The 57,671-nt window shown below is 46.1% G+C and carries 48 protein-coding genes and 3 pseudogenes; 26 read left to right on the top strand and 25 right to left on the bottom strand.

Annotated features, from left to right (window positions below; all coding sequences use genetic code 11):
- Positions 1-129: 129 nt before the first annotated feature.
- The 3 genes from sat (at position 130) to QUA01_RS03285 (ending at position 5,408) form a co-directional block, all read left to right on the top strand.
- Complete coding sequence (gene sat / locus QUA01_RS03295) at positions 130-1,311, top strand: sulfate adenylyltransferase (protein ID WP_333087590.1); 1,182 nt, start codon at positions 130-132, stop codon at positions 1,309-1,311.
- A 519-nt stretch (positions 1,312-1,830) separates the two neighbouring features.
- The gene (locus QUA01_RS03290; RefSeq protein WP_333087591.1) at positions 1,831-3,147 is read left to right on the top strand and encodes an RNA-guided endonuclease InsQ/TnpB family protein; all 1,317 of its coding nucleotides are present in this window, start codon (positions 1,831-1,833) and stop codon (positions 3,145-3,147) included.
- A 56-nt stretch (positions 3,148-3,203) separates the two neighbouring features.
- A complete protein-coding gene (locus tag QUA01_RS03285) occupies positions 3,204-5,408 on the top strand; it encodes a caspase family protein (RefSeq protein ID WP_333087593.1) in 2,205 nt (734 codons plus the stop codon).
- A 608-nt stretch (positions 5,409-6,016) separates the two neighbouring features.
- Here the strand turns inward: QUA01_RS03285 and QUA01_RS03280 are convergent.
- Positions 6,017-7,318: a valine--pyruvate transaminase gene (locus tag QUA01_RS03280; RefSeq protein WP_333087594.1), complete on the bottom strand. Its 1,302-nt coding sequence runs from the start codon at positions 7,316-7,318 to the stop codon at positions 6,017-6,019.
- Between the two features lie 342 nt (positions 7,319-7,660).
- Between QUA01_RS03280 and QUA01_RS03275 the strand changes: the two are divergent.
- The 4 genes and pseudogenes from QUA01_RS03275 (at position 7,661) to QUA01_RS03260 (ending at position 11,818) form a co-directional block, all read left to right on the top strand.
- Positions 7,661-8,382, top strand: a pseudogene (locus QUA01_RS03275) (IS1 family transposase).
- 375 nt (positions 8,383-8,757) lie between these two features.
- Complete coding sequence (locus tag QUA01_RS03270; protein ID WP_333087596.1) at positions 8,758-9,300, top strand: carboxymuconolactone decarboxylase family protein; 543 nt, start codon at positions 8,758-8,760, stop codon at positions 9,298-9,300.
- Between the two features lie 286 nt (positions 9,301-9,586).
- The gene (locus QUA01_RS03265) at positions 9,587-10,792 is read left to right on the top strand and encodes an adenylate/guanylate cyclase domain-containing protein (protein ID WP_333087598.1); all 1,206 of its coding nucleotides are present in this window, start codon (positions 9,587-9,589) and stop codon (positions 10,790-10,792) included.
- A 186-nt stretch (positions 10,793-10,978) separates the two neighbouring features.
- Complete coding sequence (locus tag QUA01_RS03260; RefSeq protein WP_333087600.1) at positions 10,979-11,818, top strand: Tab2/Atab2 family RNA-binding protein; 840 nt, start codon at positions 10,979-10,981, stop codon at positions 11,816-11,818.
- Between the two features lie 136 nt (positions 11,819-11,954).
- Here the strand turns inward: QUA01_RS03260 and QUA01_RS03255 are convergent, their stop codons facing one another.
- The 5 genes from QUA01_RS03255 to hpf form a co-directional block, all read right to left on the bottom strand.
- Entirely contained in the window at positions 11,955-12,155 is a 201-nt protein-coding gene (locus QUA01_RS03255) for a hypothetical protein (protein ID WP_333087601.1), read from the bottom strand.
- Positions 12,156-12,411: 256 nt separating this feature from the next.
- Positions 12,412-12,666, bottom strand: coding sequence for a hypothetical protein (locus tag QUA01_RS03250; protein ID WP_333087603.1), 255 nt, complete (start codon positions 12,664-12,666; stop codon positions 12,412-12,414).
- 161 nt (positions 12,667-12,827) lie between these two features.
- Positions 12,828-13,058, bottom strand: coding sequence for a hypothetical protein (locus QUA01_RS03245; RefSeq protein WP_333087604.1), 231 nt, complete (start codon positions 13,056-13,058; stop codon positions 12,828-12,830).
- Between the two features lie 30 nt (positions 13,059-13,088).
- Complete coding sequence (locus QUA01_RS03240) at positions 13,089-13,409, bottom strand: Uma2 family endonuclease (protein ID WP_333087606.1); 321 nt, start codon at positions 13,407-13,409, stop codon at positions 13,089-13,091.
- Between the two features lie 409 nt (positions 13,410-13,818).
- Complete coding sequence (hpf, locus tag QUA01_RS03235; RefSeq protein ID WP_333087607.1) at positions 13,819-14,442, bottom strand: ribosome hibernation-promoting factor, HPF/YfiA family; 624 nt, start codon at positions 14,440-14,442, stop codon at positions 13,819-13,821.
- A gap of 150 nt (positions 14,443-14,592) precedes the next feature.
- Here hpf and lipB point away from each other — a divergent pair, with 150 nt between their 5' ends.
- Entirely contained in the window at positions 14,593-15,276 is a 684-nt protein-coding gene (lipB, locus tag QUA01_RS03230) for a lipoyl(octanoyl) transferase LipB (RefSeq protein ID WP_333087608.1), read from the top strand.
- Positions 15,277-15,350: 74 nt separating this feature from the next.
- On the opposite strand, the gene QUA01_RS03225 is transcribed toward lipB, so the two are convergent.
- Complete coding sequence (locus tag QUA01_RS03225; RefSeq protein ID WP_333087609.1) at positions 15,351-15,905, bottom strand: single-stranded DNA-binding protein; 555 nt, start codon at positions 15,903-15,905, stop codon at positions 15,351-15,353.
- A gap of 407 nt (positions 15,906-16,312) precedes the next feature.
- On the bottom strand, positions 16,313-18,859 hold the full coding sequence (locus QUA01_RS03220) for a mannose-1-phosphate guanyltransferase (RefSeq protein WP_333087610.1): 2,547 nt from the start codon (positions 18,857-18,859) through the stop codon (positions 16,313-16,315).
- A 592-nt stretch (positions 18,860-19,451) separates the two neighbouring features.
- Here QUA01_RS03220 and QUA01_RS03215 point away from each other — a divergent pair.
- Together QUA01_RS03215 and QUA01_RS03210 are read left to right on the top strand one after the other, a co-directional pair.
- Positions 19,452-19,649 carry a hypothetical protein gene (locus tag QUA01_RS03215; RefSeq protein WP_194070129.1) on the top strand — a complete coding sequence of 66 codons (198 nt, stop codon included), beginning with the start codon at positions 19,452-19,454 and terminating at the stop codon, positions 19,647-19,649.
- Positions 19,650-19,656: 7 nt separating this feature from the next.
- The gene (locus QUA01_RS03210; RefSeq protein ID WP_194010509.1) at positions 19,657-20,394 is read left to right on the top strand and encodes a class I SAM-dependent methyltransferase; all 738 of its coding nucleotides are present in this window, start codon (positions 19,657-19,659) and stop codon (positions 20,392-20,394) included.
- A 169-nt stretch (positions 20,395-20,563) separates the two neighbouring features.
- Here the strand turns inward: QUA01_RS03210 and QUA01_RS27305 are convergent.
- Positions 20,564-20,833: pseudogene (locus tag QUA01_RS27305) on the bottom strand (transposase); the annotation flags it as partial.
- Between the two features lie 414 nt (positions 20,834-21,247).
- On the opposite strand from QUA01_RS27305, the gene QUA01_RS03205 reads away from it, so the two are divergent.
- The gene (locus QUA01_RS03205) at positions 21,248-23,746 is read left to right on the top strand and encodes a glycosyltransferase family 2 protein (protein WP_333087611.1); all 2,499 of its coding nucleotides are present in this window, start codon (positions 21,248-21,250) and stop codon (positions 23,744-23,746) included.
- A gap of 78 nt (positions 23,747-23,824) precedes the next feature.
- On the opposite strand, the gene QUA01_RS03200 is transcribed toward QUA01_RS03205, so the two are convergent.
- The 4 genes and pseudogenes from QUA01_RS03200 to QUA01_RS03190 form a co-directional block, all read right to left on the bottom strand.
- On the bottom strand, positions 23,825-24,190 hold the full coding sequence (locus tag QUA01_RS03200) for a XisI protein (protein WP_333087612.1): 366 nt from the start codon (positions 24,188-24,190) through the stop codon (positions 23,825-23,827).
- Positions 24,181-24,461: pseudogene (locus tag QUA01_RS03195) on the bottom strand (element excision factor XisH family protein). The gene QUA01_RS03200 and the pseudogene QUA01_RS03195 overlap by 10 nt, the downstream one beginning before the upstream one ends.
- Before the next feature lie 138 nt (positions 24,462-24,599).
- Positions 24,600-24,692, bottom strand: coding sequence for an element excision factor XisH family protein (locus QUA01_RS27300; RefSeq protein WP_442921513.1), 93 nt, complete (start codon positions 24,690-24,692; stop codon positions 24,600-24,602).
- A 109-nt stretch (positions 24,693-24,801) separates the two neighbouring features.
- The gene (locus tag QUA01_RS03190) at positions 24,802-26,235 is read right to left on the bottom strand and encodes an ABC transporter substrate-binding protein (RefSeq protein ID WP_333087615.1); all 1,434 of its coding nucleotides are present in this window, start codon (positions 26,233-26,235) and stop codon (positions 24,802-24,804) included.
- A gap of 456 nt (positions 26,236-26,691) precedes the next feature.
- Here QUA01_RS03190 and QUA01_RS03185 point away from each other — a divergent pair, with 456 nt between their 5' ends.
- The 5 genes from QUA01_RS03185 to QUA01_RS03165 all read left to right on the top strand — a co-directional run bounded on the left by QUA01_RS03185 (position 26,692) and on the right by QUA01_RS03165 (position 29,757).
- A complete protein-coding gene (locus QUA01_RS03185; protein ID WP_333087616.1) occupies positions 26,692-27,606 on the top strand; it encodes a COX15/CtaA family protein in 915 nt (304 codons plus the stop codon).
- A gap of 133 nt (positions 27,607-27,739) precedes the next feature.
- A complete protein-coding gene (locus QUA01_RS03180; protein ID WP_333087889.1) occupies positions 27,740-28,717 on the top strand; it encodes a heme o synthase in 978 nt (325 codons plus the stop codon).
- A gap of 154 nt (positions 28,718-28,871) precedes the next feature.
- Positions 28,872-29,117 (top strand): DUF433 domain-containing protein, encoded by a 246-nt coding sequence (locus QUA01_RS03175; protein WP_333087618.1) that lies wholly within the window; start codon positions 28,872-28,874, stop codon positions 29,115-29,117.
- Positions 29,118-29,171: 54 nt separating this feature from the next.
- On the top strand, positions 29,172-29,507 hold the full coding sequence (locus QUA01_RS03170) for a DUF6883 domain-containing protein (RefSeq protein ID WP_172186779.1): 336 nt from the start codon (positions 29,172-29,174) through the stop codon (positions 29,505-29,507).
- Positions 29,508-29,517: 10 nt separating this feature from the next.
- Positions 29,518-29,757 (top strand): DUF4926 domain-containing protein, encoded by a 240-nt coding sequence (locus tag QUA01_RS03165; RefSeq protein WP_333087621.1) that lies wholly within the window; start codon positions 29,518-29,520, stop codon positions 29,755-29,757.
- A gap of 1 nt (position 29,758) precedes the next feature.
- Here QUA01_RS03165 and QUA01_RS03160 read toward each other — a convergent pair whose 3' ends face one another.
- Positions 29,759-30,046, bottom strand: coding sequence for a DUF433 domain-containing protein (locus QUA01_RS03160; RefSeq protein ID WP_333087622.1), 288 nt, complete (start codon positions 30,044-30,046; stop codon positions 29,759-29,761).
- Between the two features lie 121 nt (positions 30,047-30,167).
- On the opposite strand from QUA01_RS03160, the gene QUA01_RS03155 reads away from it, so the two are divergent.
- The 8 genes from QUA01_RS03155 to QUA01_RS03120 all read left to right on the top strand — a co-directional run bounded on the left by QUA01_RS03155 (position 30,168) and on the right by QUA01_RS03120 (position 34,219).
- On the top strand, positions 30,168-30,398 hold the full coding sequence (locus tag QUA01_RS03155; RefSeq protein WP_333033745.1) for a hypothetical protein: 231 nt from the start codon (positions 30,168-30,170) through the stop codon (positions 30,396-30,398).
- On the top strand, positions 30,395-30,664 hold the full coding sequence (locus QUA01_RS03150; RefSeq protein ID WP_333087623.1) for a ParE family toxin-like protein: 270 nt from the start codon (positions 30,395-30,397) through the stop codon (positions 30,662-30,664). The genes QUA01_RS03155 and QUA01_RS03150 overlap by 4 nt, the downstream gene beginning before the upstream one ends.
- A 172-nt stretch (positions 30,665-30,836) precedes the next feature.
- Entirely contained in the window at positions 30,837-31,859 is a 1,023-nt protein-coding gene (locus tag QUA01_RS03145) for a DUF559 domain-containing protein (protein WP_333087626.1), read from the top strand.
- A 33-nt stretch (positions 31,860-31,892) separates the two neighbouring features.
- The gene (locus tag QUA01_RS03140; protein ID WP_333087628.1) at positions 31,893-32,024 is read left to right on the top strand and encodes a hypothetical protein; all 132 of its coding nucleotides are present in this window, start codon (positions 31,893-31,895) and stop codon (positions 32,022-32,024) included.
- Positions 32,025-32,243: 219 nt separating this feature from the next.
- Positions 32,244-32,921 carry an SMEK domain-containing protein gene (locus QUA01_RS03135; protein ID WP_333087631.1) on the top strand — a complete coding sequence of 226 codons (678 nt, stop codon included), beginning with the start codon at positions 32,244-32,246 and terminating at the stop codon, positions 32,919-32,921.
- 127 nt (positions 32,922-33,048) lie between these two features.
- Positions 33,049-33,291 carry a hypothetical protein gene (locus tag QUA01_RS03130; protein WP_333087632.1) on the top strand — a complete coding sequence of 81 codons (243 nt, stop codon included), beginning with the start codon at positions 33,049-33,051 and terminating at the stop codon, positions 33,289-33,291.
- A gap of 87 nt (positions 33,292-33,378) precedes the next feature.
- Positions 33,379-33,792 (top strand): hypothetical protein, encoded by a 414-nt coding sequence (locus QUA01_RS03125; protein WP_333087634.1) that lies wholly within the window; start codon positions 33,379-33,381, stop codon positions 33,790-33,792.
- Positions 33,785-34,219: an HNH endonuclease gene (locus tag QUA01_RS03120; RefSeq protein WP_333087635.1), complete on the top strand. Its 435-nt coding sequence runs from the start codon at positions 33,785-33,787 to the stop codon at positions 34,217-34,219. Before QUA01_RS03125 ends, QUA01_RS03120 begins: the two co-directional genes overlap by 8 nt.
- Positions 34,220-34,300: 81 nt before the next feature.
- Here QUA01_RS03120 and QUA01_RS03115 read toward each other — a convergent pair whose 3' ends face one another.
- The 4 genes from QUA01_RS03115 to QUA01_RS03100 all read right to left on the bottom strand — a co-directional run bounded on the left by QUA01_RS03115 (position 34,301) and on the right by QUA01_RS03100 (position 42,716).
- On the bottom strand, positions 34,301-34,849 hold the full coding sequence (locus tag QUA01_RS03115; protein ID WP_333087637.1) for a DUF1349 domain-containing protein: 549 nt from the start codon (positions 34,847-34,849) through the stop codon (positions 34,301-34,303).
- Between the two features lie 6 nt (positions 34,850-34,855).
- Positions 34,856-35,644 (bottom strand): CPBP family intramembrane glutamic endopeptidase, encoded by a 789-nt coding sequence (locus QUA01_RS03110; protein WP_333133009.1) that lies wholly within the window; start codon positions 35,642-35,644, stop codon positions 34,856-34,858.
- Positions 35,645-35,793: 149 nt separating this feature from the next.
- The gene (locus QUA01_RS03105) at positions 35,794-38,667 is read right to left on the bottom strand and encodes a zinc-dependent metalloprotease (RefSeq protein ID WP_333087640.1); all 2,874 of its coding nucleotides are present in this window, start codon (positions 38,665-38,667) and stop codon (positions 35,794-35,796) included.
- 473 nt (positions 38,668-39,140) lie between these two features.
- On the bottom strand, positions 39,141-42,716 hold the full coding sequence (locus QUA01_RS03100) for a hypothetical protein (RefSeq protein ID WP_333087641.1): 3,576 nt from the start codon (positions 42,714-42,716) through the stop codon (positions 39,141-39,143).
- A 254-nt stretch (positions 42,717-42,970) separates the two neighbouring features.
- On the opposite strand from QUA01_RS03100, the gene QUA01_RS03095 reads away from it, so the two are divergent.
- Together QUA01_RS03095 and ppc are read left to right on the top strand one after the other, a co-directional pair.
- Entirely contained in the window at positions 42,971-43,195 is a 225-nt protein-coding gene (locus QUA01_RS03095; RefSeq protein ID WP_333087642.1) for a hypothetical protein, read from the top strand.
- 479 nt (positions 43,196-43,674) lie between these two features.
- Positions 43,675-46,794, top strand: coding sequence for a phosphoenolpyruvate carboxylase (gene ppc, locus QUA01_RS03090; protein WP_333087643.1), 3,120 nt, complete (start codon positions 43,675-43,677; stop codon positions 46,792-46,794).
- A 242-nt stretch (positions 46,795-47,036) separates the two neighbouring features.
- Here ppc and QUA01_RS03085 read toward each other — a convergent pair whose 3' ends face one another.
- The 7 genes from QUA01_RS03085 to QUA01_RS03055 form a co-directional block, all read right to left on the bottom strand.
- A complete protein-coding gene (locus QUA01_RS03085; protein WP_333087644.1) occupies positions 47,037-47,603 on the bottom strand; it encodes a diheme cytochrome C in 567 nt (188 codons plus the stop codon).
- 80 nt (positions 47,604-47,683) lie between these two features.
- Positions 47,684-48,592, bottom strand: coding sequence for an MBL fold metallo-hydrolase (locus tag QUA01_RS03080; RefSeq protein WP_333087645.1), 909 nt, complete (start codon positions 48,590-48,592; stop codon positions 47,684-47,686).
- A 499-nt stretch (positions 48,593-49,091) separates the two neighbouring features.
- A complete protein-coding gene (locus QUA01_RS03075) occupies positions 49,092-49,604 on the bottom strand; it encodes an inorganic diphosphatase (protein ID WP_333087646.1) in 513 nt (170 codons plus the stop codon).
- A gap of 248 nt (positions 49,605-49,852) precedes the next feature.
- Complete coding sequence (locus QUA01_RS03070; protein ID WP_333087649.1) at positions 49,853-51,427, bottom strand: serine/threonine protein kinase; 1,575 nt, start codon at positions 51,425-51,427, stop codon at positions 49,853-49,855.
- Positions 51,428-51,594: 167 nt separating this feature from the next.
- Complete coding sequence (locus QUA01_RS03065) at positions 51,595-52,944, bottom strand: serine/threonine protein kinase (RefSeq protein ID WP_333087650.1); 1,350 nt, start codon at positions 52,942-52,944, stop codon at positions 51,595-51,597.
- Between the two features lie 158 nt (positions 52,945-53,102).
- Positions 53,103-53,651, bottom strand: coding sequence for an inorganic pyrophosphatase (locus QUA01_RS03060; protein ID WP_333087651.1), 549 nt, complete (start codon positions 53,649-53,651; stop codon positions 53,103-53,105).
- 428 nt (positions 53,652-54,079) lie between these two features.
- Complete coding sequence (locus tag QUA01_RS03055; RefSeq protein WP_333087653.1) at positions 54,080-57,307, bottom strand: GAF domain-containing protein; 3,228 nt, start codon at positions 57,305-57,307, stop codon at positions 54,080-54,082.
- Positions 57,308-57,671 lie beyond the last annotated feature (364 nt).

Below are 57,671 nucleotides of genomic sequence, written 5' to 3'. Positions count from 1 at the left end.
TTATATTTTGTAAATATAATGTATATTCTGTGCTGGAGTTTACTAGAAAAACTGATTAAGTGTAACAACACCTTGGTAGGATATAGGTAGCTAAAGTCCAACATCTTAAATCTAAAACCTCAAATCGACATGAGCCAGAATTTAGACCGCATTGCCCCTCACGGCGGCATCCTGGTCAACCGCATTGCCACACTAGACCAAAGACAAGAATTTTTTGACAAAGCAGAAGTATTGCCGCGAGTTCAGCTTTCGGATCGATCGATCTCTGACCTGCAAATGATCGCCATCGGAGCCCTGAGCCCCCTCAAAGGGTTCATGAACGAAGCTGATTATCGATCGGTCGTCAAAGAAATGCGCCTGTCCAACGGCATCCCTTGGTCGGTTCCCATCACCCTCTCAGTCAGCGAAGCAGTCGCCGACAACCTCAAAGAAGGCGTGTTAGTGCGCCTCGACTCCCCGGCTGGCGAATTTGTCGGCATCTTGGAACTCGCAGAAAAATACCGCTACAGCAAAGAAGAAGAAGCCGTCAACGTCTACCGTACCGACGACCTCAAACACCCGGGCGTGCAAGTAGTAGACCAAGCCGGGCCGGTTAACCTCGCAGGCGACGTTTGGCTATTGGAACGCGAACTAGACGCCCGGTTTCCTCAATATCAGATTGACCCGGCGAAATCGAGACAGATGTTCAAAGAAAAAGGATGGAAAACTATAGTCGGTTTCCAAACCCGAAATCCCATCCACCGGGCCCACGAATATATCCAAAAATGCGCCTTAGAAACAGTAGATGGCTTGTTTCTGCACCCGCTAGTAGGGACGACTAAAGATGACGACATCCCGGCTGACGTGCGGATGCGTTGTTACGAAATTTTGCTAGAAAAATACTATCCAAAAGACCGCGTAATTTTGGCAATTAATCCGGCGGCGATGCGCTACGCTGGGCCCAGAGAAGCCATTTTTCATGCTTTAATCCGCAAAAACTACGGGTGCACTCACTTTATTGTAGGGCGCGATCACGCTGGAGTTGGCGATTATTACGGCACTTACGATGCCCAACACATTTTTGACGAATTTGAGCCGGGAGAATTGGGAATTGTGCCGATGAAATTCGAGCACGCTTTCTATTGCAAGCTGACGGAACAAATGGCTACAACTAAAACAAGTCCCAGCAGTCCCGAACAACGGGTGCATTTGTCTGGAACCAAGGTGCGGGAAATGCTGCGGGCTGGAAAATTGCCACCGCCACAGTTTTCTCGACCGGAAGTTGCAGCCGAATTAGCTAAGGCTATGAATATTTTTAGTTACGAGATTTAAGTCTTGAACTTTGGTATTGGTGGCATTCTGAAAAGTTTTAACTTTTGAGTTTCAATGTGAAATTTGAAAATTTCACCTTGAAACTCAAAAATTTTAACTTAAAACTTAAAAAATATCTGAATAATTAACAGTCACCATCTACAAAAATTAGGCGAAAAGTGGTTTGATAGGCTAGTTATAATAGTAAGGTGTGGTGTGCATCGCCGGCGAGGCGTGCCGCACCGGAACTCATTAGCCAAACGGTGGTTGTACCTGCTAATTATAGGGTTCTCGGCGTGCGGTGCAAACCTGCAATATAAAGGTTCTGCATCAGCCCGGATATAATTAAATTCCCAAAAAATATTGAGGGGCATTTAAGTTAAAATTAACCGCATCAGCAGGAGTCCCGCACCAAACACGGTACTCCGTTGAGTGACGCGAGGAATGCGCGTGAGGCTTACCCACCGAACAAATCTTTGATTCCCGCTATTGCAGTATTAGTTTTCACGAGATACAATAAAACCAGAGTTTGTGAATGTAATGTCCCAAGTAATCACCGCCAAGCTAAAACTCAAACTGACTACCGAGCAAAAAGCTTTGGTATCTCAGACTGCTTTAGCCTACCGAGATGCTTTGAATTATACTTCACAAGTTGCTTTTGATGCAGGCAAAACCAGCAATGGTGCTAAGCTACAAAAAGCGGTCTACAACGAATTGCGGGTGAAATTTGGGCTGGGAGCGCAAATGGCTTGCAATGTACCCAGACAAGTTTCTGGGACTTACAAAACGTTGTGGACTAAGGCCAAACAATCTAACGATGCTATTGCTTCATGCTACACCACGAGACGATATAAAGCGTTAGACAAAGCCCCCAAATATATCTCTCGAACTTGTACCTTAAATTATCAACGTGACTACTCTTTTAAAGCCGGGAGGCAAGTGAGTATCATCACTCTCCAAGGTCGAATAGTAGTGACCTATGAGGGCTACAATAAGCATTTAGATTTAATTGCCAATGGTGCAAGGATTGGAACAGCTAAAATTGTCTATCAGCGTTCCTCCAAGATCTACTATCTGATGGTAAGCCTTGAAGTAGAAACGCTTGAAATTGACCCACTAAAAATAACTAGAATTTCTGGTGTTGACGTGGGTATGCGCTACTTAGCGGTAGAAACAGACTTACAAAATAAGTCTAAATTCTACTCAGGGAAGAATGCTAGACATCAAGCTAATCGCTATCATAAAGCACGGATGACTCTTCAGCGTAAAGACACTCGTTCAGCGAAGCGAAGATTAATCGCTCTGTCTGGGAGAGAGAGACGGTTTATCGCTGATGTGAACCACCAAATCAGTAAGGATATTGCCAAACCTAACACCCTAATTGGACTAGAAGACCTCACCGGAATCCGGGACAGGACTAGGACGAAATCGGGCAACAAGGCAAGCAAGAAGAGACGAGTAGCTAATCGAAACAAAGCTAAATGGTCTTATGCCGAATTGCACGGGTATATTGACTATAAAGCCCATCGAAATGGTTCGTTAGCGACTAAAGTTCCGGCTCATTACACGTCGAAAAGTTGTCCTAAATGTGGACATACTTCGGATGCTAATAGACCAAACAAAGGACTATTGTTTCGATGCGAATGTTGTAGTCATGAGCTTCATGCCGATTTGATTGGTGCACGAAATATTGCAATGAGAGCGTTGCTTGTCCGGCAAGACTGGATGAGCACGGGGAGCTTGTCAGCATCCCCTGATGTATCGAAGGATGAAACCAAAGCCCAAATCCTGCAAAGGTTTTCGGAATTGCGGTGGACTTCAGATGCAAGCCTGCACGCTCGGCGGTACTCCGCTTAGTGTCGGGTAGTTGACAACAGAAAATTCACAGCTATTTAAAAAACAGCTATTTAAAAATGGGACTGAAGCGGCGGGAATTTTTACAGCAAGCTGGCCGGATGCTGGCAGCGATCGGCATCAGCGAAACTTTGTGGTTGCGGTTGGGCGATCGCTACCTCCAAGCCTTAGCCCAGCCGACTGCGCGTAAATTGGCTTTGTTGGTGGGGATCAATAAATATCCAGACTCGCCTCTGTATGGCTGCGTGACGGATGTGGAATTACAGCGGGAATTATTGATCGAGCGGTTTGGATTTGCGCCGTCGGACATTCTGACTTTGACTGACGATCGAGCTACGAGGGAAAATATCGAGACGGCTTTTGTCACTCATTTAACCGAACAAGCAAAACCAGGCGATGCGGTGATTTTTCACTTTAGCGGCTGCGGTAGTCGAGTCGGTTCGATCGACACTCCAGGCAAATTGCACAATAGTTTGGTGCCGGCGGATGACGTTGTACCGCTGTTAGCAAACCGAGCGGTGAATGATATTTCAGAGGAAACGCTGCTGCTGTTGATGCGATCGCTCCCGACAGAAAAGGCGATCGCCATCCTCGACACCAGCTACACCTATCAAAAATTGCCCAAAAACGGCAACTTTCGCATTCGCTCCCGTCCGCGCTCCACCATCGGCCAGCAAAGCATCGGAGAATTAACGTTTGCCCAAGGCCTCAGATCGAGATCAAATCTCCGTCCGGCGGCCGCGGTACTTGCTGCTGCTGCGAATTCCCAACTCGCCGCCGAACAACAGTGGAACGGATTTACCGCTGGTTTGTTTACCTACGCCCTCACCCAAACTCTGTGGTTAGCAACTCCCGCTAGTAGTTTCAGCGTCAGTTTCAGTCGCGCCGCAGGTACTGTCGAGGAAATGGCGGGGTTATTGCAACAACCGCAAATTCGCCATGACAATTTAACGGCACCGCCTGCAGTTAATTTTTCAAATTTAATGTTGAATTCTGTGGCGGCTGATGGCGCTGTAACGGCGGTGGAAGATGGCGGCAAAACTGTGCAGTTGTGGCTCGGCGGTTTGTCGGCGGGGGTTTTGGAATGGGCGGGGAACTCGGTATTTGCTGTGGGTTCGCCTGCTGCATCGATCGAGGGCGATTCCCTAGGCGATGGGTACACTTCACTACTTTTGGTGCAGGCTCGCACGGGCTTGACTGCTAAGGCTCAAATTTTAGACGGGGGCGATCGCCCAAACAGACAATTAACCGCCGGCGAACTCGTGAGGGAAGAAATTCGGGTATTTCCGCGAAAAATCGGTTTGACAGTAGCTTTGGACTCTGGTTTGGAACGCATCGAGCGGGTAGACGCCACGAGTGGCTTTGCGACTGTGCCGCAAGTTTCGGTGGTAGGGAGCGATCAACCCGCTGACTATCGGTTTGGCACAGTCCCGGAAACGATTTTAGCTGAAACTTCGTCGGATCGGCCTGTTTTGTATCAACGGCGCTACGGCTTGTTTTCTCTGGCCCAAAGGCCGGTTCCCGACACCGAGGGCGACGGGGGAGAAGCGGTGAAGGTGGCCGTGCAGCGGTTGGCTCCGCAGTTGAAAGCGTTGCTGGCGACGAAGTTGCTGCGGCTGACTGTCAATGAGGGGTCTTCGCGACTGAAGGTGCGGGCGGTGCTGTCAACTATGGCCCCGCAAGCCAAGGTGATGGTGGAGCGGGAGCCGGTGCGAGCCGATCGCACTTATCGCTTGGAGCCCATGAGCGCAGACAGCGAGAAATCGGCAAATATCGATATGCTCAGCGTCAACAAGGGCGATCGAATTCAGCACAGACTGTTTAACGAAAGCGATCGCCCAGTGTATGCTGCGGTGTTTTCGTCGGATAATGCCGGACACCTGTTGGTAATGAATTCTCAGATCGAAAATTATCCCGGAGCGATGTCGGTGGCGATCGCCCCCGGAGAGAATTTGACTGTACCGGGCGCTGGGACTTTCGGCTGGGCGGTATCGGGCCCGAGCGGACTGGGGGAAACTCTAATTATATTTAGTGAAAAACCCTTCACTCGAACTCAGACGGCGATCGAGGAAGGAATGCAGCAAGTGAGGAATGCTTCACCAATCCGAGAATTGTTGAATCCTTTAATTGTCGCGCAGGCCGTCTTGGAAGATTTGCACAATGCTAGTATTCCGGGTGTGGAGAAGTTGGGGATTTCCACTGATGATTTGGCTTTGGATGTGAATATTTGGGCAAGTTTGAGTTTTGTTTATCGGGTAATTTAATTGTAAAATTGCGAAGGTTTTTTATGGGAACATCTGTGCATGAGCTTTATAATAGGGCTTTTTAAAATGCCGGAGATGCACCCGTTTTCTACAACAGATTAGCTTCCTAAATCATATCCAATCCGGTAGCATCAGAATAAATTCACTGTTGACTGTTGACTGTTGACTGTTAACATCATGAGGAGTGCTACCGGATTTGATATCACAGATCGATACAGAAACCGCAGATATCAGGCAGATCGACGCCGATTAATATCAAATCCGGTAGCATCGGAATTATAAAATCGAGTCAGATCAAATCCGCGTTTCATAGTTCTGTATTCATCTCTCTCTTGTCTTCCTCTGTGTTCTCTGCGCCCTAGCGCCGGTTAAATCACCTGACGATGCTACCGGAAACGATATAACGCAGACAATTGAAGGAATTGAAGGCGATTTAGTGCCAGAAGTCTAATATCATGTCGGGTCGATTACTATAATGCAAAACGGATCTGTGCGGTCGATCGACCGGACACGATATAACCTATAATCGAAATCTACCGGAGTAAAACATCGATATTCATATGCTTGTTTCCGCTAACTGGGAAACTATATGTTCGAGCGTATTCCTATTAGCCGCGATAAACTTTTTCCACGAGTTGAGCCAAGCGTTTCATCGCAGTCTCAATTTCATCATTTGTCGCAGTCAAACTAATTCGCAAACATTCGTGCTTGTGCTGCCAATCTTCCCGCAAACCGGGGAAGAAAGAACTTCCCGGCACGACTATTACGCCGACTTCTTTCAATTTTTGGTATAGTTCCCAATCCGTCATTGGCAAATCTTTCAGCCACAACCACGCAAAAATTGCTCCTTCGCCTCGGTGCAAGAACCACGGCAAATCCTTCGGCATCGATTGTTCTAAGGTGGTTTCTACGATCGCAAATTTGCTTTGATAGTACGGGCGAATTACGTTGAAGGAAATGTCGGCAAGAGCGCCGGAATTAATGGCGCGTGTGGCGATCGCCTGTCCGTATCTCGGCGAATGAATGCACATATTGGTCTGAAAAGATTCTAATATTTGAATAATGTTTCGATCGCCGATCGCAATTCCGATTCTTTCTCCCGGCAATCCCGCTTTTGACAAACTCATGCAATGCACGATGTTGCCGCCGAAAATCGGTGTCATTTCCGTAAAATTCAAGGAGGGGAAAGGAGGGGCGTAGGCGGAATCGACGAACACCGGCACGTCGAAAACAGCGGCTAAATCTGCTATTTTTTGAACTTCGTCGTTGGTGAGAACGTTGCCGGTGGGGTTGCAGGGACGGGAAAAGATGACGCAACCGGTGGTTTGGTCGATCGACAGTTGGCTGAAATCCGGCCGGTATTTGAATCGGTGCGCCGCTGCATCAATATCGAGGGTGGGTTTGCAAGCGATTACCGCTTCGGGAATTAAGCTCACGCCGCCGTAACCGGTGTAGTCTGGGCTCAGCGGTAGGACGATCGATTTGAAATTTGGGATTTCCGAATTAGGATCGGCAATCTGTGTTCGCGGTGCAGTGTAGCCGCCGAAAGCGTTGGCTGCGTAAAAGTAAATTGATTGACTTCCGGGAGTAATTAGGACATTGCGATCCGTCAAATTCAGTCCGTAACGCTGGTTAAAATCCGTCACTACAGCATCGATTAACGGCTGATAGCCTTGACTGGAACCGTAGCGGCAAACCACTTCGCCGTATTCCGGGCTCGCCAGAAGTTCGGCCGTGCAATCGCGCCACAATTTCTCGACTTCGGGCAAAATCACCGGATTTCCCGCGCTCAAATTGATAAACTCCTGCCCGCTGCCGGCTCTGAGAGTTTCAATAATATCTTTCATGATCGCCCGCACGCCGGTGAGGTGGGACATCTGAGCGCCAAACTGAGTAAGGGCAGGGTTCATAAATGCAGCGACAAAGATAAAAGTTTACAGCTTATTATAATAACTCTTGTTGCAGGCATTAGCGTAGCTTGTCTGGGCGATGGGTTGTCGATCGCCCAAACTGCCAATTAAATAAACTAGATCGCACAGCATTTTGTTTTTTCCCTTCTGCGCCCTGCTGCATCAGATGAGCTCGAATTTGTAGAGTTTGATCGGGCGATCGAACGTAGTGTTTTTTGCCGGAAAATTCGCGAACCTGGCCGTAGTATCCAATTCAAGAGTTTTGCTGAAATTTCGGGTAGTGCCCTGAAGGAAAGGATCGGAGTAAGCTATGATTAGAGAGAAGTGTTTGCCATTAGTGATATGACAGTAGAAATTAATTCTTGCCCCAATTGTGGCTCAAAAGAAGTTAGTCGTAACGGTCAGACTCGGCATCATAAACAAAACTACAAATGTCGAGAATGTGGCCGTCAATTTGTTTTGAATCCGGCATGGAAAGCCATTACCAAGGAACAACAGGAGTTAATGTCACGGATGCTACTTGAACGTATTTCTCAGGCTGGGATTGCTCGGGTATTGCAAGTATCTGAAGATACAGTACAGCGCTACGTAAATGCCGCTTCTGTCGTTGAAAAGAAGCAAGTGGAGGTAAGTGCCAAGCCAAAAAAGCGCCTGAATGTTCAGATGGATGAGTTATGGTCGTTTGTCGATAACAAAGGAAATCAGCAGTGAGTATGGCTTGCATTGGATGCCGAGACTAGGGAAATTGTTGGTGTACATATTGGGGATCGTAGCGCGGTATCAGCTCAGGCCTTATGGAATTCAATGCCACCAGTTTACCGTCAATCGGCAGTAATTTATACTGACCATTGGAGTGCCTACGATTCTGTATTCCTGGCAAACGTCATCGTAGTGTAGATAAAGATAGTGGTTTTACTAGCTATATTGAGCGCTTTAACTGCACTATTCGACAACGAGTATCTCGGTTAGTAAGAAAGAGCTTAGCTTTCTCTAAAAAATTAGAAAATCCTATAGCTGCTATTTGGCGCTTTGTGCATCATTATAATGCTAATTTACAACTTTAGATGCCTGTTTAAATTTGAATGCGGTTTTGTTCTCCGCTCCTTTCCTTCAGGGCGCTACCAAATTTCGCCCCACGCGCGCGATCGACTGCCGGTGCTTGACTCTAGCTCTTGAGACAGTTTAATATTAGTATCAGACGCGATCGTAACAGAGTTTTATTTGCTCCAAGCATTGCTATAATAGTAAGTTTAATTGATCCTCAAAAGTTAGATTTGTTGCTAGCTCATTTTCAAAATTCGCGGTTTGTTGACAGCGGTGCATTTTATCATCAATCCTACTAAAGCCAAAAGATTTGGTAACGTAACCCTTGCGGTGGCGTTACATAACAACTGCGACAATCCCAACCACATCTAACAGTCGTAAACTTCAATAAAACCATGACACGCTTTCCACTTATCGAATACGAGGAAATTACAGATCCTAAAGCCAAGGAAGTCTACGAAGAAATCTTGACAGAATTGGGGTTTGGTATCGTCCCCAACCTGTTCAAGTCAATGGCAATCAACCCAGACTTATTAGAAGCAAATTGGAAAAAATTTCGGGGAACAATCCTGCAAGGAGACTTACCCAGAACTCTAAAAGAAATGGTCGGTGTCGCTATTTCCCAATTCAATAACAGCCAGTACGCTCTCCAAGTTCACCTGCACGGATTGTCTGCCTTGGGGATGAGCGAAGAAGTCCTGCGAACCCTAGTTTCTGACTTTGCCAACTGTCCTCTGCCAAAACGCGATAAAGCTGTCATTAGCTTTGGCTTGCTGGCGGCTATAAAACCCCTGGAAATGACAGAAGTTCATTACCAAAATCTGCGGGATTTAGGGCTAGATGATGCGGAAATCTTTGAGATTATTGCCACAGCAGATTTGTTTAGCTTTGTCAATCGATATACCGATGCAATTGCCCTAGAAATTGATGCTTTGTAATCTATAATCCACTACGGTTTACTTAAGATTTTTCCAAGAGAGGAACGAAGGGGGAGCATCTGGTGTTTTGCATTTATAGTGCGAGCATCTCAAGAACTTGCGTATTGTACAACTCGCGAGTTCTTGAGGTGCTCGCACGCTCAATAAAAAAATGCTTTTTGCAAAACTTCAGATGCTCCCGGAACGAAGAACGAAGCAATCGCAGTATTGATTAATTTTTCATAATCTTTTACCGCCTGGATCGTCTTAAGTAAACCGTATTGATCTATCATCTCATACCCCTATTATGGGCGAACGGCTAGAAGAGCAAGACCGAGAAGAACTTTTGTTAACTGCCCGCCGTTTGTTAGCAGAAACTCAGGCGCTTTCTATCCGCATTGCAGCCGTCAACGAAATTGCCACTGCCATTAATCGCACCCTCGATCTCAATCAGATTTTGCGGGTAGTAGGCAAGCAAGCCAAATGGCTGCTAGACTTTGAACACTGTAGCGTTTGCCTGCACAGCTCTAGCACTTGCACGACTTTATTTGGCAAGCATATCCCTATAGAGATTGCTGCCCTACCAGACAGCAGCCCAATTAACAAAGCCTTCAAAACACGTCAACCTCAATTAATTCAAGAAGCCGGTGCTACTGCTATTTTGTCGCCCTACGCTTCGCAAATTATTCTTCCTTTGGAAAGCGAAGGTAAGGTTTTAGGAACAATTAATTTTGCCACAACAAAGCCGCGAGCTTACACTCAAGAAGACCTACGAATTGGCTATCTTTTGGCTTTGCAACTATCCTCGGCAATCCGCAATGCCGAACGCTTTAAAGAGATGAATAATCTGTATTTGGAACTCGATGCCGAAAAGCACAAATCCGACCAGCTACTGTTGAACGTACTCCCGGTTGAAATTGCCGAGGAACTCAAAAATAACGGCAAAGTGGAACCCGTTCATTATGATTGCGTATCGGTTTTATTTACGGATTTTCAAGACTTTACTAAGTTATCTGAAAAGATGACTCCGCGAGATTTAGTTGACGAACTAGACTATTGTTTTTCTTATTTCGATCGCGTGATGGATAAATATTGCTTGGAAAAATTAAAAACTATTGGCGACAGCTATATGTGTGCGGCGGGAATTCCTGTCCCAATGGCAACACACGCCTTTAATGCTGTACTCGGAGCTATAGAAATTCAACAATTTATGGAGTTGCGAAAAGTGCATAAAGCTCAACACAACATTCCTTATTGGGATATCAGGATTGGTATTCATTCAGGCCCAATACTTGCTGGAGTAATTGGGAATAAGAAGTTTGCCTATGATGTCTGGGGAGATACAGTTAATACTGCATCTCGGATGGAATCTTCGGGTGTGCCTGGAAAAATTAATATTTCTAGTGCAACGTTTGAATTAGTTAAGGATTTTTGTGAATGTGAATATCGAGGGAAAATCCTTGCTAAAAATAAGGGCGAAATGGATATGTATTTGGTTAACCATCTTAAATAATACAGTGCGCGATCGCATCAACATCGAAGAAACTGGTTTTTTTATACAGTCTCGGATGCACTCCAGGCAAAGAAGCCAGTTTTTTACCCTTACTGCGGATTACCGTGTAGGATTTTCGTAAAAAAAATGCAGTGTTCCCTGGTTATATTAAAATTATTGAGTTGTAGATTTTATTTTTTAACTCCCATGCGTATTTGGCAAGCCGATTTTTACCGCCGCCCCCTGCAAGACGAAACAGGTAAACCATTGTGGGAATTATTAATTTGCGACGGGGCACAAACTTTTCAATTTAGCGCTTTTTGCAGCCAGTCGGAAGCTAATTCTAATTGGCTGGCGGCGCAGTTGCACCAGCAAGCTCAAATTCAGAATTTGCCGGATTTGATTCAAGTATTTAGGCCTCAATCTCTCAGTTTGATCGAAGCTGCGGGCAAGGTTTTGGGTATCAAAGTAGAAGCGACTCGCCGCACTGCAGCTTTGAAATTGCTGCTGCAAAAACGGGCAGAAGAATATTTGAGTATGCCTAATTATACAGCCGAAAATTACAGCCCGATCGCCCTTGAAACTCCGCCGCCGGTTCCTTTACCCCAAAACCTTTGGGGTGATGGCTGGCGTTTTGCTTCCCTAGCCGCAGGCGATATTGTAGAAGCTTTTCAAGAACGTCCCATACCAATATTGGAAATGCCTGAATTGCTGCTACCGCTGACTTTGGGCTTAGCTTCCACAGTACCGGTGCCCGGTGTTGTGATTGACGGCGGGCGACAGTCGATGCGGTTGGCTAAATGGCTTCAGGATGTGAAACCTTTTGCTTTGAATTATATTGCTGGTACTCCAGATGGATTGATTTTGGAAGCTGGATTGGCAGAGAGGTGGGTTGTGGCTACTTTTGAAGATAGCGAGGTGAAGGCGGCTGCAGAAATTTACCAACAGCGCCAGCAATTAAGTAAAGGATTGCATTTTTTGTTAGTGCAGCCTGATGACAGCGGTATGACTTATACAGGTTTTTGGTTGTTAAAGTTCGATCAATAATATTTAAATATGATTATTTCTGATGTGGATCGATCGCAAAATAAAAAATACTGTCCGAACTGAGTTCCAGCAGATACAAAATCAAACATAAATTTTAGAATAACTTCTCAATCTAGTCAGAGATAGTGCAGCCCAGTTATTCCACAACCAGAATCAATCCGTTTTGGATGCCCTCACACAATCGGTTAATGTAAAATTGATCCTTTTTGTCTAGCCCGTTGAGGACTGCTGAGTGAAGCAGTTGTCTGTCGAGGGGAGTAATTTGGCGGAAGGCAAAGATGCGCTGGGCGATCGCCTCCACAGAGATTTTGGGGAGGCTAGCAGAACTTACTGTCATGGTCTTCATACCCTGAAAATAGGTAACATAACTCTGTACTTTTATTTTTAAAGATTTTGTAAAGTTATTTTGTGATTGAAATCACATAGCTTTATAAATAATATAGAACCCATTTGAGATCTTTCATTCCTTACAGCTAATCCTATGAGCATCAAGCGGATAAAACCAAGCTGGAGCTTGGCATTGGCCCGTTCAAATGTCCGGTCAAAGTTTTTGACTAAGCTTTTACATCGCTTGCGAGCCAAGCATTAGATCTCTAAATCACCCACCTAGCCTTAACTGGCACAAATCCTGACTTGCCTTTGGCTGCCTTTTCTGCTTTCGACGGTTTAGGTGAGAGTTGAAATTGTAGCTTGGTGATGATTGCAGGGTAAATCAGTTCCAATGCTTGGGTCAGCTTGTCAGGATGATAACCATTATCTAGCAAGATGGTAATTTTTGGAAGTTCCAGCGGTTTAGATTTGAAGTAATTAATATTTTGGGAGAGCATCTCAATCAATACGTAGGTCATCAGATACATTGGCAGGAGTGCAGTGAGTGAAGAAAGGAAAGCCTAATATATCTACAGCTAGATGTCTTTTCATCCCATTTGTCGCTTTGTAAAAACAAAAACATGAATGATTCAACACCCTTCATTACAAGTGTTCTTCACTGCTGGTGAATCGATCGTGATCAAGGTCGTCCACTGTGTTTTTTTTGACTTGTTCGCGCACTCTTCCATGTAAATCTGTTCGGACTCACCTCAGACTCAATATATTGTTCGGCTTGCAAGACATTAATTTGTAGCCCTCGCCGCGCGTACCGCCAAAGTTCCGGGATTCCGAGAACTTGATAATTATCCAACTGCGTGCGATAGGTGAGATAGATTTTTATAGCTAAGTTTGGTGGCAGATCTACACTCATATCCAGGCGATTTTTACCGATAACTGCTGCTTAATTTTGAATGTAAAAATAGGTATCCGGTTCTACAGCCTGACTCATGCGTTCGTTTTTCAACGTTGTCGAACCCAAAGACTCAAATGCTATTTGTCGTGCTTCCAATAAAAATTTTACCATGTCGCCAATTATTTCCTTGGCTTTTTCATGTTCGGGTAGGGGAACCATAATTTCTAAGAGTCCGTTACTATAGGAAATTCGGGAAGCACGACTTTCTCCCAATTCCGCTAAAATACTTTCCAATTGTTGCCAGTTCACATCTTCCACCAGTAATTGCTGACCCGGTTGAATCTTCAGTTGTCTTAATTCCAATAGCATAATTGTTCATCATATTGTTTGTAGCTAGGATTTCACTTTTTCCTTACTGTCTAAAAATCGGGAGCATTTCAGTGTGGCATTTGAGCGTGCGAGCGTCCCCGAATAGCGAGTTTGTACAATACGCGAGCGAGGACGCTCGCACTAAATAGTGGAACACAATGAATTCACAAAAATTTGGCTACAAGCCTTCCTCCGTAAAGAAGCTGTATGTAATTAATTCTGTGCGATTACTTATAATAAAAAAATGCTTTTTGCCAAACTGAGATGCTCCCTAAAAATCCAAACCAAGAAAGGACTAAAGTCCTTACTACAAACCTTTCGTTCGTAGTGAGGACTTTAGTCCTTTTTTGCTAACGACTTGCAGCCATTAACAATTAGAAATTATCTAGCTTTTCCCAACACTAGATTTTTAATGTGCAGCGCTTTCGGCTGTTTTGCTATGTTTGCTATTACCGTTGCCGTTGCGCGGTTGGATAACTCCATAGCCACCGTGAGTCTTGCGTTCGTAGAGCACGTTAATTTCGTCTGTTTCCGCATTGCGGAACATATAGAAATCGTGATCGATAACCTGCAATTGTTCCAAAGCATCTTGCACCGTCATTGGAGGCATGGCAAAATACTTAGTCCGCACTACCTCGGCAGGAAGTTCGGGAGTTCGATCGCCAATCAAATCCGCTGCTACAGGATGTTCATCAACTACCGCAATTGTTTTGGGACTACTCTGGATTTTGTTGTCGTGGCGTTTTTCCTTAAATTTCCGCAGTTGACGAGCGATCTTGTCGGCAACCAAATCGATGCTGGCATAAAGGCTTTCCGTGCTTTCTTCAGCTCGAATCACGCTACCGTTAGCATAAATTGTCACCTCAGCAGTCTGCTTAGGATTGATCCTGGGGTTACGAGCCACCGATAGATGAATATCGACTTCTGTAGTCAAAGTTTGAAAATGGCTAACTGCCTTTTCAATCTTTTGATTGACGTACTCGCGAATCGCATCGGTGATTTCTATATTTTTACCCTGGATAACAAGCTTCATAGAGCTCCCTCCCTTCTGTAACTTGGGTATAGTTTATACAATAGCATTATGTATTAAACAAAACACTTTTCTTTCAAATCTTTTTTATATGTTGACAATTCTTGATTTAAACTGCACCAATATTCCGTAAAAACACTATTGATTTTTTTCATGCTTTCCCCTATTATCCCTCAAAACCTAAATGCACAACCCTGCTTGCTCTTCGATTGGGGACAAGTACCTTACTCCCAAGCTTGGGAAATCCAGCAAAAACTGGTGCAAGAGCGCCGGGAAAATCCTGATTTGCCTGATGTGCTGATTTTGCTGGAACATCCGCCGGTTTACACTTTGGGGCTGGGATCGAAGTTGGAATTTCTGAAATTTGACCCCGATCGCACTCAGCCGGAATTGCACCGAGTTGAGCGGGGCGGTGAGGTGACTTACCACTGTCCGGGCCAGTTGGTGGGCTATCCAATTTTAAATTTGCGCCGTCACCAGCAGGATTTGCACTGGTATTTGCGCCAGTTGGAGGAAGTGCTGCTGGGAGTGTTGGAAGTTTGCGGGCTGAAGGGTTCCCGGGTGGCGGGTATGACTGGCGTTTGGGTGGATGGTAGCAAGGTGGGGGCGATCGGGATTAAAGTCAGCCGCTGGATTACGATGCACGGTTTTGCTTTAAATGTTTGCCCGGATCTAACAGGTTTTGGACAAATCGTACCTTGCGGGATTCCCGATCGACCGGTTGGCAGTTTGGAGCAATTTATACCGGGAATTGAGGTCGATCGCGTGAGGGCGATCGTTATGGCAGAGTTTGCTCGCGTTTTTGGAATGGAAATTGTGCGATCGTCGGAGTCATAGATAGATGGTGCGTCACTCTCAACATTCCGGCGGAGTCTCGAACAACCCGAAAGTGACGCACCCTACGGCTGTGATTAAAACGGAATCGGATCGTAATCGGGATTATCAGCTTCGTTAGACGAACCCGACTGGCGATCGGACTCAGAAGAAGACTGATGCGAGTTCCAATCCGAGCTAGACGTGCGGTTAGCAGGGCTTTGAGGGCTGCTAGAACTGCGACCTCGGGAACTCATGGGAACCACATTGCTCGGCACATTAGCCGGGGCTGTATCGCGAATTTGAGTCGGTTCCGGGGCAGTTCTAGCTGCTGGTGCAGCACTCATCGCATCGGCGCCGAGAGTGTAAATTCTTTGGGCGGTTAGTTCAGCGCGCTTTTCTTTAATACCATCTCTTTCGATCGTATTCATACCCAGCCGGCCTTCAATAATCACGCGATCGCCCTCGCGATATTTTTCGTGAATTTCTTGAGCCAAACTTCCCCATCCTATCACCTTCAAATGCTCAGGCGGATCTTCAGGTTTTGGGCCGGGAAACTGAATCAACATTTCAGCGATTTGAAGTTGATTATCTGGAGTATAACGGAGTTGCGGTTGTTGAATTATTTCCGCCATTAAAATGCAGCTATTCATCTGTTATCTTTGCGTAATTGGGAATTGAGAATTGGAAATTGGAAATTGGAAATTGGCTCGGATCGCGTACTGTAGATTATTATAACAAAAACGGTTCGCACTACGAACGACGACGACGAATATTATTGCGCTCAATCGAGCGGACAAAATATCGTTGGTATTTGTTAATTGGAAATTGGCGATCGGACTGGCGAATTCAGGATTGTTATACTAACAATTGCCTAAATTTTTTACAGGAGAATAAAGCAGCTTTTTAACGTAGATAAACGCAGAGGCATTTCTGAAGAGTTGGTAATTTTAACAATCTTATCTGTTAATTTTTCTGCGCTATTAGCTATTAGTTGTTAGCAATTTCCAATTTCCAATTTCCAATTTCCAATTTCCAATTTCCAATTCCCCACTACCAATTATTCATTACGACCAAAGGTATCTTGGAGAACCGCAGCCTCGGTTTGAGTGACAAAATCGTGAACGAAGGCGCGGTACTCCTTCAAAGTTTCCGATACCCAATCTCGGTCTTCGCTGTTCGCGAAGATATGAACTGTGGGTTCGCTAGCATCGGGCAAAACTAATACCCAATTGTCGTCGCTGTAGTTAAAAATCTTCACTCCATCTACTAATTCTAAACGATCGGGCGCATGAGTTTCTACTAAATGCCGCATCAGGGAACCTTTGACAGTCCAAGGACAGCGGACGCTGTAACTGCGGTGGGTGACGCGGGGAAGTTCGGCTTTGATCTGTCCGAGCGATCGCTCCTGAATCGTCATCATTTCTATCACTTTAGCAATGCAGAACATTCCGTCAAACCCCGGATGCAACTGCGGGAAAATAAAACCCATACTGCCACTACCGCCCAAAACTACATTCGGGTTCCTGTTAGCGGCCTCCATCAAAGCAGTTGGGTTCGCCTTAGTGCGGATTACCTTGCTTTGATAGCGGCGGGCGATCGCCTCCACCGCCGAAGACGCATTCACCGGCACTACTACTGTACCTTTCGGATTAGCAGTAAGCATCAAATTTACCATCAGCGCCGTCAGCATTTCCCCACGAATCGCTATCCCAGACTCATCTACCAAAATGAGCTGTTCGCCATTGGCCGACACCTGCACCCCAAAATTAGCGCTGAGTGCTTTCACCACTCGGCCGAGTTGGTCGAGCAAATATTCCCGTTCCCCGTTGCTCAGAGAAGTCTGCTTGAGACTCGCATTGAGCACCACCGCATCGCAGCCGAACTTAGCGAGCACTTGCGGTAGAATTGCCCCAGAAACAGCGTAAACGTAATCGATTACCACCTTAGTATTGCTGTAGCGTATTGCTTCAACATTCATCTGCCGCTCAAACATTCGGTTGTAAATTTCGAGAGCTTGGTTAAAGTACGACATCTCTCCAATTTCGGGAATTAGAGCTCTGCGTAAATCTTCCTTAAAATAAGCGCCCTCGATTTTTTTCTCAGCCGATTTAGTAATATTGATGCCTTTGATATCAAAGAATTCAATTAAAATGTGGTCGGAGCGATCGGGCGAAATGCGAACGTGAATCCCACCGGCAATTGAGATCGTAGATGTAACCGTGCGGGCGATCGGAATAGCCGTCGATTCCAAATTGACTACATTAATTCCCACCGACATCAAACCCGCAATCAAAGACCTCGAAACCATCCGCGAAATACTGCGCTGATCGCGAGAAACCGATACCGAAGTCCCCGGTTTCAAAGTCGAGCCGTAAGCCGCACCCAATTTCACCGCAAATTCCGGGGTAATATCCACATTGGCCAGTCCTTGAACGCCGCGCTGACCGAATAAATTTCGCTTAGCTTGTTCTCCCCAAATTAAATTTTGATTTAACAAAGCGCCGGATTCAATATTTTTGCTCGGCCAGACGCGCACGGAAGGGCCGATTTGTGATTCTTCTCCCACGATCGACATTGAACCGACCACAGCACCTTCGAGGATGTGGGCGCGCCTGTCTATCCGGGTACTGCGGCAAATCACGCAGGCTGTTATGTGAGCGTCTTCGCCGATAATTGCTCCGTTCCAGACGATCGGACGTTTGAGGTTAGCGTCGGCCCCTACTGTCACGTTATCTCCGATTACTGTACCCGCATCGATTTTAACTCGGGCTGCAATCCGGCAATTATTACCGATCATCGCCGGTACTTCGACGATCGCGCTATCGTCAATAAAAGTATTTTGACCTACCCAAAGCCCCGATCGAACTTCGTTGTAGTAACTCAAATCCAGCTTGACTTTTCCTCGCAGCGCGTCGTATTGAGCTTCGCGGTAAACATCAAGCTGTCCGACATCGCACCAGTAACCCTCGGCCACGTAACCGTACATCGGCTCGTTTTTTTCCAGCAGCAACGGAAACAAATCTTTCGAGAAGTCGCACTCCTGATTTGCCGGCAGGTAGTCCAAGACTTCGGGTTCTAAAATGTAGATTCCCGTATTGACGGTATCGGAGAAAATTTCGCTGCTAGAGGGCTTTTCCAGAAAGCGGCTGATGCGGTAATTTTCCTCGGTAATCACCACCCCGAATTCCATCGGGTTAGGAACGCGAGTTAAAATTAATGTGGCTTTGGATTGCTTGCGGTGGTGAAATTCGATCGCTTCTGTCAAGTCGAAGTCTGTGATGCTGTCGCCGCTAATCACCAGAAAAGTGCGATCGAGCAATTCAGCAATATTTTTGACGCAACCAGCCGTACCCAGCGGTTGGTCTTCCTCCACAGCGTAAGTCATTTGAACGCCAAACTCTGCCCCATCAGTAAAATATTCGCGCATCACATCAGGAAGGTAGTGCAGGGTAGCAATAATTTCCGTAATGTGATGCCTTTTTAGCAAATTGATAATGTGTTCTGCGATCGGGCGATTCAGAATCGGCACCATCGGTTTAGGCAAATCGCACGTCAGGGGTCTGAGCCTCGTTCCCGACCCCCCAGCCATCAGCACTGCACGCATAAAATCCTCCTTGCTTTGAAAGCTATCTACCGTCATTGTCCGCTAGAAAAAGTTTGCCTGCTGTAACCTGTGGGGCACCGCTATCAATTCTTAGTTAATTATCTTTAAGTAGTTGCACGCCTGCGAAGTCCCAAAAAGCGAAGTCGTCCCCCAACAGCAACCGAATTTCAACCGAATCAGGATTTGCCACCTCGACTTTTAGCAAAAGTCGCTTCTTGCTTGCACCCTGAAAGCTCTTTCCTGGCTGTTATAGCAACCGCGCCCGACCTTTAGGACGTTCTCAATTGCTCAAACCCTTACTGAATATTGCTTCTTTCTTCTTCCTGATGACTGATGATCGATCGCAGCGCTCGATCGAGGATACAGCACTGCTGACTAATGACTAATGACTAATGACTAATGACTAATGACTAATGACTAATGACTTCTGCTATATTTTTAAGCTTCCCACCATCAGCGATTTTGAAGTATCTAGCTGAAGGTGGAATTGCTACGGGTATCCCTGCGCCAAGCCGTCCGATAAATGATAGATTAAGAGTAGAGCCTTGCCTCGCTAACTCAAAATCCAATCAGTCGCTTAGGGGGTTATTTCATGGAACCGTTAATTGGATTGGTGTTGCTAGTCGCTTACGGCGGCGGTATTTGGAAATTTTGGAGCGGTTTCGATCGCACTAACTTCGACAGAAATTTTGCCAACCGCATGAAACTGTCTTTGTTGTGGCCCGCGTTAATTTTTAATAAGCCTTACCGTCAAAACTTTACAAAAGCACTCAAAGGCTCTAGAAGGTAATCCAAGAATGTCTAAAAAGTCGGAGCACCCAGTTGCAGGTCAAGAGCAGACTTGGTTTGCCAAAGGAAAATCAGATAGCTGGCAAGTTTTACTGTCGCAAGTAGCCACTCGGTTCGATCGCGAATATCAAGGAGAAGCATTCGCCCTACCCGAAGAAGTCGAAGCAATGCCAATTTTCCTAGAATCAGTCGCCGGAACCCTCCAAGCAAAAACAGTATCTCCCTTCTGGAAAATTGCCAAACCTCAAAAAAACCAGCGCTGTCTAGACATTGGCTGCGGAGTCAGCTTTCTCATCTACCCTTGGCGGGAGTGGGAAGCATATTTTTACGGTCAAGAAATCAGCAGCGCCGCGCGAGACGCATTAAACGCTCGCGGCCCCCAGCTCAATTCTAAGCTGTTCAAAGGCGTAGAATGGGCACCCGCCCACAAGTTGAATTACGAAGAGAATCAGTTCGATTTATGCCTTGCTACAGGCTTTAGCTGTTACTATCCCATAGACTATTGGAATATTGTTATGGGAGAAGTCAAGCGAGTTTTAAAACCGGGCGGTCACTTTGTATTTGATGTTCTCAACCCCAATGCACCTCTAGCAGAAGACTGGGCAATTTTGGAAACTTATCGAGCAGGGGAAGTATTTTTAGAGACAATAGAAGACTGGGAAAAACTGATAAAAGCTGCGGGCGCTAAAGTAGTAAAAAAGCAAAGCGGCGACTTATTTCAAATGTACAAAATTCAATACAATTGAGATGTAAGAAACCTCCCCAATCTTCAAAAATTATCCAACAGCTATGGGGGTTTAGAGAAACTTTCCACAAACCGTTTTTGAAGATTGGGGAGGCGATCCAGGTTTCAATTTCTGCCATAGCTAACTTGTAAAGATTCAGGTTCTTCTGGGTTTGCGGCGATCGGAAAAATTAATTAGAAAAGCAAGCTAACAGTCGAGATAGAAAATTTTCAAAATTAACAAATCCATAGGCTTGACGCTTAATCACTTTGAGATGATTGTTGATTTCTGACCTAACACCACTAATTGTTCGGTTCAAGAAATAGTTACAAATTCCATCGATATGATTGCGAAGCATGGTTAGGGTATCACTGTAAATCGGTTGTGCTTTTTTAATCCATTCAAGCAGTGATTTTCCCCCTTTTTCCACACTATGATGACTTTCAGAAATATCTCTTAATGCTTCTTTAAATTTCTAGACAAGCTTAATCCGCTTAAATTGACTTAAAACTGTAGCCGATTTAATCCGCTCCTCTTCTTTTAAATCTACACCATTCCTCAGAACAATAAATCTGCTACCTTTGCCTTTGAGCTTGCTTTGGATTCGGATTTTATCCAATTCCTCGTTTACAAAGAAATTTTATTCTAGTTATTCGATCGCCCACAATCTAAAGGATCTGTTGCTATACTGGGCCAGGATTGGGCTTGCCGAGCAGTTTGCCACCAGCCAGCCAGTGAATTACCATTAAATTGTCAAAATGTTAAAAAATGTAAATTATAGTTAAGTGGGGTGTGTCAGTATTTTCCACGGGATTAGGAAGTGGACAGCAGAAAACCCTGACTTTTGCAGGCACGATCGGGAATTTCACATTTTATGACAACTTCAAGATTTGACCTTCAAGACTTGAAACACCGCTTTTGGGCGATTTCGCGAATGCCAGCGGCAACCCTAGTCGTTTTGGGGGCGGTTGCTTTCGCAGGCGCGATCGCCGGAGCCTGGTTTGCCCGTGAAGGCACGGTCAGCGGCATTTTTGCCACAATCGACACTTGGCAGAAAAACCCGCCTGTGTGGCTGCAAGTACCCGCTGCGAGCAAGATGTATTTGTTAGTGCCTACTGTCGTGCTCGTCTCGGCCGCTTTAGCTGCAATGAAAATTTCGCCTCAACCGCAGAAACGATCGCGGGCTGTGGTAGTTGCAATAGTTTTGGCTTTAACAATTCGCTACGTTTTGTGGCGATCGCTAGCCACCCTAAATTTAAGCGATCCCCTCAACGGTATATTTAGTTTAGGGCTGTTTTTCCTAGAAATGTTAATGGTTTTCACCAGCAGCATTCAACTGTATTTAATGCTCGGAGTCAAAGATAGGTGCCGAGAAGCCGATCGCATGGCCGTTGCAGTTGCAGAGGGAAAATTTGCGCCAACAGTCGATATTTTGATTCCAACTTACAACGAACCAATTTTTATTTTGCGGCGCACAGTCATCGGCTGTCAAGCTTTAGATTATCCCAACAAAAAAGTATATTTGCTCGACGATACCAAGCGCCCAGAAATCAAATTGCTGGCAAAAAAAATGGGATGCGAGTATATAACCCGACCCGATAATCTGCACGCCAAAGCGGGAAACATCAATCACGCCACATCCCTAACAGATGGAGAATTAATTGTTGTTTTCGATGCCGACTTTATTCCCACTAAAAACTTTTTAACCAGAACAGTAGGCTTTTTTCAGAATCCCGAAATCGCCCTCGTTCAAACACCGCAAAGCTTTTATAACCACGATCCCATCGCCCGCAACTTAGGTTTAGAAAACGTGCTGGCCCCGGAAGAAGAAGTATTTTACCGACAAATTGAAATAATCAAAGACAGCGCCGACAGCGTGATTTGTTGCGGTACATCTTTTGTCGTGAGACGCAGCGCCCTACAAGCGGTGGGAGGCTTTGTCACAGATTCAGTCTGCGAAGATTACTTTACCGGAATTCGGCTCTCAGCAACCGGCTATCGCTTAGTTTATTTAGATGAAAAGTTAAGCGCTGGTTTGGCGGCTGAAAATATAGAGGCTCATCTAACCCAAAGGGTGCGCTGGGCGCGAGGTACGCTTCAGGCATTTTTTATTAATTCCAATCCTTTAACAATTCGCGGACTCAGATTCGTACAAAGGCTGTCTCATTTGGAAGGATTGCTGCACTGGTTTACCAGTTTAACCAGGGTTTTGTTTCTGTTGATGCCTTTAGCTTATTCGTTTTTGGGTATAATTCCTTTGCGGACAAATGCGCGGGAATTGCTGTACTTTTTCCTACCTTATTATTTGGTGCAAGTTACGGTTTTTTCTTGGCTGAACCGCAGATCGCGATCGGCTTTACTTTCGGATGTATACTCGTTTGTTCAGTGTATTCCTTTAGCAGTAACGGTGGTGAGTGCCATGCTCAAGCCCTTTGATAAAGGGTTTAAGGTGACACCGAAGGGAATAGCGAGCGATCGCTTTAATTTCAACTGGAATTTGGGATGGCCTTTGATTGTTTTGTTCGCCGCAACAGCATTCAGCTTGTGGCACAATTTAAACATTAATTTAGTTAGAAACTGGAGCAGCGTACAGACAGTATCCGAGACTGCTGATTTGTTAAAAGGCGTGAGTTTGGGCTGGATTTGGAGCGTTTATAATCTGTTGATGCTGGGGATAGCGCTGCTGATTTTGGTGGATATTCCTAAGCCGGATATTTATGAATGGTTCAATTTGCGGAGGGTTGTACAATTGAATGTGGGCGGTGAAACTTTGTGGGGAATAACTACTGTAATTTCGGAAAGTGGCGCTGAAGTTGCTCTGACAAAGCGACCGAGTTTTGCGGTGAAAGGTAAAGAAGGTAATGAGAGTTTTGCCGCAGCAGAAATGCTCCCCAACTATGCTGTTCAAACAAGTTTATCGCAGGGTAAAATAAGAGCGATCGCCCCCACAGCAGTCAAAGCGAGAAATTGGGTGGCACCGCCTGTTCTCAAGTTGGACACTGAGGCTAGTTTGAGAGCATTTTTGATTGATTGCGAGTCGGCGACTCTGGAAATTATGGAAGAGAAATGTTTTATTCCTGTGGCTAAAATTGAGTTGGTTAGCGATAAATCTCAGTTGGAGTCGAGTTTTCGGGATGCTGCTGGGTGCACTGTTGTGGAATTTCCGACTGTGCGAATTGCCTTCGATCGCCTGAGTGTTAGTCAGCGCCGCTGTTTGATCGAAATGCTGTACTGTCGCCCCGGCCAGTGGAAGCGGCAGGAAACTCCGGGAGAATGGCGATCGCTGTGGCTGTTGTTGAGAATTGCTTTGAAACCGAGGGCTATTTTTGAGAGAAACAGATCGGTTAGGGCGATCGGGGTTTCGCAAGTTTAAATCACTTTTTCTATCGAAATTTGTCTTTCTATGTCGGGCAAAATAATCTCTTCGCCCAATCGGTTACACCTAATTTACTTACCCGCAACTGAGGGCGAGATCCTCCCCTGTGCCAAAATCAGTAAACTGGCGCACCTCTGGTTCGTGGAATGCTAAAACAATATCTTCTTTAGGCACTCCCAATTCGACGAGTTGGTTCGCAATTCCGACTTCAGTACCGTCATGCTGAATCCAAATTTTCCCATTCTTGATATCAAGATGCAGAATACAGCCAAAATCGCGTTTATTTCCACGCCAACCAACATACAGAAGTTGATAATGATCTTGCTCAGCATCGAAAAGAGTTTGCACTTCGTATTCTTGCGCGTTGCGTTGTATCGAAGTGCGCGATCGCCGTTCTGAAAGCAGATGACGAATGTATTGCCTATATTGCTCTACAGCCATTGAACAATAACCTCCTGTTGCACATCATAAATTATTAATCGTAGTTGATATCGCTGAACTGCAGCCACAATAAACCGTTGTTGAAAGAAACTTTCATAAATTGGCACTCGCACCGCTAGATAGAGGCGGCGATCGGGTTCAATAGTTTCAAGTGCATCGCGATAATTAAGGAATTGTCCCAATGCAGTATGAAAATCTGAAACATTGGATGGCTGATGAAACTTTTAACTTCTACAGCAATTTTCTGACGATCTCGCTGGGCCGCTAACAATTGTTCCGCAGCTAAATCAATCTCAAAATCTACATCATCAACATTAATTTGATATAGCAATCCTAAATCATTTGTGAATTTCTTACTCCCTCCCCGAACTCGCGGGGAGGGTTGGGGTGGGGTAAAAATATTTACGACTCATTTAGGATTGCTATAGGGGTCAGCCGTAATCTGCCAACCTTCCTTTTCTAAACCAGTCTTAACAACACCATGAAACCGATCTTTTACCATACAAGTTTTCTAGTTGCGGATAACTACTCATCTTGTAAACATTTCTGCTTGACCAGCCATAGAAGTTACCAATGAATATTATAATCTACCTTTCGCGATCGCAAATAGTTTACAAAGCGGGTAGCGGCACAAAATCGTAACCGTAACTGCTGCGATTTCCGGGTTTAACAATTACTAACTGAACGGCTCGATTGCGATCGCCCGAAGGTAAAAATCGAATCGGGCCCGATGCTCCTGTTGCTGAAAAATCTGGCGCTGATAAAGCTTTTTGAATGCCTGTACGAGTCGGATCGCGCTCTAAACCGACAATTAATGCTTTTGTCGCATCGTAGGCTAAAGCCGTGCGCCAACTCACTTCTGCATTCCAAAGTTGTTTGGATGTTTGGGGAAAATTTGACTGCGGATCTGCGAGAATATGCCAAGGAACAGCCAGCACCATACCTGTGGCTGCCGCACCACCGACTTGCAGTGTTTTAGCAGTATAAACGCTGTCTCCTGCTAGTAAGGGCAGGCGTTGGGCGTTTACTTGCACTACTTGCAAAGCTTTGTCTAGCGTGGCTGTATCGGCTGCTAATACGATCGCTTCTGCTCCTTGGGCGATCGCGCTTTTAACACTCTCGGCAGCATTAAAATTGCCCTTAGCAAAGTCAAATTCCGATACTATTTGTCCGCCATCTCCGTAAACTGCCGTCGTAAATTCATCTTTTAAAGATTTGCTGTAACTGCTGGCAGAATTAAAAAATATCACCGCTTTTTGCTTTTGCAATTTTGTCAGCATATAGCGGGAAAGAGCATTAGCTGCAAACCTATCGCTCGGTACTGTCCGAAATATATCGCTACCAATTCCTGAAAGCTGGACTGACGTACTTGTCGGAGAAATTGCTACTAATTGATTTTGCTGGTAAATCTTGCTGGCTGCTAGGGTGGTGTCGGAACCAAAATGTCCGATTACTCCTAAAATTTCCGAGTTATTTGCCAAAGCACTGGCAATTTGCGAAGCCATTTCTGGGTTGTTGTCGTCGTTAGCAATTAGCACTTTTAATGGAGTACCGTTAATGCCGCCGCTTTGGTTGATTTCATTTTGAGCTTGAGCGACACCCCGCAGAATTTCTAAAGCGGCATTGATATCTGCACCAATGGGAACCGCTGCGGCAATTGTGTAGGATTTTCGATCGCCGATGCGGGCGTTGTTGAGGTAAATTAGTGCTTCGGGATCGTTGCGATTGGTTTTCAGCGAAGCTTGTAAGTCGGAAATAGCTGCGTTATAGTTGCCAGATGCGATCGCCTGTACTGCTGCTTGTTTGGTTGTTGTGGCTTGCTCTGGAATTAACACTTTTTGTCCAGCACTCAGACGCTGCTCAATTGCCTGCTCTGATTGCGGGGAATTTCCCGTCTGGGACTTAGAAACTGTCGGATTTTGGGATGATGAACCTCCGAGATTGATGCCGCCGCGGCTTGTCAGCCACCAAATACCTGTGCCGGCTAGCCCGATCGTAATTAGGAGTGATAATGCTAAAACAGCGGTTTCGTTTTTTTGGGACATGGCTGCACAGTGTTATATTTTAGGTTTGAGATTCAAACGCTCAGCAAGAAGGCAGAAAGTAGGATACAACTGATATTTTATAATTTTTTTATGCTGTTTAGTATTTTGCAAACACTTTTCAATTGGTTCTATCACAATTATTTCATCTTGTGTTTTTCTTAATTATATCTTTATTTTCCTGCGAAACTCAGGCAGCAGGAGAGTTGTCAGCGATCGAGGAGGGAGGTAAAAGATTAAAGTTTTTTGAAGTTTAGCAAAAATCCTGCAATCTTTTGTAATATAAACAGGCAAGTTGAAAAATATCTAAAGACAAACTAATTGGATAAAAGAGTCGCTAAGGTAGTAAAAATGACGGTTGGTCAGAGAAAAAGAGTGTTAAGCTCGGCTAAGCTCAGCCAAAGCAAAACCTCAATATTTAATTAAGCTCGATCGATAACAAAGGCTAAGGTAAATTTCATGGCAAACTCAATTTTAAAGGAGCCAAACGCAGCAGCAGGAGTGCAGTGGCAGCCAAAAGATATTATCCGCAGCCTAGTGTGGAAAATTGCGATCGCAACCTGGCTGTTAATGGCAGTAGGCAGCGCCACGCGAGTCATGAATGCGGGGCTCGCTTGCCCCGACTGGCCGCTGTGCTACGGTCAATTAATACCCGCAGCGCAAATGAATTTGCAGGTATTTCTGGAATGGTTTCACCGATTGGACGCTGCGGCAATTGGCTTGAGCGCGATCGCACTTTTAGGGCTATCTTTGTTTTACCGCAGTCGCCTGCCAAAATGGCTGCCTTGGGCAAGCGCCGGAGCACTATTTTTAATCGTTTTTCAAGGCGTATTGGGCGGCTTGACAGTAACACAACTGCTGAGATTTGACATCGTTACCGCTCACTTGGGAACCGCTTTACTGTTTTTTGGTGCCCTGCTAGTCATCGGTTTCATGCTGACTCCCTACGAAGCTACAGGAAATGTCGGCAAATTAGCTTGGGTAAGTTCGATCGCAGCATTGTTAGTTTACCTGCAAAGTTTGCTAGGAGCATTAGTAGGCTCTAGATGGGCACTGCACCAATGTTTGAGCTCCTCAGAATTGTGCTCGGTAATGAACAGCCACATCGCCGGTATCGTACCAGCTACAGCAGCGACTTTAGCCGTAGCAGTCATGGCTTGGCGGCAGCCTGCACTGAGTCAAAACTTGCGAAAACTAGCTAATTGGGCGAGTGTTTGCCTCATTGCTCAATTAGTTCTGGGATTAGCAACTTTCCGGCTGCACCTTCAGGTAGAACCGCTGACAGTCGCCCACCAAGCCGTCGGTGCTGCTTTGCTGGGAACCCTGATAGCTTTTAGTGTTTTAGCTTGGCGCGATCGAGTTTTATCAGCTTGAGAGATAAGACTAAAGTAAGAGGCGGCGGGTTTATTAATCCTTGTAGCTACAGCAAATATTTCTCGTAAAACCCGCAACTCCAACCTAATGACTAATGACGAATTCGCAAATAATTACTAACAGCTTACAACCGATGCAAGAAATCCTTACCAACGAAAGGCCCCGCCTCCACGAAAACTTTTCGCAAGTCGTGAAAAGTTACTATCAACTAACAAAACCTAGAATTATTTTACTGCTGCTAATCACTACCTCAGCAGGAATGTGGATGGCCGCCAAAGGAGAAGTAGATCCGCTATTGCTGGTATCAACTATTACCGGAGGCGCTTTGGCTTCCGCGTCGGCGAATACGATTAATTGCATCTACGACAGCGACATCGACTATATCATGGAGCGCACCCGGTGGCGGCCGATTCCTTCGGGGCGTGTCAAGAAGCGGGATGCTTTGATATTTGCGATCGTCCTAGCGACAATATCCTTTACATTGCTAACAGTTGTCGCCAACTTATTAGCAGCTTTGTTAGCAATGTCCGGCATAGTTTTCTACGTCCTAATTTACACCCACTGGCTGAAGCGCCACAGCGTGCAAAACATCGTCATTGGCGGTGCTGCAGGGGCGATTCCTCCCTTAGTTGGGTGGGCTGCGGTGACAGGAGATTTGAGTTGGGGTGCGTGGCTGCTATTTGGGATTATATTCCTGTGGACACCGCCGCATTTTTGGGCGCTAGCAATGATGATTCGCGACGAATACGAGGGAGTAGGGGTACCGATGTTGCCAGTAATTGAAGGCGACGAAGAGACAGCCCGCCAAATTTGGATTTACACTTTATTGATGCTTCCTACAACTTTGCTGCTAGTTTACCCCCTGCATTTAGCGGGCGCGGTGTATGCGGGAACAGCTATTGTCCTGGGTGCTATTTTTGCCCAAAAAGCTTGGTTGCTGTTGCAGACTCCAGAGGATAAGATTGTTGCGCGATCGCTCTTCAAATACTCTATTCTGTACCTAATGCTCTTGTGCGCCGGAATAGTCGTTGACAGTTTGCCTGTGACTCATAATTTTACTACTGCTGTTGTACAAAATGTGCAAACTTTGATTAGTGCAGTGGTGATGTAGTAATTAGTTAAATAGCAATTATTAAAATGAAGCCCGCATCTTGCGGGTTTTGTTTATGGTAAAATAGCGGTAGTCATTCTCCCATATGCGTTAATCTGCGTGCACCTGCGGTTAAAAAAAGAGCTAATGAAAATTCCCTAAAGGCGAACTGATCGTGAACTGGAAAGCACACATTCACTCAAATCCTAAAATTCTGCTTGGTAAGCCTGTAATTAAGGGGACACGACTATCAGTGGAGTTTGTTTTAGGGTTGTTTTCAGAAGGTTGGACTCAGCAACAAGTTATCGAAAACTACCCAACCCTTAATCCTAAATCTATCCAAGCAGTGTTTGCTTTCGCTGCCGAAGGCCTCAAAGAAGACGTATTTTACACACCTTTACTCTTTGCTGAGGCAAGTTAATGCGGTTTCTGGGAAATGAAAACTTTCCACCAAGTGACTTGACCATTTCTATAGATGAAATTACCTAACGGAGAGAAGGCACTGCTGGGCGACAAGCTTGAGCGATACTCACTAAATATGCAGCATCCCAAAGGAAAAGATAAAGCCATCCTGTTTAGAAATCGATTGGGAATTACACTAGAAAACAAAGCTATTTTAGAAGTCGCTTTATTAGAATGTGCGGTCAATCAGGAGGCAGAAATTTATAAAACCGACAACTATGGAACCCAGTATGATATCAAATTTTTTATGACTACGGAAACAGGAAGCTCTTGGGTGCTGTCATGTTGGATGATTCGCACCGATGAAGACTTTCCCCGGCTAACTAATACCTATCCTGTCAATAAGTGAGGATATTGTGATGACGTTACACGAGTATGATGTTGTTGCCTTGACTGAAGAAATTCACGCAATCCATAAAGCCACCTCTCAGCCAATTTTGCTCCGACCGGGACAAGTTGGCACTATTCTGATGAGCTTTGACGATCGCGCTTATCTAGTAGATTTTGCGGATGCTCAAGGCAATACCTATGCAATGGAAACTATTCCCTCAGAAAAACTCATGCAACTTGTTTATGAGCCACTTCCTGTTTACGCCTAACCTACAAATAATACCTTGCTTCTAGACGCTTGGCTTCTGCTGCTTGATGGATCAAATCAGTTTCAATTTCTGCGGTGTTGGCATGATAGTAGGTGAGTGCGGCGTAGACTTCGGCGAGGGTGAGATGAGAAATGCGATCGCAAATCTCTTCAGCATTCAATCCTCGCTTGTACCAGGTGACAATCCGGCGAACGGTAACGCCTTTACCGAGGATGTGGGGACATCCACCATGCAGTCCGGGAGTGCGTGTAATGAGCGTACCAATGTCAATAGATACTGCTGTGGTCATAAACTATGGAAGTTTGAAGGGACTGATCTCTATTACAGCATAGCGATCGCAGAATTATAGTGGGGTGTGAATTTCGATCGATAAATGAAGTAAGCTAGAGATACAGGTTTCAAACAAAATCATGACTGAACTCCTTCAACAGGCGATCGCCCAAATCCAAAAACTCCCACCCGATCGGCAAGATGCGATCGCGGCTCGGTTTTTGGCAGAGTTGCAGGACGAGCAAAAATGGGAAACTCGTTTTGCTGACACGACAGACGCTCAATGGGATCAGATGGCTGCAATGGTACGTCAAGAAATTGCGGGAGGAGAAACGGTTCCACTTGATGAGGTTTTTCCAACACAAAAATGAAATCAAGTGTTACAAAGTCATTTCGCACGCGGCTAGAGAGTCTTCCTGCATCAGTTCAGGAACAAGCCGATAAAGCTTATGCCCTTTGGCAGGAAAATCCTTATCATCCAAGTCTTCAGTTCAAGCGAGTCAGTCAGAAGCAACCGATTTATTCTGCTCGTGTCAGTATCAATTATCGTGTTTTAAGTTTATTGGAAGCCGATCGTATTTACTGGTACTGGATTGGTGCACACGACGAGTACGATGAATTACTGAAACGGATGTAGTTTAAGGCGATCGAATTCGTCAGCGCCCGTTACCGTAGATGGCGATCGCAGAATTACATCGTGGTGTGAATTTCGATCGATAAATGAAGTAAGCTAGAGACAAAGGTTTCAAAATAATTGTTAAATTTATTGCAGTAAGCAAGCGATGAGATTGTCCTAATGAGACTATTTTATGATCACACCAAATGTTGAAATTTTGAAAACGGAGTTCCGTGAATTTTGTGTAGATTATTTGGTGATACGTAACATCAATCATATTTTTACCTCTGCTGGAATTGAGCAGGGAAAATCAAAAAGGAACTTCAGTGGTGAGCGTAGACCTCTTGTTGAAGATTATTACGCATCCCTAAATTGGGAAAGTATGGAGTCGATTCGTAAGTTTGTGAAAGTTTTAGAAAACACATTACTTATAAGTTGGATAGGTGATGAGGGGAAACAAACATTACGCTCTCTTTGTGAAAAACATGGTTTCGCAGTAGATAAGGATGGTTACAGAATTTACCTCACTACTCTCGGGGTAGGTAACAGCGTTAAGAATTTGATTTTTGCAGCGACTGGAGCAAAGCCAGAAATCATCTTCTCTGATTCAGTTAGCAACGATCTTGAGATAGTCAAAAATGCTGATTATTGTCTCATATACGATCGTCCAATTAAGTCACACGGTCTTCTTTGGAAGGAGCTTGTTGATTGGTGGAGGGAGAGAGAACAACTAAATAACGAATTAGATATAGATGTCGGCAGAAAACTATATTCTCGTTTGAATAGATCATTGACTTCTCAGCCGGAGAAGTTATTTTGGAGAATTTATTTTAAGAAGTTTTATGAGTCATTCAACGAGAAACTTCCTGCTCTAGTCCCACAAGTTTATTTGCACTATGATCCGTATACACTTAAGCATTTGCAGGGTCAGCGTCGCTTAGTGCGCCAAAGAATGGATTTTTTATTTTTGCTATCAGATCGCATAAGAATAGTAATAGAAATTGACGGTAAGCAGCATTATGCTGAAGAAGATAAAGCCAGTCCAAGGCTATATTCTGAAATGGTTGCTGAGGATAGACGGCTCAAGCTATGTGGTTATGAAGTGTATCGATTTGGAGGTTATGAACTTAATAGCGAGAGTGAAGCGGAAATAATAGTAGAGCATTTTCTGATCAACCTATTCAAACGTCATGATCTGATAGCAAACGCAACCTAACAACGTTCAAATTCCAACCCAAAGGTGAATGCCATGCAAGCCAAACTTCAAGAACAACTTTCTCCTGCTGATGCCGAAGTTATTTTGGGACGTTTGCCAGAACGAATTAAAGCTGCGCTTCTGTATGCAGTCCGCAAACTCGACCCTCCCGTTTTAGCTGCATGAAAATTTGGTTGAATTCTCGTCTATCGTCAGCCATTGCTGTGTGGATTACTGCTACTTTTGGTGAAATACATTAGCGATCGGCGGTATTTTTCTATTGTATTGGGTATTGTACCGCAACTGCGATACAATTATAAGTTATCTCGCTGCGCGCGGCTCGGTCGAAACTACGATTCCCGACAGTCAATGACATTCAGATACAGAAGAAGTTAAAATTAGATCATGTTCATCAAAGAAGAATTGCTTAAGCGAATCAGTGACGGCCTCGCCGTATTGGAAGTGTCCACGCGCAATCGCGGCTTGATGCACCTGCTTGACCAGAACATTATAGCGGAATCCTTTTGTGGCGATATGCTCAATATTATCTATGACTACAACTTGGTAAATTTGAATTTATCGCAAGGTAATTATCCAGGCATAGATTTGGGCGATCAACAATTAGGTGTGTCAGTTCAAGTAACATCAGATAAAACCATTAGGAAAATGAAGGACGCTGTGGATCGGTTTATTATTCATGGCTTGGACAGTAAATACAAAATCCTAAAGGTTTGTGTCTTGGGTCAAAAGCAACGCACTTATGGAAAAGTTGACACCAAGAACAAAGTCCAATTTGAGCCTAATACAGATGTTATTGGCTTCAAAGACCTGATTAAGGAAATAAAATCCCTAAATCTTGCAAAACTTCAGAGGCTCAGTGATTTGATGGATGCAGAGTTCAAGCCGCTGGGCACGGATGGACATATTCTAAAGCAGACCGACAAAGAAGCCTTGGAAGTCTATCGGGCGGCGTTCAATAGACCTGCATTGCAGGACCCAATTTCTATTGAAGTCCGAACTGCTCATCGCATCAATCCTGTCACTGGAACACGGGAAATTCTTGGTGTAGAGCTTGATTATTAATTTCAGCCGAGGTCTAACAACGCCTATGCACCCGACCGTTGAAAGTTCATCTGTTAGCGCTCTAGGTTATTTGCGGCGGGTGATGGGAAACGTTAGGCCGGTAAATCTGAGTTGGGTAGTGGCTTGAATGTATCTATCAAATTCCAACCCAAAGGTGAATGCCATGCAAGCCAAACTTCAAGAACAACTTTCTCCTGCTGATGCCGCAGTCATTTTGAGACGCTTGCCAGAACCAATTCAAGCTCCTTCGATCGCGCGTCCTGCGGAAATTGAATATCCGATCGCCATTTCGATCGCCATTTCGATCGCCAGTTTTATCGACACAGAAGCATTAGGTTTCGTAGATTGCAAACCAGGACGCGGGCAGTAAAATCGAGAAGTCCCAGGCGATGAAGTTCGAGATAAGGTGAAAGCCCGATCGCTAAAATTATAAATAGATTTTGCTGCCAAGATAACCATGACCACCATCACCCTCAACCTCTCTCCCGAACTCGAACACCAGATCCGCACTGAAGCAGCTAGACAGGGCGTGGAACCCGATCGCTACATCCTCAACGCCCTGCAAGAACGCCTCCAGCCTAGACTTCCAATTACCCAACCTACAGAAGCCGACTTGCTGCAACAAATTAACATCGGCTTTAGTGCACAAACCTGGGAAGAATACCATGCCCTCATCGCCAAGCGTCATGCCGAAACCCTGACTCCCGAAGAACACAAGCAACTGATCCAAATGAGCGATCGCCTTGAACAACTCAATGTTGCCCGCATTCAAGCCTTAATTCAACTCGCAACCTTCCGCAACCAACCTCTGACGGAGCTGATGCAAACCCTCGGCATCAATCCTCATCCCGATATCGTTGATTATGCCTGAATCCCGCCTCACACAGCAGCAACGACAATTCATTAAACAACGCGCCAATGGTTGCTGCGAGTATTGTCTCAGTCAAGCTAAATTCTCTCCAGATCCCTTCTCGATTGAACACATTATCCCTCGCTCCAAAGGTGGCACCAGTGATTTGGATAATCTGGCGATCGCAGCTCAAGGGTGCAACAATTTCAAATACAGTCATAGTGAGGCGATCGACCCCGTTACAGGTGGCTCCGTCCCACTTTATCATCCTCGACAGGATAACTGGAGCGAACACTTTACTTGGAGCAGCGATTCGACTCAAATGTTGGGTTTAACACCGACTGGACGCGCTACCATTGATCGGCTGCAACTCAACCGAGAAGGAGTAGTCAATCTTCGAGGAGTCCTGCATTCTATCGCTCTACATCCACCTCGCAATGATTCGTAATTGAATATCCGATCGCAGCGGCGATCGTCATTTCGATCGCCAGTTTTCTCGACACAGAAGCATTAGGTTTCGTATACCAAATTAGATCGGCTTACTATGCTTAAACCCTTCAAATTCGACTGCAAAGCCTTCACCTTGGGGAGCCGCACACATTAACCCAACTTGAACCATTGGTGACTCAGTGAGATATGCCAGTCGCATCATTGAATACTCTTCCCCATCCAACGAGTATTGCACTTCCACCGTTTCAGCTCGGCGCTTTACCCGCAGCCACAGGGAAACTGGTGGCACTTCAAGTGGAATAACAGACCAATCGGAATAGTCTCGTGTCACAACCGCACTCACGTTTTGCACTCCCTCAACAAACTCAATGCCGCACTTGAGCCAGATATTTTCGCTCTCTCGAATCATCAACCCTGCTTGATCGTAGAGCGATTGATAGCAACCAGTAATTTTGACTTCGGCTGTAAAGTCGCCTGAAACTTGACGGTAGTAAAAGTTGCCGTTATCGCGAATGAATCCGTAATGAGTTTGCCGCCAAAAGTCAGTCTTTGCGCCGGCGGTAATATGGATAACATCGTTATCCTCATGCCATTGTAAAGGTTCGTTGTACCATTGCATTGTTTGCATATCCTGCTAACTTCCTCCAATTCCATGCAGTACCAAATCTGCAAAAAAATGAGATAACATAGCGTATTCTAATCCCCAACGCCAGTAAAGAAAACCAAAGGGAATCCCTAAGAGGGCATTGAGCAAAATCGTTCGGAAAATGACGATTGGGGTTAGTCCCCAGAGATTGGCAGCGGCAGGCAAATGACCCACACCAAACAGAATCGCCGCCGCCACAATTGCCAGCCAAAAAATTGGCCGACTAGGTTCTGATCGGCGCCGCTGAAAAATCTTCCAAAGTAGCCATGCAATCAATGTCATACCGAATAATCTAAGCAAGAGTTCTTCGGTAATGCCTCCGTAGAAAGAAGCTAATATGCGTTTCCAGAGGTCAATCTTTAACGCAGTTGTTGAAGTCATTGGAGGCATCCAAGGTTCAAACGCTAAATTCAATCCAATTAAGACGATTCCACCAACGCCACCGACTATCAGTGCCGTTTTGATAGCAGATTTAGAAAGAGTGGGAACAGGCTGTCGATACACCAGCGCACGAGCCAGGGGGGTATCGAGTCCCATTGAGTTGCCTAGGCGCAGTCCAATCCAATTCAGGAGAATCAAAAGAAGTCCAGTCTGAAGGGCGGAGGCAATAGCCATAACAGGTAACGGTGCAGGCACTTGCCCAACTGCTGGATTCAGAGACAGCGCATAAGGAAATAATGCCAACGCTGCCAGACTCCCCAGTAATGCCCAAAATAGGGCCAATCGCAGGTGGTGTTTGTTGGAAGTATCTGTAGTCATAATTTTTGATTGAATCAATAATCATCTAATTAATAAATCAGAAATTATGCACTCCCACCACAAAAACCGGGTTTTTTATCAAAAGAACGGGTTCTCCGGCCCACCCCACAACACATAAAGTTTTTTGTGGGGTGGGCGGAAGAACCCGCCCTGAAAGCTTTATTGACTTAATTCGACTGAATCTGCGAATTCAAAACCTTAGAAATTCGATCGCGCGTTTCCTCCAAATGAGCCCGCGTATAAGCATCCGCATTCCGATCCAAATTCCGAATACTCTTGCTCAAACCCTCACGCAACTGTCGCAACTCGTACCAAGCCAGAGTCCGCGCATCTTCAGGAGCACTGGTTTTTCGCAGCACCATTCCCATCAAAATCGCCAAATGTTCCCGCTGCAAAGAACGCCGAAAAGTTGAAATTTGCATCTTCTTTTCCGGCTGCAAAACCTCTTTCCAAATATCATGAAGCAAAGTATCGAACAATTCCGGCAACCTCAAAGCAGTTTCCGGTGCTGATTTTAACTCGACATCCCGCAGTCGCGCCAGTCGCGTGGGAGATAGCAAAACTCGCAGCACAAACCGCTGCAAAAAAGTAATTCGATCGCCGATCGGGTAATCTAGAGGAAACACCAAAGCCGGACTTCCCCAGTGATCCCAACGCGAAGGTGCTAATTTATTCAGCAAATCCGGCGCAAAACTAAAAGCATCCTGGGCAAATACGTACTTGTCCAATGTAGCCAAAGCTTCCCGCTGCTGCGAAAGTGCGATCGGCACAAACGGCAATTTCCCATTACTATCTCCCGGGCGAATCCGATTAAACGACTGCCCGCCGACGTACAAAGTAGCATTCACCACCTGATTGACATAATACCCAAACAGCGAATCAAACATCACCCGCAGTTCGTTATAACCCTCTTCCCCAACCGGAATTCGCTTTTCTAAACGCTTCCACATCGCCCTAGCATTATCCATTTGCCATTGCGAATACGTCAGCATATTACCGCTGAGATCGAAAGTATTAGCAGCCGGATCGAGATTGTCAACAGTATCCTCATCAGGCGCGTAAGCTAATTGCGGTTCCCCCGCGCGGCTGGCAATTTGTTGCAGCGCCCTTAAATCGCTGTTGGGGTTTGTGCCCCCAAGAACTTTGTAACCGTACTCGATCGCCCAATCGTCATAAGGCCCTACAATCGTAGGATAATAGTCGCCCTGCATAGTTCCCGGCGGTGCCAAATTAATCGGCAGATAATCCATCACCGACGCAGTTAAACCCTTAGTGCGAGTTACCTGAATATTGTTCAACTCATCCGGTTGCAGCATCGTACTGCCGTGAAAATTGTGCCTCAAACCGAGAGTGTGACCGACTTCGTGGGACGTCAAAAATCGGATATATTGATTCACATAATTGTCCGTCGCCGTACTGCTAGGTGGTGCATTATCCAACAGATTCACCGACATTGCCCCGATCGCAAATTGCCTGCTCGATTCCAACCCAAAACACATATCCGAACTCGACATCAAGCGCGACAAAGGCGATCGTTTTTGCTCTTGATATCTTTCCACCAAAGTCGGCAAATCATCAGCAATTCCACCTTGAGAATTTTCTCCGCTGCTTTTTCCCAAGTCCCCATTTTCTAGAACATTCAAATAACGCGAATATATTCCAAACTGACAAGGACTCGTATTAGAGCCATTTTTCCCTTGAAAACTCTTCGCTAGCGATCGATTTTGTTCCACCAAAAAGCCGTAGCCCTGTTTAATTTGCCGGACAATATCAGCATCTAACAGAATGTCAGCATCCAAAATTTCCCCAGTCAGCGGATTAGTGCGAGATGGCCCAATGCCTGCAAAATCCGACTCAAAAGAACTAGACCACCTAATAGTATTGTAGCGGACATCTGTCGGGTCCCATTTAGCATTGTCCGGCATTTGTTTGACCTGAATTGCCTCAGTAAAACCTGCCTTTTCAAAAGCTTTGTTCCACTCCAAAATGCCCTCGCGAATAGCATTTCTATACTCTACAGGCACATTATTTTCAATCCAAAACACAATTGGCTGCACCGGAGGCGACATCGGCGCGGATGGGATTTGCTTTTGCAAATGCCAGCGATTAATATAGCGCACAAAAGGATCGCGGCCACTCTTGTCAGAAAAGTTTTTATATGTTGTCAGAAAATAGCCAACTCGCTCGTCTGCAAGTCTGGGGCGGTAGCCATTATTAATCGGGACTTCCGAGAAACTGTAGTGAATGCGGAGGTTAAAAGCCCGACTGTCGGGAATCGAAGGTAAATAGTTAACCGCACTGTCATTATCGCTGGAAAAACCGTATATAGTAGCAATTTCTACATTCAGCGGAAACGCTTTCACATCTTTAAAAGAAGATTTGTCTTCATCGATTGAGTAAGAAGCGCCCAAAATCATCGGTAAAATTGCTTTTATCCCTGGTAAATCGCGCTTGTCGCTCATCAGCAAATCGCCTAAGTCGATCAGCAGAGTTTGCCTTTGCGGATGAATGCTTTTGAGCGGCAAAGAATAGAGGATAGACTCGCTAAATGCCCTTTCCACCGAACCCGCTTGCGGATCGCCCGGACTGGTGCGAAAATTGATATTGGGTATGACAAACTGCACGTTATTTTGGACTCGTCGCAGTTGAAACAAGAAATCGCCGATCGGCAATCCGCTAAAAATGCCGCCTTCCCCCAAACCAGAGGCCAATGTGACGAAACACAGGAACTTTTTGTCGAGTTGTTGCGGTGTAATTTCGAGATAAACTTTATTAGTTGCTTGATTGCGGTAAAGGGTAAACAATCCCTCTAACTGTTGGGCATCTTTGACAACTTGATCGAAAGGTTGTAGAGCTTGCTGTTGGCTAGTTTGTTCTTTGCCGGAGGGCGGCGCTGATAAAGCCCAATTTAAAAATAAACCTTTATACAAACTAAACAGGAAAAATGCTAGAGATAATATAAAAAATATTAAAGGGAGATTTTTTCGGGGATTTTTTATCTGTATATTTTTGCTAATTTTAGGAAATGTCAATCTTTTCATGTTGAGTATTCCGCTGCGGGAAATGATAGTTTTGAGATTGTCGCGGAGCGTGAGTTATATCGATTCCAGTTACACGAGCGACATGATTGTTGACTGTTGATTGTTGACTGTTGACTGTTGACTGTTGAAAAACTGAATGGTTGAGTGTTAAGCTGTTGCGGCATTTAAACTGTATGTCAAAAAACAATAAAACAATGAGTGGGGTGGGCCGGAGAGCGGGCCCTGAATATGCAATGTTTATTTGCGCGACAGCTTAACTGTTGACTCGATTTTATTATTCCGATGCAACCGGAAACGATTTCAATCAATTAATGTCAACTCCGATGAATTACCCGCAATCGAGAGGTTGCATCGAGAGGAGTGCAAGTCCTCTGGTTTTGAGGAAAACTCACGTTGCTGTCGATCGAACCAATTTTAGTGCGGTAGCGACAGCGGAGACGAGCTAACTTCTAAAATAACTCAAAACTCTTTCATTACCTCTTCGCCGGCCAGGGAATCATCGGATCTTGAGCTAACCGCTTAGAAACTGCAACAGCACCGTAACGGTTGAGGTGGCTGGGGTCGGAAAAAGATTCCCGCGCCTGGGGCCACAATAAACTATCATCTCGAAAAATTAGTCCGGTTTGAGCTGCTAATTGTTGCATATATTCCCGGAATTCTTGTTCGTAAGCAGCCCGCACTGGGTCTAAATAATCGACAGTTAGGGGCATATTCACAAACACGAGATTGATGTTACGAACTTTACTAAATTCGATCAGATTTTTGAGTGCTACAGTTTGTTCCCCTGACAATTCAAAATCCTGATAGTCGGAGTCGTAATAGCCAGATACTTTCGGATGTTTTTGAAAGTAAGTATCGGGATTGAAGCGTATGTCGATCGGCAAAAAGCCGTTTGGTTGAAAATCGCTTGGTTTTTTACCCGCAACAACAGGTTGGGGTTTTTCAGTTGTTTGTTTCTCTCCAGCGGTTTGGGGGGTGGCGATCGCAATAGGGGCGGAGGGATTCGCGATCGATCGCAAAAACTCCTTCAGCCGATCGCGCTTTTTGTAAGTTGCAGAACTCTCGATCAACTTTTGACTCAATATTTGCTGAACCTTAACTTGACTTTGTTCCAAATTCTGCACCAATTCACCCGCAGTAGCCACCGGATTGCTGGCGGTTTCTTTTGATGTTGGAGATTCTAATTGAGTGGTGCGGACAAGAAAACTGCCCCGAGACAATTGTCTGTAACCTTCCGAAGAAGCGATCGCACTAAAAGTCAAATCCGGCCGCCCGCTGTTGAGAGCCCTCGCCCCATCCGCCAACACAATCAATTTCGGCAGTTGTTGCGGCGGCAAAATCCGACGGACGATCGAATCTACAACCTGCAGAGTAGCCCCATTCACCCCAAAATTGTAAGCCTTCAGCCCCGGATAACCCCCAGATGCCAAAGCAGTTTCCAAAACCGCCGGGTCAATGCCGCGCAGAGCCCTCGAACTGCCTACAATCAAGATATCCGGCGGTTTTTGGTGTTCGCGGATGTACTCTTGATAGCGCGCTATTTGTTTGTCTAGCTGCTCGCTTCTGAGAGTCGGGAACACCGGAAGTGTAGAAACATCTGCTACAGGAACGCTATTATTCCCCGGTTTTGTAAACCCAGAACCGTTGAAAGCCTCTTCCTGATTCGGTAAGGTCGATGGCTCTAATGGGATTTGAGGCAAATTTACCTCCCCAGCAGAGGTATCCGGGCTAGGGGATTCGGCGCTAGAGAGCGAGGTTTGAGCGTCGCTAAAAGGCTTGGGAGAGGAATTTTGACAATTCTGGTCGCTGCAAACTTCCGAGGCGCTAGGAGCTTGACTAACCGTCGCAGATGGCAGGAACTGACCGAGTAACCAATCGGTACTGAAAGTCAGCAGACAACCGACGATCGCCCAAGTCAAAGCTTTTCGAGCCGCGCGATCGGCTTTCGCACCATCCCGCGCCGGCGCAGTGGACAAACCGCCGCCCAGAACAAACAAACCCGAAGCCACAAGCGGTTGCACTGCAGCTTGAACAAAATGCTCGCCCAGCTTATATCCTGGGAGCGCGATTTTGAAGCCGCTGCGCCAGGAGTCAGCAGCCGGAGCATCAAACACCAAATTGTCTGTCAAATCGGAAAAACTCCCATCTTCCGCCACCGCAAATTCCGGCACCGTTTCCTTTTCCATAACCGCCAGTTGCGATGGAGGCGGTGCGATCGCCTGCGCCTGCGTTGATGGCTCGTCAACTGCCGCCCGGAGGTCGATTCCGTAGCGCCACAAAGGCAGTTTCTGACCGGCACGGCGTCCGTAGACTCGTACTGCGGCTACTCCCGGAATTTGTAGCTGCCGCAAAAATTTAACCACCGGCGGCCCTACCTTCGATTGAGAAGGGCAAGTCAGAGCTTCAGTCATGACGTGCAGCACGTTGGCTTTGTGCATGACCACAGCCCGAATCCCTCCGGTTTCCAGCTTGCGCTTCAGATTGGGATTGAGAAACCTGTTGAGCAAAAAAGTCAAGGCTAATTGGTCGCCTTCGGCCGCCAATGCTCTGGGGCTGGCAGCTAAGTCTGGGTGGTGGGCTGCAGGCAAGTCCACCCATTCGATCCACACCGGCGACTCTGGTTCCGTTTTGCTGTCGGTGACTGGTTCTACGCCGTAAATCGCAGCGGCGCGGATGCCTTGGGGCGCGAAGGAGGCTAGCAAAGGGGCGATCGCCTCGGTGGTTGGCTGCTTGTCGGGGTACTCTTGCCTTTTAAGTTTTTGTCCTTTTTTGGTAGTTTTGCTGCAAAACAAATGCAGGGTTGCTTCTTTGAGGGTGGCGCGCACTTCGACTCTCGATGCCGCCAAGTGTTGGTTTAGCAGTTTGGCGATCGACTGTACGTCTCCCCAGCGAGCCCATTCTTTGAGAATTGTATCCGGTGGGGTCAAATCCACCCGCAGCACCCAGTCCGGCTTTGCTTCGCCTGCAACTTGGCTGCCGATGGCTGCTTCTACGAAACCTTCTAGTTTGAGTTTCCGCAGCCTGCCGGCGATCGGTTCTGCTAGCAAGGAGGGGTCTGGGCTGTAGGCTGACTCGCACAGCACCAGCAGCCGCCGTTTCTTGGGCTTGAGATTTTCCTCTGGATTCGATTGCAGCGTTTCCCGGCTGGTTTTGAGTTCTTTTCCGCGAATGCTGACTTTCACCGAAACTCCCATCGGCCCGAGGATTTCGCTGAGATAGCTGGCGATCGCATCTGGATAGCCCAAGCGCGCCAAACTTTCCGGCGAAACCGTCAATGTGCCACCGCTATCGCTGTCGCCAAAGTCGGTTTCGGGGGAGTGAATTAAAGCCACCGTGCCTCGGCTTCCTTGCATTGTCGATGATTTTTCCGTTTTTTGCGGGGCGGTGGGGGGACTGAAAGCCTCCTGTGTTGCCGAAGTGTCGATCGTCACCGGGGCAGTTTCAAAAACCTCTGGATATTCAATGCGGGAGGCGATGGGGAGACTTTCTGCGTCAAAATCGAGTTCTTCCCGCACCTGTGGCGGTTGGGCCGGGGTTTCTACCGGTTCAGGTTTCTGTTTTAGTTTGCGGTTGTCATTTTTGAATTTGCCAAAGAATCCGCCTTTTTTAGGACTTGTTGGCGGTTCGCCGTCGGGGGGACTTGCTTGCGCCACTGGGGAAACTTTTGGTTGCTGCTGTTGCTGCTGTTGCTGCTGCTGTTGCTGCTGCTGTTGCTGCTGTTGCTGCTGTTGCTCTTTGATACTGCTGCAATCAAGCCGGACTGTCCAATCATTTTGTCTGGAACCGAGTTTGCGTCCGCACAGAAACAACTGGTAAATTTTAGATTGCTCTGGCAACAGTCGCGTTAAATCAGTTTGTTCGATCGCGCGCGTAAATCTCGCCGTCACCAATTCCTGAGACGGACACTGCGCTGCTTCGCACAGAATATGCAGATGATTTCCGCGCAAACGAGCTTGTACCTGCACTTCAGGAAGCCCTAAAGCTTCTTGCGCCCACTGCGACGCGGCCGGTCGATTGTCTGCCAATATACTCCCGTTCGCATTCAACATGGGACTTTAAATTTTGTCAAAGCTGGTTTTGTTTTCTACAGATAGCACAGTTTACAAGTTTTACATACAAGTATTTTCTTTGCCGAGTGTAAACCGTTTCGCGAGATTAATTCCTCGGCTGGACTTGGTGCAGACTCTTGTTGGCTTGCAGGCTGCGAAAAAAGTCGGCTCTTGCTCACCTGGCCGGTGACGAGTCAAGCCTCCTTCCTTCTGCTGTAAACTGAGGATAATTAATAAATAATACAGGAGAATTTATGCCGTCGGAAAACCAAGACTTGCCCAAAAATCAAACACCCAACAGTCCAAAGTTACCAATTCCCTCAGATATTTTATTGAGTTCGATCGCCTTACCGATGCTGGGCGGCTTGCTGGTGGCCAGTGCTGCTGCTGAGTTTGTGCGGTCGATCGGCATTGAAAGCGAAGAAGTATTTCGGGGATCGCGCCTCCCGGTGCTCCAATTTCCTCGATCGCAGCAGTAGAACGCCCGACAGAAGCTCGCAGTTAATTTTTTTACCAGAAAGCTTGACAATCAGTAAAATTTGTGATATTGAAATTGGTCTTTGCTCCTATTTTATAGCGGTTCGATCGCGTGGTGAGGTATGCCCTGTTTGGCCACTGCCCACCCTTCGACTTCGCTCTTCGGACAAGATGCCCAATGCCCAATGCCCTATGCCCGTCGGATACCTCATATGAGAGCACAGAAACGCTCTATACATAGGTGGCTTCTGCATAGCGTACCTTCGCACCAGATGATTAGTTTCAAAACAGAAGGAAAGGCATCTTGTCGCCGATCCAAAGCCTGACAGTCAAAAGTTATCAGCAATCGCAAATCGTAAATCGTAAATCGTAAATCGTAAATTGTATAAGTTGTCTCAAATTTGACGGCAAAGAAAAGAATTTTAGGCGAAACTAAACCATACAATTTTCTAGACACCCGCAGCAATTGAGGAACAGCCCGATGAGTTCAGTCCTCCAATCTTCAGAACAGGCTATTGATGCAACATCTATTCCCCATTCTGCCGCTTACTCAAAATCAGATTTGTTTCTACGCAATCGCCTCAAAGTAGTAGAGGACTTGTGGAAATCGGTGATCCGACAGGAGTGCGGGCAGGAATTAGTAGATTTGCTCCAACAAATGCGATCGTTCAATTCCTCCGAGGGACAAGCCACTAACTTTCGCGAATCGAATGTGGTACAGCTAATCGAAAAGCTCGATCTCAACGCCGCCATCAGGGCCGCGCGGGCTTTTGCGCTGTATTTTCAGTTGATCAACATTGTCGAACAGCACTACGAACAGCGAGACCAACAGCTAGCTTACACTGGCAGCAACGACGCTGGCGGGCGAATGTTTGCTAAGCTGCCGGGACAAGCAAAAGATGCGCCCGATCGCCCGCGGCACAGGGAAGGCCCAGCCCAAACGGCTCCTCGCGGTGCAGACAGCAGCGAGGCGATTACCAAAGACGCCGGAACATTTCACGAATTGTTCCCCATGCTGCTGCGATTGAACGTACCTAGCCAGCAAATCCAGCGCTTGATCGATCAGTTGGACATCCGCCTAGTATTTACCGCTCACCCGACGGAAATTGTCCGCAACACGATCCGCACCAAGCAGCGGCGAATGGCAAAGATTCTCCAAAAGCTAGACCAAGTTGACGAGAAATTTCAGGGAATGGGCGCGAACTCTGAAAGCCCCTACCCGGTGTCTAGCTGGGAAGCGGCGAATCTCCAAGAGCAACTGATGGAAGAAATTCGCCTCTGGTGGCGTACTGACGAGCTGCACCAATTCAAACCAACTGTGCTTGACGAGGTGGAGTACACTCTCCACTACTTCGACGAAGTGCTGTTTGATGCTATTCCCGAACTCTACCACCGCTTAAAGCAAGCGCTGCACGCTTCTTACCCCTACCTGAAACCGCCTAGTTACAATTTTTGCAAGTTCGGTTCTTGGGTGGGTTCCGACAGAGATGGTAATCCTTCTGTTACCCCGAAAGTTACTTGGCAAACTGCTTGCTATCAGCGCCATTTAGTGATGTGCAAGTATATCAATGCGGTGAAGCGGCTCAACGAATTATTGAGTTTGTCGCTGCACTGGAGCGACGTATTGCCGGAATTGCTCGACTCTCTCGATCGCGACAAATCGGAATTTCCCGATGTTTACGAACAGTGGGCGATCCGCTACCGTCAAGAACCTTACCGCTTGAAGCTGGCCTACGTGCTGCAGCGACTGGAAAATACGCGCGATCGCAATTGGCGGCTGTACAAAGGAGACGAGTCGCAGCGCGAGCGCGAAGCTTTGTCGGAACAACCAGTCTTGACCGGCATTTATCGATCGGGCGCTGAGTTTTTAGCAGAGTTGCAGTTAATCGAACGCAATTTAGTCGAAACAGGTTTGAGCTGTCGGGACTTAGAAAATCTGCTTTGTCAAGTAGAAATTTACGGATTTAACTTGGCTTACCTAGACATCCGCCAAGAGTCCACAGTACACTCCGACACTTTGAGCGAAATTGCGGAATACTTGCAAATTTTGCCCAAATCTTACAATCAAATGTCGGAATGCGATCGAGTTATTTGGCTCGCCACCGAACTGCAAACTCGTCGCCCTTTAATTCCCACAGAACTGCCATTTTCTCCCAAAACTTGCGAGACAATTAATACCTTCCGAGTCTTGCGACAAATGCAGCAGGAGTTTGGCCCCGAAATTTGCGAAACTTACGTCATCAGCATGAACCACGATGTCAGCGATTTGCTGGCAGTTTTGCTGTTAGCAAAAGAATCGGGACTGTACGATCCAGCGACAGGAATTAGCACCATTCAAGTAGTGCCCCTGTTTGAAACCGTCGAAGATTTGAAAAAAGCCCCAGAAGTAATGCAGCAGCTATTCGATCTGCCGCTTTATCGGGCTTTGCTAGCGGGAGGATACGCGCAAAAAGTAGCGGAAACAAGCGAAGAAAATCCACAAAACCCAATCTGTCAGGTCAAATTGCAAGAGGTGATGCTGGGCTATTCTGACAGCAATAAAGATTCGGGTTTCCTCAGCAGCAATTGGGAAATTCAGAAAGCTCAAAAAGCTTTGCAAGCGGTTGCTGAAAAACACGGTGTGGAATTGCGGATTTTTCACGGCCGGGGCGGCTCTGTAGGGCGTGGTGGCGGGCCTGCTTACAAGGCGATTTTGGCTCAACCAGGAAAGAGTATTAGCGGGCGAATCAAGATTACCGAACAAGGGGAAGTTTTGGCTTCTAAATATTCTTTACCGGAGTTGGCGCTTTACAATTTGGAAACTGTGGCGGCGGCGGTAATTCAAGCTAGCTTGCTGCACGCTGGTTTTGACGGAATCGATCCTTGGAATCAGATTATGGAGGAATTGTCGGTCAAATCGCGATCGCACTACCGTCATTTAATTTACGAACAGCCGGATTTAGTTGATTTCTTCCATCACGTTACCCCGATACAAGAAATCAGTCAGTTGCAAATTAGTTCTCGTCCGGCCCGTCGCGGCGGCAAGAAAGACATCAGCGGTTTGCGAGCAATTCCGTGGGTGTTTAGCTGGACTCAAAGCCGATTTTTAGTGCCTTCTTGGTACGGTGTCGGCACAGCTTTGCAAGAGTTTTTGCTGGAAGAACCGGAAGAACATTTAAAACTTTTGCAGTATTTCTACTTGAAGTGGCCATTTTTTAGAATGGTAATTTCTAAGGTCGAAATGACTTTATCTAAGGTGGATTTACAGATTGCCGATCACTACGTGCGGGAGTTAGGTTTGCCGGCGGACAGGGAGCGTTTCCAGGCTTTATACGAGCAAATTGCGGCGGAATTTTACTTGATTCGGGATTTGGTTTTAACTATTACCGGACACCAGCATTTGTTAGATGGAGATCCGTCTTTGCAGCGATCGGTACAGTTGCGAAATGCCACGATTGTGCCTTTGGGTTTGTTGCAGGTTTCGCTGCTGAAACGCTTGCGGCAGCACGGTAATGGCGGAGTTCCGGGGGTGATTCACTCGCGTTACAGCAAGGGTGAATTGTTGCGGGGTGCGCTGTTGACGATTAATGGTATTGCTGCGGGGATGCGGAATACGGGCTAGGAAACAGGTTTGTAGTGCGGACTTTAGTCCGGCTTTTTCACAGGAATAAAGTCCTCACTACAAACTAATATTGACAGGTTTGTATAGCCTTTCTGTGCTCTGGTATGAGGTACTATCCGGGATAGGGCATAGGCCTCCGTGGGCATAGGCCTCCGTGGGCATAGGGCATACCTCACTTTTGTGAGAACCGCTATAGTGAGGACGACTGTCCGCCTCTTTCCCATGATCGAACTTAATTTTTACTACGGGGAGTTTTCCCACTCCGGGGTAAGCTTGCGGAAATTATATTTAGATGCACCGGGGTGACAAGTAACGCAACTGCTGAGATTTGCTGGTTGCGGCAGCTTGACTCTGGGGTGCAAAGCTTTGAAATAGCGAGAGTTGGCGGCTCGGTAGGGGAGGTCTTCGTCTTTGGGTTGGGGACGCGAAAAAGTTTGCAGGTAGTTCCACACTAGCAGGCGGGGCGGGTCTACTAGCAGTTTGATGGTTTGTCCGTAGTGTTCTGGGTCTTGCAACAACCTGCGCCAGGTTTCTGTTGGCAATACTTGAGGCGGTAAACCTATGTGACAGGTGGCGCAGTTTTCGAGGTACAGTTGCTGTCCGAGTTGGTAGGCTTCGGGAATGCGATCGACAGTGCCGATATCTTCCCCTGTAGAAATTTGAGCCAGGAGCGCGGGAGTGTGGGAGCCGGCCGTCTGTGCTGCCACCCATCCACCTCCGGTACAACAGACAATTATCAATACTAGCAACGTTGAGTAAAGCCTCACCCAGCCACGAAAGCGACGCTTGAGGTGAATTTTGTGGTTCATTGTGTTTTATGCCTTCAGGCTGCTATTTTTTGCGGTCTGGAGGCGGTTTTTTCGCAGCCCGCACGGACTCGATTTGTTGCCTAAATCACTGGTATGGTCATGCCTTCGCGGGCCAAGCAGCTATCGGCAAAAACTGATTGCACGTCTGCTTCGACACGATCGAGAAAATTGTCGTCGTGACTAGGATCGTGGTGAAACATCACGATCTTTTTGACTCCTGCAGCTTTTGCTATTTCTACTCCTGCTTGCCAAGTCGAGTGTCCCCAGCCGACTTTCGGGTTTTTGAAGTCGTAATACTCTTCGTTGGTGTAGTTAGCATCATAAATTAGCACGTCGGCGTCGCGGGCTAGGTGTACGACATTCTCGTCGAGGCGATCGGGAAAATGCTCTGTATCGGTGCAGTAGACAGCCGTGTGTCCTTGCCAAGTAACTCGATATCCGATCGCAGTATTGGGGTGATTGAGTAGTGCTGTTTCTATTTTCACATCGTCGAGTTCGAGAATATCCCCTGGCGTCAAATCGTTAAATTTGAGTTCTGACTGCATCACCTGAATGGGAACTGGAAAATTGGGGTGGTGCATTTGATCGGCAAGACGCTGTTTGATTGTAGTGCCGTTGGGGGCGATCGCTCCGTAAATATGAAAGCAGTTCCCCGGAATAAAAGCAGGAGTAAAAAACGGGAAGCCTTGAATGTGATCCCAGTGAGTGTGACTGAAAAACATATAAGCTTCCACCGGCATTTGTCGCAGCAGATTTAGCCCCAGAACTCGCAAACCGGTGCCGCCGTCAAAAATCAGGCGTTTTTTGCCCAAGCGCATTTCTACGCAAGAGGTGTTACCTCCGTAGCGAATTGTTTTGGTGCCGGGGGTGGCGATGCTGCCCCGCACGCCCCAAAACTGAACTAAAAACTCGGTCAAAGGACTGTTTGAGCTAGTGGCTTTGTTATCGGAAGGCTGTAAATTTGCTTGAGAGGGGGAAGAATCTGACATTTTTTTTAGGTTTGAGCGCAGGAACTTGGCAATTGAGATTTTTATTTTTATTTTTAGTGTTTAGTTTTTACCTATCTGCTGAGATATAAAACGCTCGATCCCGAAACCAACCGAGTAAAATTTTCTCAAACGTAGAATGCGCTCGCCCGTTTGCTTAGAATTTGCTATCGATCTTACTCTACGAGTAGTATTTTTTTCAACATTTTAGCAGGCGGGGGTTTTTGGGGAATCCCCTGCCTGCTCGGCATTCGCGACTGTTTGATATTCTAGCCAACCATTCCTCTACTACATTCTTAGACGTGCAGCCGTCGCCTTAAGTTCGGCTTGCTGAATTTTGAGTCTGCTTGCAGTGGAGGAGTGGGGCTAGGGGTTTATTTGCCCGGAGCACCGAAGGCGAAAGCTTTAATGCGTGCTTTCCCCGGTCGCTTGCCTGTAGAATAGGCGAGCCGAGAGAGCACTCAAACAAAAAAATGCTTTTTACTTGCGCTGCGGATGCTGCTTATTTACGATCGGCTGCGATGCACTTTTCAACTAAGGGCATGACTTGATCGACATCTTGCCAACCCAGAATTTCTGTGACTTTTTTCTCCAAATTTTTGTAGGTCTTAAAAAATTCGGCTATTTCGTCCAAGCGGTGGGGGGCTACGTCTTTGAGGGACTTATAGTGAGCGTAGCGGGGGTCTTTGTCGGGAACGCAAAGCAGTTTTTCGTCCCTGTCGCCGCCGTCGATCATTTCTAGCATTCCGATCGGACGGGCTGCGATAATGCAGCCTGGAAATGTGGGCTCGTCCATCATTACCATGCCGTCGAGGGGGTCGCCATCGTCGGCTAAGGTGTTGGGTATGAAGCCGTAGTCGCAGGGATACTGGACTGAGGAAGAGAGCACTCGATCGAGAGCAAAGGCTTGCAACTCTTTATCAAATTCGTACTTGTTTTTGCTACCGGCTGTGATTTCGATCAGGACGTTGAGCAGTCCTGGTTTTGGCTGTGCCGGAATTAGCGATAGATCCACAATAATATCTCCAAGTTAACAGACGATCGGGGATGACGGCTATTTGCCAAACCCCTTTGATAGCATTTTACGGGCGATCGGGGCCGACGGCTGCATGAGATTGAGAGAAAGCGGGGGAGTGTGTCGCCGGCTGGGAGAATACACGCTTTCGGGCGTCCCGCCCATCCCACACAAGAGAGAGGGGACGGGCGGGACGCCCATCCAACAGGTTGAGGGCGCAATGCTTTGTTTTGGCGAGGGAGATATTTTCAGAACCATTTATTCTGTTTACCGTCTGTCAAAATTATTTTAATTTTCAAACCCAACCACTGGCTCAGTTCTGTTGCTAACCACTTGATTTCTGATTCACTTAGTCCCTCCTTCTCTCCTAACTGATATTTGTGGTTGCCTGCTTGAACTATCATCTGATAGACTTTCCCTAATCTCGCTTCCGAGTGGCCCTCCTGCATAAGTAATGATGCCGTTTGATATAACTCTCTAGGGATTGAAAAAGCAAAAATCATAACTTTTATAACTTTTATAACTTTTACACCAATACCGCTGTTTCTATATTCACGTTGTTGAATTTTCAACTGGCAAATCTCGTTCCTGGGAGATGGCTTGGCATGATTCCATCTCAACCCCAGTAGATGGCTGCTACAGGAGATTTGCTGGCGATCGATTGTGAGGCGAAGTTCTCGGCGAAACAGTGCCAGCAGAAACATTACTCCTACCCTAGCTAACATTACTCCAACCAGAGCTAAGTAACCGCCGGCTATCATAATAATAACTTGACTATCTATCGGTAAATTAGTGATTTTACTGCCGTAGTTGATTGCATGTAAAATATAAAGTAAAAGACAGCCGAAGGGGACAATATTCGCAGCAACGGCGGTCACAAGCAGGGCACTTAAACCCAAACTCACTTCCTGCGACGGAATTACAATTTCTACAAACTCCGAATTTTTTGTGAGTTTTATCTCGCTACCAGGTGGCTGCAATGTTATATAATCTTTGTGATTTTTATCGATCGAGCGGGGATTTTTGAGCGCTCGCCATGCTTCCTCAGCCGAAGATAACCGTTTGGACAAACTCGGTTCTGTCATCCACTCCAGCCAATCAATTAAACTAGGATTGAGGTGCGTGGCTCGATCGGCAAATTTAATTTTCAAATCCTGCTGTGATAGTTCGGTGGGATGCAAACCCGTTACCAAATAAATTAAAGTTGCACCTAAACTGTAGAGATCGGAAGCCGGAACGGAGCGCCCGCCAAATTGTTCCGGTGCCATATATCCATAAGTTCCTACTACTGTAATTGTACCGCCAAATTTTGCAGCTTGGTTCTGCACCGAACCGAAATCAACTAAATAAATTTTTCCGATCGAGTTACCGGATCTGCTGTGCAGTAAAATATTGCTGGGTTTAAGATCGCGGTGAATAACAGGCGGATTTTGCTTGTGCAAATAATTCAAAATTTCCAACAACTTTTTTGCTAATTCTTTCAGTTCATTTACGCTAAAAGTACGTCCCGATCGCAAATGCTCTTCCAAAGTTTTTCCCTCTACATAAGTCTGTACCAAGCCAAATCCTTTACTGTCTGGTTCGTCAATTTCCAGATAGTCGAGGTAGCGGGGAATTGCCGGGTGAGAAAGTGCTTTTAAAGTTTCCGCTTCTCGTTCAAATAGCTTGAGGTCTTGCCATTCAAAATCGCTGCCGAGAAATAGCTGTTTGATGACAACTAATTTTTGAGTTTGCAAATCACGAGCCAGCAGCGTTTGGCGACCTGTTTGTTTTCCCAGTTGTCGCTGTACTTCGTAGCGTTCTGCTAATACTTTGCAAGTCATATTTTTGACCTTTATTTTTTTTACTTTAAATTAAACACTTTGCTTTGATTAGATTATATTAGATACCTGACTTATTCTAAAAATCAGGTATCTCGTCGGTAGTTTGTGATTATTCACTACCGATAAAAATGATAAATAATCAACCAAACACGCTCTTATTTTAAAGTTTACAGTCCGCTGTCTTTTTGATACCACCGGGCAATAAACTTGCTACTTTCCCCCTGAGATAGTGCTGTAATTAGCGAGGGTACAATCGCAAACAAAATATAATTGGAATCTCCTTCAGGTTTAAAATTCATATTTTTAAAGAAATAGATAGTTATCAAGGCGGAGATTAGCATACTAATTGAACTTAAAACCTGTCGGTGAAGTTTGGGGTTAGTGAGGGGATGAAACCACAATAGGGTCACGATCGTTATGATTATTCCATTTCCCAACCCCAGGAGCAAGCCGAAATGAAGACTCACAAAGACTGCCATAATTATCATCGTTATTCCCCCTAAAGTTATCCCGATCCAACCCGTCGTCGTCATCAAACCCATAAACAAGGAGCCGTAAATAAGTGCACAAGCTCCTGCCGCTATAACTCCGGTAACAAAACTGTACCAGATCGCACGAGTCCCTAAGGCCAGGGGATGATACACGGGCTGTTTCTTTCTCAATGGCAGGGAAGATTTATTGATTTGCGGCGGTTTTTCTAGAGCTTCTTTGGCAATCTGGACTGAGGCGGGACGGCGATCTAAACTGGGATGCGTCATCCACTTCAGCCAATTGGTAAAAGCGGGACTTAATTTGGTGAATTGCTCGAATTCAATCTGCAAATCTTGCTGCGGCAAATCGGCAGGATGCTGCTTGGTAATTAAGGCGATTAAGGTTGCTCCCAAGCTGTACAAGTCGGAAGCGGGAACGGCTCTCCCGCCAAATTGTTCGGGCGGCATATAGCCATACGTGCCGACAACGGTGACTGTTTTTCCTTGTTGGGTTGCTAGGGTTTGAACAGCACCGAAATCGACTAGGTAGACTTCCCCAACGCTGTTGCCCGATCGATTTTTGAGTAAAATATTGCTGGGTTTAATGTCGCGGTGAATCACCGGCGGCTGTCGCTGGTGCAGGTAGGCGAGGATGTCTAGTAATGCTGTGGCTAATTGTTTGACTTCGCTTTCGCTGAAGGTGCGGCCGTCTGAAAGATATTCTTGTAGGGATTTGGCTTCGATGTAAGTCTGAACTAGGGCGAATCCTTTGCGGCTGGGAGTGTCGATTTCAAAGGAATCTAGATATTGGGGAATTGCGGGATGGGATAGGGATTTTAAGGTTTCGACTTCTCGCTGGAACAGTTTTAAGTCTTCCCAGTTAAAGTCGCTGCTGAATGAGAGGAGTTTGACTACTACTTGCTGTTGGGTTTTTAAGTCGCGGGCGAGTAAGGTTTGCCGTCCTGCTTGCTTGCCGAGCCGCCGATCGCACTTGTAGCGATCGGCTAATATTTCTCCTGACAAATCGCCGATGTTTTTTCCGCTCATGCTCTGCTGCCGCTTAACCGATTAAACCTAGTTTAGTTGACAAAAAGGCAATAATCTGAAATGTTCGGGCTACAGCAAAAAAATTTCTCTCAAAGAGCAACCGCCTTTAATAGCTAGCGATCGCGCACCATAAAAACCGGCCTGAGTTAAGCTTGAATTTAACTTTGAATTTGCTTGTAAATTGACTTCACTACATCTAGCAGGCTCAAGACTTGCTGCCATTCGGGAGCATCGGGTTTGTAGCTTTTGGCGCGCTGAGTTTTTAAACTCTGGTGCAAGAGATTCAGCAGCGCGTCTGGAGGCTCCAAGGAACTCTCATCTTCCTCTGTGGGGCCGCAGGCTGCCTTTTCTTCAATTGTTTCTTTGATACCTTGTGCCTTATCTGCCAGACTCAAAGCTCTACCCGCCATGTTTTCCGGCATTTTGGGTCGTTCCGACAAAGACTCGCCGATCAGTTCTTCGAGCAGTTGGCGGACTTGAGCCACCCATTCGAGGTCGTTTACTGAAAAATAATCAGATTTAAATGCTTGTTCCTGGGGTCTTTGCTGAATGCTTTGTAATTGTTGGAGCAGGGGAAGAGACTTTAGAGTAATGTTTTCGGGGATTCTGGGGATATCTGACAGTGAGCTGCGAGCAATCTCTAGCAATAGTTGGTAAATCTGCTCTACCGACTCAATATCTCCCGATTGCGAATTCCAATTATCCATAACTAATGCTAGTAGTTTTCTATATCTAAGACTAGAACGTTGATTTATTGATGAAAGCAAGTTGATTTTAGGATCTGCCAACGCTATTAAGACTTTCGGGCGCCCAGTCAAAAACCCGGTTGCTGAACGGATATTTTGTCGCCTTTGGCCCAAATTTTTCTCAGAAACTGGGCAATGCTGGCGCAAGTCCTAACTATTTTTTAAGCTCTTCCTACGGTAGAAGAGCTTTGTTTGTTGCAGCAGGTAGCGCCAAACGCGGGCATCTGGCTGCATCGAGGCAAGCGAGTTGAAGTCGGCTTATTTAACAATAATACCCGTTGGAGCTTATTTAAAATTGCTCTAACACGATATTCAGGTTAACTGGTGGGATGGAAGGGCGGGCGTACCCCCGATCGCGATCGCCCCCTATCCCAGCCCAAGCGCCGCTGCTATTTTTCTGTGAGATTCCACACCCCGTCCCAGTTTAGTACGTCCGAAAACCTGTGCTGAAATAATTTACAGCGATCGACGTGCAATTTAGCTGCCTTGTTTTTGGGGTCAACTTCCAGAACGAGGTTAAATTCGCGTTCCGCGTCTCTAAAAGCTTGCTTGGCTTTTGGTTCCAAGGCTTTCTTAAACTCGCTCAACAGTTTTTTCACTTGATCGAGTCCGAGATTTGGAAATTCCTCATCTAACATTTCTGCAACTGTTGCAGAGGCTCGACTTTTAATTTTCGCCTGCAATAGTTGCCTGATTTGTGCGGGTTTGAGCCTCTTAATTTGAGGATTTGACGGTTCTAAGATGTCTGCTTCCAACACTTTTTTGACTTCACCCTCTTGCAAGGATTGAATCTCCTCTACTGAAAGCGGCTTGATTTTTGCTTGGATCAGCATTCTTGCTTCGTCTTCCGACAGATTTTTGAGTCCCTCCAATTTCAGCAGTTCAATTTCTGGCTGCAACAGCACGATAAGTTTGTCGGCTTCCGACAGATTTTTGAGGTCGTAATCTGACAGTTTCTTGACTTGATATAACAGTTGTTTTAGTTCGTGTTCCAACTGTTGCTCGACATTGTAGGACAGTTGTTTAATTTCTGCTTCCGGCATTTCCCCCACATTATCTAAGATGTTTTTAACTTCATTCTCGGAGAGTATTTGAGTGACTGGTATCTTGTAATATTCGCGGGCATTGTTGTAGTGTTCTACAATTTTTTCCTGTTTTTCTGTCAGGGGTTTGCCAACGGGGGAGCATCCTTCGCGGATGCCGACAAGTTCGTAAACGATGACGGGTTCGCTTTTGCCTTTGACTGTAATAAAGTCGAGTTCTCGCACGTAGAGCCGATCTTTATAATCTTTGTAAGTATTGTCGCTGATAATCAAGTCGGTGCCGTACTGCTTGCTTGCACCTTCTAAGCGAGAGGCGAGGTTTACGCCGTCTCCGATCGAAGTCAATTCCATGCGTTTGCTACTGCCAATGTTGCCGCTGACAACTTCGTCGGAATGCACGCCCATACCGATACTGATGGGCAATTCACCGTGTGCCGTGCGATCGGCATTGAACTCGTCGAGTTTTGCCCGCATTTTCACGGCGGTTTGCATCGCGCACCAAGCATGATCCTCCAGGGGCGCTGGAGAGCCGAAAACTGCCATCAGAGCGTCGCCGATGTATTTGTCGAGAGTGCCTCCGTACTCGAATACGACATCTACCATCACTTCAAAATATTTGTTGAGCATGACTACCACTTCTTCGGCTTGCAATTTTTCCGTAAGTGTGGTATAGCTGCGAATGTCTGAGAACAGCACTGAAACCTTTTTGCGCTTGCCGCCCAATCCTGTATCCCCTGAAGCTAACAGCGCTTCGGCTACTTCTGGAGTCATGTAACGGTACATCAAGTTTTTGACTTGTTTGGCGCTGCTAATATCTTCCATGACGACTAACGCGCCGTTGACCTTGTTGGGGTCGGTAGCGTCGGTCATTGAATTAATCGAGAGATTGATACTCTGCGATTCTCCTTCAAAGGAGAGCAAAATTTGATCCGGGTAATACTGCTGGCGATCTTTTTCGTCTTCTGGCATCAAAGACGCATCGAACCACTTGGGAAAATCGCCTTTTTCTAACTTAATTAACTCGCGCAAAGATTTGCCTTCGGCTAACGCAGCATCGCTGACGCCGAGTAATTTTTTGGCACTAGGATTGGTCGCTACTATATTGCCTTTTTTATCTGTAGATATCACGCCGTTAGTCAGGGCGTTTAACATATCTTTTTGTCTTTGTTCTTGCTGTTTGACTTCGGCAAACAGTTTGGCGTTTTGCAGGGCGACTCCGGCTTGGATGTTAAACGACTGCATAAATTCCATGTCGTTGCGATTGAAACTCGCTTTCCACTGTTCGGGGGCGTGCGGCCAATCTGTCGGGTTGTAGGGAGGGAATTCTCCTTGTCGTTTTTTGTTGACTAACTGCGTAACTCCAATCAATTTTTTGTCGGAGTTAAATACTGGCATACACAGCATACTGCAAGTGCGGTAGCCGGATTTTTGATCGACTTCTTTGGAGGTGGCGGCGCGGGGATCGTCGTACACGTCAAAGGGAATCAGCAGGGGTTGGCTGGATTGGGCGACTTGGCCTGCAAAACCGGCGGTTCTGGGTATGCGAATTTCTTTCAGGTTGCCGGCGATCGGGATTTTTGTCCACAGTTCGTCTTTGTCTTCGTCGATCAGCCAGAGGGTGCTGCGATCGGCATTCATGAGTTCTTGAGCCTGATCCATCACCCTTTTTAGGGTATCTTCTAAGTCTAGACTGCTCTTAGAAAGAGCGTTTACGGCTTTCATCAGCGCCGTGGCCGCCCGCTGTCTTTGAGTTGCTGCGTAGAAAGATTTAGAAGATTCTAGGATTAGGCGAATTGAGGGAGCAAATTCTTTAAAAACTTGTTCGTCTTCTTCTGTAAATCCTGTCCTGTCGATTTGTTCGTCAAAAGTATGGTAATTTTCGTGGTTCGGTTTGAGTTTATTAATCAGTTGAACGACTGCTACTAACTCATTTGTTACTTCATTGATCAGGGGCATTGCCAGCATTGTATAAGTGCGGTAGCCCGTTTTTTCATCAGTTTTTTTGGCGTTAGCCGATCGTTCGTCATTATAAAAATCGTAAGGAATGTTAACCACTTTTCTGTCTGTGGCTACTTCTCCGGCAATACCGACGTGGGCGGGAACTCTGATTTCTAGGTTTTGGCCATTTTCGTCTTTAGCGATGATCGCCCAGAGTTCATTTTTTTCGTCGTCTAATAAAAATATCGTGGTGCGATCGGCATTCAGCAATTCCCCTGTTTTTCGGGTAATCGACTGCAACATCTCGTTGAGTATGGCATCAAATCCCTCGCTCTCAAGGAGATTGTCGAGCATTCCCAAGGTTTGATTGACAACCTTAAGTTTGTCTTCTGCTTCCTTAACTACTAATTTGAAACTATCTTTATTTAGGGGCGCGAGAATGTCGGAAAAATTGGCCTGGGTCGCGATCAATGCACTGCTAGAGGGAGATGCCGCAGGAGGGGAAGGGGGAGGAGAAGGGGGAGGAGAAGAGGGAGGAGAAGAATAGCGTTCCTGATGGTGATTGTCACCGCCGACAACAGCGACATCTATCACGTCGCCAGAAGAATAATTGGTGGAAGATGCAGAAGGATTCATAGACCTTTACAGAGAAGCTTAAGTGTAAGGGTTAGTCTTTAAGCTAGAATAGCGGGCAACTTTATTAGTGGGTAAGTCGATTTTAGATTTTAGATTTTAGATTTTAGATTTACTTGCAGCAGGTGAATCACTAGAACTCGAACAAAAGTCTAAAATTGCGATCTCTCCACGAATGCCTTGCGGGGGCAGGGTATCTGGTTCTGGATTGAGTCACGGGTAGATTTTAGATTTTTCGACTTCGCGATCGTACAAGTTTTAGGTACTTCGGCTTCGCGAGTGTACAAGTTTTAGATTTTAGATTTACTTGCAGCAGATGAATCATCAGAGGTTTAACAAAAGTCTAAAATTGCGAATTCTCCACGAG

It is taken from the genome of Microcoleus sp. S36a_B3 (genome assembly GCF_036700745.1).
Taxonomy (GTDB): Bacteria; Cyanobacteriota; Cyanobacteriia; order Cyanobacteriales; family Microcoleaceae; genus Microcoleus.
This window is presented reverse-complemented; position numbering and strand designations above follow the sequence as displayed.

What these genes read in the sequence shown, in the direction of transcription:
- QUA01_RS03260 (WP_333087600.1), top strand. Translation starts at nt 10,979, where the DNA reads ATGCGTATTTGGCAAGCCGATTTTTACCGCCGCCCCCTGCAAGACGAA.
- QUA01_RS03135 (WP_333087631.1), top strand. Translation starts at nt 32,244, where the DNA reads ATGTTCATCAAAGAAGAATTGCTTAAGCGAATCAGTGACGGCCTCGCC.
- QUA01_RS27300 (WP_442921513.1), bottom strand. Translation starts at nt 24,692, where the DNA reads ATGGTAAAAGATCGGTTTCATGGTGTTGTTAAGACTGGTTTAGAAAAG.
- QUA01_RS03225 (WP_333087609.1), bottom strand. Translation starts at nt 15,905, where the DNA reads ATGAATAGCTGCATTTTAATGGCGGAAATAATTCAACAACCGCAACTC.
- QUA01_RS03060 (WP_333087651.1), bottom strand. Translation starts at nt 53,651, where the DNA reads ATGGATAATTGGAATTCGCAATCGGGAGATATTGAGTCGGTAGAGCAG.
- sat (WP_333087590.1), top strand. Translation starts at nt 130, where the DNA reads ATGAGCCAGAATTTAGACCGCATTGCCCCTCACGGCGGCATCCTGGTC.
- QUA01_RS03150 (WP_333087623.1), top strand. Translation starts at nt 30,395, where the DNA reads ATGAAATCAAGTGTTACAAAGTCATTTCGCACGCGGCTAGAGAGTCTT.
- QUA01_RS03180 (WP_333087889.1), top strand. Translation starts at nt 27,740, where the DNA reads ATGCAAGAAATCCTTACCAACGAAAGGCCCCGCCTCCACGAAAACTTT.
- QUA01_RS03220 (WP_333087610.1), bottom strand. Translation starts at nt 18,859, where the DNA reads ATGCGTGCAGTGCTGATGGCTGGGGGGTCGGGAACGAGGCTCAGACCC.
- QUA01_RS03290 (WP_333087591.1), top strand. Translation starts at nt 1,831, where the DNA reads ATGTCCCAAGTAATCACCGCCAAGCTAAAACTCAAACTGACTACCGAG.
- QUA01_RS03085 (WP_333087644.1), bottom strand. Translation starts at nt 47,603, where the DNA reads ATGAACCACAAAATTCACCTCAAGCGTCGCTTTCGTGGCTGGGTGAGG.
- QUA01_RS03095 (WP_333087642.1), top strand. Translation starts at nt 42,971, where the DNA reads ATGCCGTCGGAAAACCAAGACTTGCCCAAAAATCAAACACCCAACAGT.
- QUA01_RS03190 (WP_333087615.1), bottom strand. Translation starts at nt 26,235, where the DNA reads ATGTCCCAAAAAAACGAAACCGCTGTTTTAGCATTATCACTCCTAATT.
- QUA01_RS03280 (WP_333087594.1), bottom strand. Translation starts at nt 7,318, where the DNA reads ATGAACCCTGCCCTTACTCAGTTTGGCGCTCAGATGTCCCACCTCACC.
- QUA01_RS03255 (WP_333087601.1), bottom strand. Translation starts at nt 12,155, where the DNA reads ATGACAGTAAGTTCTGCTAGCCTCCCCAAAATCTCTGTGGAGGCGATC.
- QUA01_RS03270 (WP_333087596.1), top strand. Translation starts at nt 8,758, where the DNA reads ATGACACGCTTTCCACTTATCGAATACGAGGAAATTACAGATCCTAAA.
- QUA01_RS03160 (WP_333087622.1), bottom strand. Translation starts at nt 30,046, where the DNA reads ATGACCACAGCAGTATCTATTGACATTGGTACGCTCATTACACGCACT.
- hpf (WP_333087607.1), bottom strand. Translation starts at nt 14,442, where the DNA reads ATGAAGCTTGTTATCCAGGGTAAAAATATAGAAATCACCGATGCGATT.
- QUA01_RS03245 (WP_333087604.1), bottom strand. Translation starts at nt 13,058, where the DNA reads ATGAGTGTAGATCTGCCACCAAACTTAGCTATAAAAATCTATCTCACC.
- QUA01_RS03130 (WP_333087632.1), top strand. Translation starts at nt 33,049, where the DNA reads ATGTATCTATCAAATTCCAACCCAAAGGTGAATGCCATGCAAGCCAAA.
- QUA01_RS03105 (WP_333087640.1), bottom strand. Translation starts at nt 38,667, where the DNA reads ATGAAAAGATTGACATTTCCTAAAATTAGCAAAAATATACAGATAAAA.
- QUA01_RS03070 (WP_333087649.1), bottom strand. Translation starts at nt 51,427, where the DNA reads ATGACTTGCAAAGTATTAGCAGAACGCTACGAAGTACAGCGACAACTG.
- QUA01_RS03165 (WP_333087621.1), top strand. Translation starts at nt 29,518, where the DNA reads ATGACGTTACACGAGTATGATGTTGTTGCCTTGACTGAAGAAATTCAC.
- QUA01_RS03065 (WP_333087650.1), bottom strand. Translation starts at nt 52,944, where the DNA reads ATGAGCGGAAAAAACATCGGCGATTTGTCAGGAGAAATATTAGCCGAT.
- QUA01_RS03140 (WP_333087628.1), top strand. Translation starts at nt 31,893, where the DNA reads ATGCAAGCCAAACTTCAAGAACAACTTTCTCCTGCTGATGCCGAAGTT.
- QUA01_RS03055 (WP_333087653.1), bottom strand. Translation starts at nt 57,307, where the DNA reads ATGAATCCTTCTGCATCTTCCACCAATTATTCTTCTGGCGACGTGATA.
- QUA01_RS03145 (WP_333087626.1), top strand. Translation starts at nt 30,837, where the DNA reads ATGATCACACCAAATGTTGAAATTTTGAAAACGGAGTTCCGTGAATTT.
- QUA01_RS03265 (WP_333087598.1), top strand. Translation starts at nt 9,587, where the DNA reads ATGGGCGAACGGCTAGAAGAGCAAGACCGAGAAGAACTTTTGTTAACT.
- QUA01_RS03155 (WP_333033745.1), top strand. Translation starts at nt 30,168, where the DNA reads ATGACTGAACTCCTTCAACAGGCGATCGCCCAAATCCAAAAACTCCCA.
- QUA01_RS03240 (WP_333087606.1), bottom strand. Translation starts at nt 13,409, where the DNA reads ATGCTATTGGAATTAAGACAACTGAAGATTCAACCGGGTCAGCAATTA.
- QUA01_RS03125 (WP_333087634.1), top strand. Translation starts at nt 33,379, where the DNA reads ATGACCACCATCACCCTCAACCTCTCTCCCGAACTCGAACACCAGATC.
- QUA01_RS03080 (WP_333087645.1), bottom strand. Translation starts at nt 48,592, where the DNA reads ATGTCAGATTCTTCCCCCTCTCAAGCAAATTTACAGCCTTCCGATAAC.
- QUA01_RS03205 (WP_333087611.1), top strand. Translation starts at nt 21,248, where the DNA reads ATGACAACTTCAAGATTTGACCTTCAAGACTTGAAACACCGCTTTTGG.
- QUA01_RS03215 (WP_194070129.1), top strand. Translation starts at nt 19,452, where the DNA reads ATGGAACCGTTAATTGGATTGGTGTTGCTAGTCGCTTACGGCGGCGGT.
- QUA01_RS03210 (WP_194010509.1), top strand. Translation starts at nt 19,657, where the DNA reads ATGTCTAAAAAGTCGGAGCACCCAGTTGCAGGTCAAGAGCAGACTTGG.
- QUA01_RS03285 (WP_333087593.1), top strand. Translation starts at nt 3,204, where the DNA reads ATGGGACTGAAGCGGCGGGAATTTTTACAGCAAGCTGGCCGGATGCTG.
- QUA01_RS03170 (WP_172186779.1), top strand. Translation starts at nt 29,172, where the DNA reads ATGAAATTACCTAACGGAGAGAAGGCACTGCTGGGCGACAAGCTTGAG.
- QUA01_RS03250 (WP_333087603.1), bottom strand. Translation starts at nt 12,666, where the DNA reads ATGACCTACGTATTGATTGAGATGCTCTCCCAAAATATTAATTACTTC.
- QUA01_RS03200 (WP_333087612.1), bottom strand. Translation starts at nt 24,190, where the DNA reads ATGGCTGTAGAGCAATATAGGCAATACATTCGTCATCTGCTTTCAGAA.
- QUA01_RS03115 (WP_333087637.1), bottom strand. Translation starts at nt 34,849, where the DNA reads ATGCAAACAATGCAATGGTACAACGAACCTTTACAATGGCATGAGGAT.
- QUA01_RS03100 (WP_333087641.1), bottom strand. Translation starts at nt 42,716, where the DNA reads ATGTTGAATGCGAACGGGAGTATATTGGCAGACAATCGACCGGCCGCG.
- ppc (WP_333087643.1), top strand. Translation starts at nt 43,675, where the DNA reads ATGAGTTCAGTCCTCCAATCTTCAGAACAGGCTATTGATGCAACATCT.
- lipB (WP_333087608.1), top strand. Translation starts at nt 14,593, where the DNA reads ATGCTTTCCCCTATTATCCCTCAAAACCTAAATGCACAACCCTGCTTG.
- QUA01_RS03120 (WP_333087635.1), top strand. Translation starts at nt 33,785, where the DNA reads ATGCCTGAATCCCGCCTCACACAGCAGCAACGACAATTCATTAAACAA.
- QUA01_RS03185 (WP_333087616.1), top strand. Translation starts at nt 26,692, where the DNA reads ATGGCAAACTCAATTTTAAAGGAGCCAAACGCAGCAGCAGGAGTGCAG.